The sequence below is a fragment of the Glaciimonas sp. PCH181 genome (assembly GCF_003056055.1).
Classification (GTDB): Bacteria; Pseudomonadota; Gammaproteobacteria; order Burkholderiales; family Burkholderiaceae_D; genus Glaciimonas.
In genome coordinates this window covers 922,745-980,415 of record NZ_PYFP01000001.1, presented here as the reverse complement: position 1 = coordinate 980,415, position 57,671 = coordinate 922,745, and the positions used below count along the sequence as shown (strand labels likewise).

General features: G+C 52.4%; 52 protein-coding genes (2 of these 52 running past the window's edge). 39 read left to right on the top strand and 13 right to left on the bottom strand.

From position 1 onward, the window contains the following. From C7W93_RS04370 to C7W93_RS04300, 15 genes are all read left to right on the top strand, one after another. A protein-coding gene (locus C7W93_RS04370; RefSeq protein ID WP_108438925.1) for a hydrogenase maturation protease crosses the window boundary here: on the top strand, positions 1–55 show its end. It extends 488 nt beyond the left edge of the window; the window shows 55 of its 543 coding nt (coding positions 489–543); the start codon falls outside the window, past its left edge; the stop codon is at positions 53–55. A 30-nt stretch (positions 56–85) separates the two neighbouring features. Continuing rightward, positions 86–586 carry a Crp/Fnr family transcriptional regulator gene (locus C7W93_RS04365; RefSeq protein WP_108438924.1) on the top strand — a complete coding sequence of 167 codons (501 nt, stop codon included), beginning with the start codon at positions 86–88 and terminating at the stop codon, positions 584–586. A gap of 151 nt (positions 587–737) precedes the next feature. Beyond that, a complete protein-coding gene (locus tag C7W93_RS04360; RefSeq protein WP_108438923.1) occupies positions 738–1,085 on the top strand; it encodes a hydrogenase maturation nickel metallochaperone HypA in 348 nt (115 codons plus the stop codon). Between the two features lie 44 nt (positions 1,086–1,129). Next, positions 1,130–2,197: a hydrogenase nickel incorporation protein HypB gene (gene hypB / locus C7W93_RS04355; protein ID WP_108438922.1), complete on the top strand. Its 1,068-nt coding sequence runs from the start codon at positions 1,130–1,132 to the stop codon at positions 2,195–2,197. 2 nt (positions 2,198–2,199) lie between these two features. Then, positions 2,200–3,348, top strand: coding sequence for a hydrogenase maturation protein HypF (locus C7W93_RS04350; RefSeq protein WP_108438921.1), 1,149 nt, complete (start codon positions 2,200–2,202; stop codon positions 3,346–3,348). A gap of 42 nt (positions 3,349–3,390) precedes the next feature. Continuing rightward, positions 3,391–3,639: a HypC/HybG/HupF family hydrogenase formation chaperone gene (locus C7W93_RS04345; RefSeq protein WP_108438920.1), complete on the top strand. Its 249-nt coding sequence runs from the start codon at positions 3,391–3,393 to the stop codon at positions 3,637–3,639. Then, the gene (hypD, locus tag C7W93_RS04340; protein ID WP_108438919.1) at positions 3,636–4,775 is read left to right on the top strand and encodes a hydrogenase formation protein HypD; all 1,140 of its coding nucleotides are present in this window, start codon (positions 3,636–3,638) and stop codon (positions 4,773–4,775) included. Before C7W93_RS04345 ends, hypD begins: the two co-directional genes overlap by 4 nt. Then, on the top strand, positions 4,772–5,824 hold the full coding sequence (gene hypE, locus C7W93_RS04335) for a hydrogenase expression/formation protein HypE (protein ID WP_108438918.1): 1,053 nt from the start codon (positions 4,772–4,774) through the stop codon (positions 5,822–5,824). The genes hypD and hypE overlap by 4 nt, the downstream gene beginning before the upstream one ends. A gap of 11 nt (positions 5,825–5,835) precedes the next feature. After that, complete coding sequence (locus tag C7W93_RS04330; protein ID WP_108440475.1) at positions 5,836–7,602, top strand: hydrogenase maturation protein; 1,767 nt, start codon at positions 5,836–5,838, stop codon at positions 7,600–7,602. Continuing rightward, complete coding sequence (locus C7W93_RS04325; RefSeq protein ID WP_108438917.1) at positions 7,599–9,092, top strand: sigma-54 dependent transcriptional regulator; 1,494 nt, start codon at positions 7,599–7,601, stop codon at positions 9,090–9,092. Before C7W93_RS04330 ends, C7W93_RS04325 begins: the two co-directional genes overlap by 4 nt. After that, on the top strand, positions 9,089–10,123 hold the full coding sequence (locus C7W93_RS04320) for a HupU protein (RefSeq protein WP_225869746.1): 1,035 nt from the start codon (positions 9,089–9,091) through the stop codon (positions 10,121–10,123). Before C7W93_RS04325 ends, C7W93_RS04320 begins: the two co-directional genes overlap by 4 nt. Before the next feature lie 7 nt (positions 10,124–10,130). Continuing rightward, positions 10,131–11,591, top strand: coding sequence for a nickel-dependent hydrogenase large subunit (locus tag C7W93_RS04315; protein WP_108438916.1), 1,461 nt, complete (start codon positions 10,131–10,133; stop codon positions 11,589–11,591). Between the two features lie 22 nt (positions 11,592–11,613). Continuing rightward, positions 11,614–12,105, top strand: coding sequence for a nickel-responsive transcriptional regulator NikR (gene nikR, locus C7W93_RS04310; RefSeq protein WP_225869745.1), 492 nt, complete (start codon positions 11,614–11,616; stop codon positions 12,103–12,105). 21 nt (positions 12,106–12,126) lie between these two features. Continuing rightward, positions 12,127–13,503 (top strand): sensor histidine kinase, encoded by a 1,377-nt coding sequence (locus C7W93_RS04305; protein WP_108438914.1) that lies wholly within the window; start codon positions 12,127–12,129, stop codon positions 13,501–13,503. A 747-nt stretch (positions 13,504–14,250) separates the two neighbouring features. Continuing rightward, positions 14,251–14,709 carry a POTRA domain-containing protein gene (locus tag C7W93_RS04300; protein ID WP_108438913.1) on the top strand — a complete coding sequence of 153 codons (459 nt, stop codon included), beginning with the start codon at positions 14,251–14,253 and terminating at the stop codon, positions 14,707–14,709. A gap of 146 nt (positions 14,710–14,855) precedes the next feature. On the opposite strand, the gene C7W93_RS04295 is transcribed toward C7W93_RS04300, so the two are convergent. Together C7W93_RS04295 and C7W93_RS04290 are read right to left on the bottom strand one after the other, a co-directional pair. Next, a complete protein-coding gene (locus C7W93_RS04295) occupies positions 14,856–16,667 on the bottom strand; it encodes an acyl-CoA dehydrogenase (protein ID WP_108438912.1) in 1,812 nt (603 codons plus the stop codon). A gap of 176 nt (positions 16,668–16,843) precedes the next feature. Then, the gene (locus tag C7W93_RS04290) at positions 16,844–17,533 is read right to left on the bottom strand and encodes an acetate uptake transporter family protein (protein WP_108438911.1); all 690 of its coding nucleotides are present in this window, start codon (positions 17,531–17,533) and stop codon (positions 16,844–16,846) included. A gap of 470 nt (positions 17,534–18,003) precedes the next feature. On the opposite strand from C7W93_RS04290, the gene C7W93_RS04285 reads away from it, so the two are divergent. Then, a complete protein-coding gene (locus C7W93_RS04285; RefSeq protein WP_108438910.1) occupies positions 18,004–18,222 on the top strand; it encodes a hypothetical protein in 219 nt (72 codons plus the stop codon). A gap of 320 nt (positions 18,223–18,542) precedes the next feature. On the opposite strand, the gene C7W93_RS04280 is transcribed toward C7W93_RS04285, so the two are convergent. Then, the gene (locus C7W93_RS04280) at positions 18,543–19,475 is read right to left on the bottom strand and encodes a LysR family transcriptional regulator (RefSeq protein ID WP_108438909.1); all 933 of its coding nucleotides are present in this window, start codon (positions 19,473–19,475) and stop codon (positions 18,543–18,545) included. Between the two features lie 218 nt (positions 19,476–19,693). Between C7W93_RS04280 and C7W93_RS04275 the strand changes: the two genes are divergently transcribed. From C7W93_RS04275 to C7W93_RS04260, 4 genes are all read left to right on the top strand, one after another. Next, positions 19,694–20,218 (top strand): gamma carbonic anhydrase family protein, encoded by a 525-nt coding sequence (locus tag C7W93_RS04275; protein WP_108438908.1) that lies wholly within the window; start codon positions 19,694–19,696, stop codon positions 20,216–20,218. 2 nt (positions 20,219–20,220) lie between these two features. Beyond that, positions 20,221–21,156, top strand: coding sequence for a hydroxymethylglutaryl-CoA lyase (locus C7W93_RS04270; RefSeq protein ID WP_108438907.1), 936 nt, complete (start codon positions 20,221–20,223; stop codon positions 21,154–21,156). A gap of 11 nt (positions 21,157–21,167) precedes the next feature. Further along, positions 21,168–22,325, top strand: a complete 1,158-nt coding sequence (locus C7W93_RS04265) for a CaiB/BaiF CoA-transferase family protein (protein WP_108438906.1) — start codon at positions 21,168–21,170, stop codon at positions 22,323–22,325. A 187-nt stretch (positions 22,326–22,512) separates the two neighbouring features. After that, positions 22,513–23,913, top strand: coding sequence for an MFS transporter (locus C7W93_RS04260; RefSeq protein WP_108438905.1), 1,401 nt, complete (start codon positions 22,513–22,515; stop codon positions 23,911–23,913). 126 nt (positions 23,914–24,039) lie between these two features. On the opposite strand, the gene C7W93_RS04255 is transcribed toward C7W93_RS04260, so the two are convergent. Further along, positions 24,040–24,759: a GntR family transcriptional regulator gene (locus C7W93_RS04255; protein WP_108438904.1), complete on the bottom strand. Its 720-nt coding sequence runs from the start codon at positions 24,757–24,759 to the stop codon at positions 24,040–24,042. A gap of 254 nt (positions 24,760–25,013) precedes the next feature. Between C7W93_RS04255 and C7W93_RS04250 the strand changes: the two genes are divergently transcribed. The 3 genes from C7W93_RS04250 (at position 25,014) to C7W93_RS04240 (ending at position 30,750) form a co-directional block, all read left to right on the top strand. After that, entirely contained in the window at positions 25,014–26,231 is a 1,218-nt protein-coding gene (locus C7W93_RS04250; RefSeq protein WP_108438903.1) for an alanine--glyoxylate aminotransferase family protein, read from the top strand. A gap of 183 nt (positions 26,232–26,414) precedes the next feature. After that, positions 26,415–27,701, top strand: coding sequence for an MFS transporter (locus C7W93_RS04245; RefSeq protein WP_108438902.1), 1,287 nt, complete (start codon positions 26,415–26,417; stop codon positions 27,699–27,701). A gap of 46 nt (positions 27,702–27,747) precedes the next feature. Further along, complete coding sequence (locus C7W93_RS04240) at positions 27,748–30,750, top strand: FAD-binding and (Fe-S)-binding domain-containing protein (RefSeq protein WP_108438901.1); 3,003 nt, start codon at positions 27,748–27,750, stop codon at positions 30,748–30,750. Positions 30,751–30,946: 196 nt separating this feature from the next. Here the strand turns inward: C7W93_RS04240 and C7W93_RS04235 are convergent, their stop codons facing one another. Together C7W93_RS04235 and C7W93_RS04230 are read right to left on the bottom strand one after the other, a co-directional pair. Continuing rightward, positions 30,947–32,389, bottom strand: a complete 1,443-nt coding sequence (locus tag C7W93_RS04235; RefSeq protein ID WP_108438900.1) for an aldehyde dehydrogenase family protein — start codon at positions 32,387–32,389, stop codon at positions 30,947–30,949. A gap of 162 nt (positions 32,390–32,551) precedes the next feature. Further along, positions 32,552–32,815 (bottom strand): SDR family NAD(P)-dependent oxidoreductase, encoded by a 264-nt coding sequence (locus tag C7W93_RS04230; protein WP_108438899.1) that lies wholly within the window; start codon positions 32,813–32,815, stop codon positions 32,552–32,554. Between the two features lie 503 nt (positions 32,816–33,318). Between C7W93_RS04230 and C7W93_RS04225 the strand changes: the two genes are divergently transcribed. The 16 genes from C7W93_RS04225 (at position 33,319) to C7W93_RS04150 (ending at position 49,810) form a co-directional block, all read left to right on the top strand. After that, positions 33,319–35,640 (top strand): phosphoesterase, encoded by a 2,322-nt coding sequence (locus tag C7W93_RS04225; RefSeq protein ID WP_108440473.1) that lies wholly within the window; start codon positions 33,319–33,321, stop codon positions 35,638–35,640. A 124-nt stretch (positions 35,641–35,764) separates the two neighbouring features. Further along, complete coding sequence (locus C7W93_RS04220; RefSeq protein WP_108438898.1) at positions 35,765–37,111, top strand: cytochrome-c peroxidase; 1,347 nt, start codon at positions 35,765–35,767, stop codon at positions 37,109–37,111. Between the two features lie 32 nt (positions 37,112–37,143). Further along, positions 37,144–37,788, top strand: coding sequence for a hypothetical protein (locus tag C7W93_RS04215; protein ID WP_108438897.1), 645 nt, complete (start codon positions 37,144–37,146; stop codon positions 37,786–37,788). A gap of 50 nt (positions 37,789–37,838) precedes the next feature. Then, a complete protein-coding gene (locus tag C7W93_RS04210) occupies positions 37,839–38,729 on the top strand; it encodes a 2OG-Fe(II) oxygenase (protein WP_108438896.1) in 891 nt (296 codons plus the stop codon). Between the two features lie 46 nt (positions 38,730–38,775). Continuing rightward, complete coding sequence (gene gspG / locus C7W93_RS04205) at positions 38,776–39,234, top strand: type II secretion system major pseudopilin GspG (RefSeq protein WP_108438895.1); 459 nt, start codon at positions 38,776–38,778, stop codon at positions 39,232–39,234. After that, the gene (locus C7W93_RS04200) at positions 39,234–39,743 is read left to right on the top strand and encodes a GspH/FimT family pseudopilin (RefSeq protein WP_108438894.1); all 510 of its coding nucleotides are present in this window, start codon (positions 39,234–39,236) and stop codon (positions 39,741–39,743) included. The genes gspG and C7W93_RS04200 overlap by 1 nt, the downstream gene beginning before the upstream one ends. Next, positions 39,744–40,148, top strand: coding sequence for a type II secretion system minor pseudopilin GspI (gene gspI, locus C7W93_RS04195; protein WP_108438893.1), 405 nt, complete (start codon positions 39,744–39,746; stop codon positions 40,146–40,148). Continuing rightward, the gene (locus C7W93_RS04190; RefSeq protein ID WP_108438892.1) at positions 40,138–40,800 is read left to right on the top strand and encodes a type II secretion system protein J; all 663 of its coding nucleotides are present in this window, start codon (positions 40,138–40,140) and stop codon (positions 40,798–40,800) included. The genes gspI and C7W93_RS04190 overlap by 11 nt, the downstream gene beginning before the upstream one ends. Then, positions 40,797–41,783, top strand: a complete 987-nt coding sequence (gene gspK, locus C7W93_RS04185; protein ID WP_225869744.1) for a type II secretion system minor pseudopilin GspK — start codon at positions 40,797–40,799, stop codon at positions 41,781–41,783. The genes C7W93_RS04190 and gspK overlap by 4 nt, the downstream gene beginning before the upstream one ends. A gap of 16 nt (positions 41,784–41,799) precedes the next feature. Further along, entirely contained in the window at positions 41,800–43,065 is a 1,266-nt protein-coding gene (gene gspL / locus C7W93_RS04180) for a type II secretion system protein GspL (protein WP_146177517.1), read from the top strand. Continuing rightward, complete coding sequence (gene gspM / locus C7W93_RS04175; RefSeq protein WP_108438890.1) at positions 43,062–43,571, top strand: type II secretion system protein GspM; 510 nt, start codon at positions 43,062–43,064, stop codon at positions 43,569–43,571. The genes gspL and gspM overlap by 4 nt, the downstream gene beginning before the upstream one ends. Further along, positions 43,564–44,388, top strand: coding sequence for a type II secretion system protein N (locus C7W93_RS04170; protein WP_108438889.1), 825 nt, complete (start codon positions 43,564–43,566; stop codon positions 44,386–44,388). Before gspM ends, C7W93_RS04170 begins: the two co-directional genes overlap by 8 nt. Further along, the gene (gene gspD, locus C7W93_RS04165) at positions 44,385–46,586 is read left to right on the top strand and encodes a type II secretion system secretin GspD (RefSeq protein WP_108438888.1); all 2,202 of its coding nucleotides are present in this window, start codon (positions 44,385–44,387) and stop codon (positions 46,584–46,586) included. Before C7W93_RS04170 ends, gspD begins: the two co-directional genes overlap by 4 nt. Further along, positions 46,583–48,028 carry a type II secretion system ATPase GspE gene (gene gspE / locus C7W93_RS04160; protein ID WP_201747157.1) on the top strand — a complete coding sequence of 482 codons (1,446 nt, stop codon included), beginning with the start codon at positions 46,583–46,585 and terminating at the stop codon, positions 48,026–48,028. The genes gspD and gspE overlap by 4 nt, the downstream gene beginning before the upstream one ends. Before the next feature lie 33 nt (positions 48,029–48,061). Beyond that, complete coding sequence (gene gspF, locus C7W93_RS04155) at positions 48,062–49,282, top strand: type II secretion system inner membrane protein GspF (RefSeq protein WP_108438886.1); 1,221 nt, start codon at positions 48,062–48,064, stop codon at positions 49,280–49,282. Positions 49,283–49,318: 36 nt separating this feature from the next. Beyond that, complete coding sequence (locus C7W93_RS04150) at positions 49,319–49,810, top strand: type II secretion system protein N (RefSeq protein WP_161539875.1); 492 nt, start codon at positions 49,319–49,321, stop codon at positions 49,808–49,810. Between the two features lie 142 nt (positions 49,811–49,952). On the opposite strand, the gene C7W93_RS04145 is transcribed toward C7W93_RS04150, so the two are convergent. The 7 genes in view from C7W93_RS04145 to C7W93_RS04115 are tightly spaced (at most 55 nt apart) and all read right to left on the bottom strand, a layout consistent with a single transcriptional unit that may run on beyond the window. After that, positions 49,953–50,321, bottom strand: a complete 369-nt coding sequence (locus C7W93_RS04145) for a RidA family protein (RefSeq protein WP_108438884.1) — start codon at positions 50,319–50,321, stop codon at positions 49,953–49,955. A gap of 55 nt (positions 50,322–50,376) precedes the next feature. Further along, on the bottom strand, positions 50,377–51,660 hold the full coding sequence (gene hisD / locus C7W93_RS04140) for a histidinol dehydrogenase (RefSeq protein WP_108438883.1): 1,284 nt from the start codon (positions 51,658–51,660) through the stop codon (positions 50,377–50,379). Between the two features lie 28 nt (positions 51,661–51,688). Continuing rightward, positions 51,689–52,393, bottom strand: a complete 705-nt coding sequence (locus tag C7W93_RS04135) for a GntR family transcriptional regulator (RefSeq protein ID WP_108438882.1) — start codon at positions 52,391–52,393, stop codon at positions 51,689–51,691. Positions 52,394–52,402: 9 nt separating this feature from the next. Beyond that, on the bottom strand, positions 52,403–53,647 hold the full coding sequence (locus tag C7W93_RS04130; RefSeq protein ID WP_161539874.1) for an FAD-binding oxidoreductase: 1,245 nt from the start codon (positions 53,645–53,647) through the stop codon (positions 52,403–52,405). A gap of 13 nt (positions 53,648–53,660) precedes the next feature. Beyond that, complete coding sequence (locus tag C7W93_RS04125) at positions 53,661–55,430, bottom strand: ABC transporter permease subunit (protein WP_108438880.1); 1,770 nt, start codon at positions 55,428–55,430, stop codon at positions 53,661–53,663. Continuing rightward, complete coding sequence (locus C7W93_RS04120; protein ID WP_108438879.1) at positions 55,427–56,602, bottom strand: ABC transporter ATP-binding protein; 1,176 nt, start codon at positions 56,600–56,602, stop codon at positions 55,427–55,429. Before C7W93_RS04120 ends, C7W93_RS04125 begins: the two co-directional genes overlap by 4 nt. A gap of 34 nt (positions 56,603–56,636) precedes the next feature. Continuing rightward, positions 56,637–57,671 carry the 3' portion of an ABC transporter substrate-binding protein gene (locus tag C7W93_RS04115; RefSeq protein ID WP_108438878.1) on the bottom strand. 42 nt of this gene lie beyond the right edge of the window, so only the last 1,035 of its 1,077 coding nucleotides appear in the window; the start codon falls outside the window, past its right edge; its stop codon occupies positions 56,637–56,639.

Here is a 57,671-nt window from a genome sequence, read left to right as displayed (position 1 = left end):
TGCAAAGCAGCTAAGGCAAGCTAACGATTACGCGCAATGCAATATCGGCGCATAGCTTTTCACATAGATGATCTGGAGAAAAATAATGAAAAAAAATACTGAAGAAATTGCAGCGTTAATCTACAACGCGCCAATTGGCAAATATATTGGAGAAATTGGCGCAACGATATTGGCGGAACGGGCGGCGCAGAAACTGGATCTGGCAGATGACGAAGTGTTGTGTGAAAAAGGTGTTTCTACGAATAGTTTTTATATTGTGACGAAAGGCCGTTTAGCCATTTCCAGCGATGTGAAGGATAAACAGACTCCCGCTATTTTGCATGTTCTGGAAAAAGGCGATTTGGTCGGGGAGTTAAGTTTTATCGATGGTTCCGGTCATGCCGATACGGTACGTTCCTTAGGCAACTCTTGTGTTATTAGCTTTAATAAGGCTGATATAGACCCTTTAATCAATGAAAACCCGGAATTAGTGTTCAATTTTATGCGCGCAGTCATCAAACGGGTTCACAGTACCTTGACCGCTATTAATCGTCAGCAAAACGAATTGTTGACGTATATCCAGACCGGAGGGCGGGGCCGATTGTAATAAAGGGCGCAATCGTTGGAGGCGCATGGTAAAAGCGTAATAGAAGTCCTGCTTTATCGGGCTTTGCCAGCGCCTCCTGATTATCTATCTCACAGTGGCAAGACGGCCATTACAGCCATGTTTTAGGTCATTTATAAGAGCGAGTTTGCAGATGCATGAAGTCAGTCTTGCCGGCGGTATTCTGAAAATTGTCGAAGATGCTGCAAAGCGTGAGCAATTTGCGCGGGTGACGTTGTTGCGTCTTGAGGCCGGTTCGTTGGCCGGTGTAGAGGTGCGTGCATTGCGTTTTGCATTAGAAGTGATGGCGCTCGGTACTTGCCTGGAAGGTGCGCAAATAGAAATCACGACCCCACCCGGCGAAGCTTGGTGTGGGCAATGCAACGTTACGGTGAATATGATGGAACGTGGTGATCCTTGTGGGCACTGCGGCAATTACCAGTTGGAACCGACTAACGGTATGGCGCTGCGGGTGATCGAGATAATGGTTGACGATAATTGAATGAGATATTGCTATCAGACGGCAAAGAAAACAGGAGATGCATCATGTGTGTTGTATGTGGATGTGCAAATAAAGAAAAAACTGATCAATCGGCAAGCCATGAAAAGGAGCTTCGTGGGCAGCATCATGACCATGACCATTTTCATAGCCACTCTCACGAACATCCGCATCCGCAATCAGAGAGCCACATTTCGGTTGCTGCCAGTACCGGAGATCTGCACTACGGTGCTGGTGCGGCCAATGTTTCCGTACCAGGGATGAGTCAGGCGCGTGCATTTCGGCTTGAGCAAAATGTGCTCGGTGAAAATAATCGTCATGCCAACCACAATCGCGACCACTTTGTTGAACACGGAATTCTGGCGCTAAACCTTGTATCTAGTCCGGGTTCAGGTAAGACGACGCTGCTGTGTGCCACCATCGAAGCATTACAGCAGCGCGCAAGCGGTTTGCCGGTAGCCGTGATTGAAGGCGACCAGCAGACTAGTAACGATGCCGACCGTATCCGTGCGACTGGCGCGCCTGCAATCCAGATCAATACAGGCAAAGGTTGTCATCTGGATGCGCAAATGGTCGGTGATGCATTCTCACGATTGCCTTTGCTGCATCACCACTCTCATCACGCTAACCACTCTAACCGCTCTCACGATCATCACGATGGGGCCGATACACATGCTGACCATGATCGACACGGCGGCATCCTGTTTATTGAAAACGTAGGCAATCTGGTATGTCCGGCGATGTGGGATTTGGGTGAGGCCGCTAAGGTTGTGATTCTGTCGGTGACTGAAGGTGAGGATAAACCGCTTAAGTACCCTGACATGTTTGCCGCAGCGCAGTTAATGGTGCTTAATAAGATCGATTTATTACCTTATGTGCAGTTTGACGTGGCACGTTGCATAGCCTATGCGCGGCGCGTCAATCCGCGTATTCAGATAGTGCAATTGTCCGCCTCTACCGGAGAGGGCATGGTGGCCTGGATCGACTGGATTATGACTGCTAATCAACGTTTTCCGGGGGCGCAAGAGAGCGCTAAGCCCCCCGCATTGACTGAGCGGATTGCGGCGCTTGAAGCTGAATTGTTGGTACTCAAAGCGCGAGTTGAGGAGGCGTGACTATGTTACTACAGCCCTTGCCAGCGCAAACGCGGACTGCGTCGCCCCCAGTATTAGCCTGTGGAGCATGGCTTAAAAATGCCGCCTGTCTGTTGCAGGGCGATACGGTGCGCTGGACGCCATTGCATGGCGATCTGGGCGATCCCGAAAACTGTATCGCGCTGGAGAACTCGGTAGAAAGCTTGTTGGCGCATGCCGATGGCGCGATTGCCGCCGTAGCGCATGATTTGCATCCGGATTTTTTTAGTACACGTCTGGCACTGCGCGTCGCCGATCAGCTTGGCGTTCCCGCTATTGGCGTGCAACATCATCATGCGCATATTGGCGTGCTGATGGCTGAGTATGACTTGAAGGAGCCTGTGATTGGGCTAGCGTTGGATGGCGTTGGATTAGGCACTGATGGTGCTGCCTGGGGTGGCGAATTGCTGTTGGTCGAAGGCGCTGCATGGCGTCGTCTCGGACATCTGCGGACGCTGGCGTTGCCGGGCGGTGATGTTGCCGCCCGCGAGCCGTGGCGTATGGCTGCTGCTGCGCTGCATGCATTGGGGCGCAGCGATGAGGTCACGCCGCGGTTTTCTGTCGGCGTAGGTCCGATGGCGGCCCAAACCGTGCAGGCAATGTTGCAACGCGGACTCAATTGTCCGCCCACCAGCGGTGCCGGGCGTTGGTTCGATGCGGCAGCGGGCACCTTAGGAATTAGCGTGAAACAAAATTTTGAAGCTGAAGCCGCCATCGCTTTAGAAAAGATGGCGGCTGACTATCTGGCAGCGTGCGGTGAGCCGGAACAATGGGGAGAGTACGTATTGCATCCCGACGGCACATTGGATTTGCTGCCTCTAATAGCAACACTATTTGCGTTAGCTGATAAGGGTGATCCGCTGGCAATCGGGCGCGGTGCGGCATTGTTCCATCTGACGTTGGTGAAGGCACTGGCGGATTGGGCGGGTCAGGCAGCGCGATTCCATCGGTCAAAAATTATTGCACTCGGCGGTGGTTGTTTTCTCAATGGGATTGTGACTGAACGTCTGATCATGGCATTGAAGCGCCGTGGGTTGCGGGTGTTGTTGCCGCAGGCGGTCTCATGCGGTGATAGCGGTTTGGCACTTGGTCAGGCGTGGGTGGCACGTCAGCAACTGGAAGCCAAGGGTTGAGCGTGCCTGTGCAGCCTAAACGATTTTTAAAGAGGTTATCCCATGTGTTTAGCAATCCCCGTTCGCATCGTAGAAGTACTTCCCAACCAGCAGGCGATCATTGATCTGGGGGGTGTGCGTAAGGAAATCTCAACCGCGCTGCTCGATACAGTGGAAGTTGGTGAATATGTCATTCTGCATGTTGGTTACGCGATTGGCAAACTTGATACTGAGGAGGCATTGCGTACGCTGGCATTGTTTGGTGAACTGGGAATGATTGATACGGCGCCGAAAGAGGGTTCATTATCATGAAATATATCAATGAATTCCGCGACGGCGATGTCGCGCAAAAAATTGCTCTTCGTATCGCCGCAGAAGTTGACCCTGCACGCAACTATAGTTTTATGGAGTTTTGCGGTGGTCATACGCATGCTATTTCGCGTTACGGTGTCAGCGAATTACTGCCGGATAACGTGCGCATGATTCATGGTCCCGGGTGCCCGGTCTGCGTCCTGCCGATTGGCCGTATTGATCATGCGCTGACGCTGGCGTTGGAACGTAACGTGATTGTCTGCACCTATGGCGATACCATGCGTGTGCCAGCTTCGGGCGGGGTTTCCCTGACTAAAGCGAAGGCACGTGGCGGCGATATCCGGATGGTGTATTCCGCCGCCGATGCGATGCGGATCGCTATTGAGAATCCAGATCGGGAAGTGGTCTTCTTTGCTATCGGTTTTGAAACCACCACGCCACCGACGGCTTTGGTGATTCGCGACGCCCATGCGCGCGGCTTGGATAATTTCAGCGTTCTGTGCTGCCACGTGCTGACGCCATCTGCCATTACACACATTCTTGAGTCGCCGGAGGTGCGCGATTACGGCACTGTGCCCATCGATGGTTTCATTGGCCCGGCGCATGTCAGCATAGTGATCGGCTCCGAGCCTTATGTCCATTTTGCCGAGGAATATCGCAAGCCGGTGGTGATCGCAGGATTTGAGCCGCTTGACGTGATGCAGGCGATTCTGATGTTGATCCGGCAGGTCAATGAAGGTCGCTGTGAAGTGGAAAATGAATTTGCCCGTGCAGTCAGTGCCCATGGAAACCTCACCGCGCAGGCATTGGTGTCAGAGATTTTTGAGTTGCGGCCGACCTTTGAGTGGCGCGGTTTGGGTGAGGTGCCGTATAGCGCGTTGCGCATCCGCTCAGCTTTTGCGCAGTTTGATGCGGAACGACGATATGACCTGGCTTACAAACCTGTGCCTGATAACAAGGCGTGTGAATGCGGGGCGATTTTGCGTGGTGTGAAAAAACCTGTCGATTGCAAGATATTTGGGACGGTTTGTACGCCTGAAAATCCTATGGGCTCGTGCATGGTGTCTAGCGAGGGCGCATGTGCAGCACATTATTCATATGGCCGTTTCAAGGATATTGCAGTGGTGGCAGCATGAACGGGATTGTTAAAAAAGGGTATGTCAAACCGCTCGATTTCAAGAAGGGCTGCATCGACATGGGCCACGGTGCCGGTGGACGTGCGTCGGCGCAGTTGATCGAAGAATTATTTCTTGTGGCTTTCGATAACGAATGGTTGCGTCAGGGCAATGATCAGGCCAGCTTTATCGCGCCTGTTGGTCGTATGGTGATGGCAACCGACGCGCATGTCGTATCGCCCTTGTTCTTTCCCGGTGGTGATATCGGTTGCCTATCGGTGCATGGCACGATCAATGATGTGGCAATGTCCGGTGCGCAACCGCTGTATTTGGCGGCCAGCTTTATTATCGAAGAAGGGTTTCCGCTGGCGGAATTGAAACGTATTGTCGAATCCATGGCGCAGGCAGCACGCGAAGCTGGCGTGTCGATCATTACTGGCGATACTAAAGTGGTGGAGCGAGGCAAAGGCGATGGCGTATTTATAACGACCACCGGCGTGGGCGTGGTACCGCCGGGCATCGTGATCGATGGCGCTGCGGCGTGTCCCGGCGATGTGATTTTGGTATCTGGCACGATGGGTGATCATGGCGTGGCGATCATGTCCAAACGCGAATCGCTGGACTTTGAGACTGAAATCAAGTCCGACACAGCCGCCTTGCATGGTTTGGTGGCACACATGCTGGCGGCAGTGCCGGGTGTGCACGTCTTGCGTGATCCTACGCGGGGTGGGTTGGCTACTACTCTCAATGAAATCGCTAAACAATCAGGCGTTGGCATGATGCTGGACGAGGCAGCTATTCCGATTTCTCCGCAAGTTGACGCCGCTTGCGAATTTCTTGGACTGGATCCGTTATATGTGGCCAACGAAGGCAAGCTCATTGCGATTTGTGCGGCGGAAGATGCGGAGGTGTTGCTGGCCGCTATGCATCGTCATCCGCTGGGTGAACATGCTGCCCGTATCGGTATGGTAAACGATGATCCGCATGGTTTCGTACAAATGCGTACCCGATTTGGTGGACGCCGCGTGGTTGATTGGCTGTCCGGCGAACAATTACCACGCATTTGCTGATGTTGATAACGATGCGCATTCTTTTTCTCACGCATAGTTTTAATAGCCTGACACAACAGCTGTTTTTGGCACTACGAGGATGTGGGCATCAGGTATCGATTGAGCTAGATATCGCCGACTCGGTCAGTGAAGAAGCGGTCGCATTGTTCAAGCCTGATCTGATCATTGCACCATTTTTAAAACGTGCGATTCCCATCTCAATTTGGCAGCATCACGTGTGTCTGGTGGTGCATCCGGGTATCGTCGGAGATCGGGGACCGTCGGCGCTGGATTGGGCCATTCTCAATGGTGAGTCGGTATGGGGCGTGACGGTATTGCAGGCCAATGCCGAAATGGATGCCGGGGATATTTGGGCGCATGCCTCTTTTTCCATGCGGGTGGCTAAAAAAAGCAGTTTGTATCGGGATGAGGTGACGGCTGCGGCCGTGCGCGCCGTACTGGAAGCAGTCCAAAAATTTGCCATTGGAGCGCAGCCCATGCCGTTGGCCGAGGCTGTCACAGCGCGTGGTATTTTGCGCCCATTGTTGCAGCAAAAGGAGCGTAGCATTGATTGGCAGCGGGATAGCAGTGCCGTTGTGCTATCAAAAATCAACAGCGCCGATAGCTTTCCCGGCGTTCTGGATACCTTATTTGATTCGCCGTGCTATCTATATGACGCACATCTCGCGACGGCGGCGATATTGGACGCTGCTGCTGCTGCTGCTGCTGGTGTGCCGGGTGACATCATTGCGCGCCGTGATCAGGCAGTTTTACGCAGGACTATCGATGGCGGTGTCTGGATCGGCCATGTGCGGCCAATGCGGTCAGCCGACGATGCTGAAAAACCGTTCAAGTTGCCCGTTGCGGACTGGTTTGCAGCGCAAGTTGCGCAGTTGCCGGAACTGCCAACAGCACTAGTCCGTCCAGCCGAGGAATGGGGCGAATTGCGTTATTGGGAAGAGGGGCCAGTCGGTTTTCTGTCGTTCGATTTTTATAATGGTGCGATGTCCACTGGACAATGCCAACGCTTGCAAGCCGCCATCCAGCATGTAAAACAACGCCCGACTCGCGTATTGGTCTTGTTGGGCGGTGAAGATTTTTTTAGCAATGGCATCCATTTGAATCGGATCGAAGCAAGCGCACATCGTCCGTCCGAAAGCCCGGCAGATGAATCCTGGAACAATATCAATGCGATGAATGACCTGGTACTGGAAATTCTCTCTATGACGAATCACTTTGCCGTTTCGGCTTTGCGGGGCAATGCAGGCGCAGGTGGGGCTTTTCTGGCACTCGCCGCGGATATTGTTTGGGCGCGGGAGGCCGTGTTACTCAACCCGCATTATAAAAATATGGGCAATTTGTATGGTTCGGAATATTGGACTTATCTGTTGCCGCAGCGTGTAGAAGCAAAGGTTGCACGCGGCTTGATGCAAAACCGGCATCCACTTGCGGCACCTGAAGCTGTCAAAATCGGCTTGATTGATGCCGCATTTGGATATGAAGCAGATGCGTTTTTCAGTGAAGTACGTAAGCGCGCAATGGCTTTGGCGCAATCGGATCTTTTCGAAGAACAACTCGCTGCTAAGCGATGCAAACGGGCAGAGGACGAGGCCACCAAGCCTTTGCATGCCTACCGCGAAGAGGAGTTGTCTAAAATGCATCGTAATTTTTATGGGTTCGACCCCAGTTATCACGTTGCACGTTATCATTTTGTGCATAAAATGCCTCATGCATGGACGCCGCGCCATCTGGCCGTTCATCGGAATAACTCTTTGAAAGAATCTGACACCCCAATATGAACATTTCTGAGGCAACCAGCTTGCCGACCGTGCTTGTCGTCGACGATGAAACGCGCTCGCAGGATGCCATTCGGCGTACTCTGGAAGAAGATTTCAAGGTGCTGACGGCGAGTTCAGCGGAGGAAGCGCGGATCTTGATGGAGCGGCGTGAACCGGCCGTGATTCTATGCGATCAGCGCATGCCGGGGATGACGGGGGTGCAGTTTCTCAAAGAAGTGCGGGAACGCTGGCCCGATGTCGTGCGGATCATCATTTCGGGCTATACCGATACCGAAGATATTATCGCGGGCATCAATGACGCCGGTATTTACCAATATGTCCTTAAGCCCTGGATGCCAGACCACCTGCTGGACTCGGTGCGCGGCGCGGTAGAAGCGCGTGTTTTGCAACTTGACATGCACCGACTCGATTTGGAGCTGCGCACCAGTACCTCAGTGTTACGGGCGCGGACGGCAGAAAAACAAACGCTACTAAAGGCAACGTTCGATTTTGAGCGGATCATTCGCGTGGCGGGTAGCCCGATGGATGGCATCTGCGAACTGGCTGCCCGCGTTGCGCGTTACGATTTGTCGGTATTGGTGCTGGGTGAATCGGGCAGCGGTAAAGAATTGCTGGCACGGGCAATGCACTACGCCAGCCCGCGAGCCGAGCGCGTGTTTGTGATGGAAAATTGTGGTGCGATATCGGACAGTTTGCTGGAATCCGAATTGTTCGGCCACAAACGAGGATCATTTACCGGCGCTTATGAAGACCATATCGGCATTTTCCAGCGGGCTGACGGTGGTACGGTATTTCTCGATGAGATCGGCGATACTTCATTTGCGTTTCAGGTCAAACTGCTGCGGGTATTGCAGGAAGGCGAAATCCGCCCGGTTGGTGGGACGCGCCCGATTCCTATCAACGTGCGCGTGATCGCTGCTACCCATCGCGATTTGGAACAGGAAGTCCAGGCGGGTCGTTTTCGGCAAGATTTATATTATCGTCTGGCTGGCATGACGCTGACGATGCCGCCGTTACGTGAGCGTCCGGGCGATATTGTTCCGATTGCGGAGGCGCTGCTGGCGCAAGCCTCACAAGAATTGAGAATGCCAGCGCGATCTTTTGCGTCAGATGCAATGGCCAGCCTGATAACATATCCGTGGCCGGGTAATATTCGCGAACTGCGCAATGAAATTTATCGGGCGGTCGCCTTGACGCTAAATGAAAATATGGAAATAAGTGCGCAGGCTTTCTCTAGCAAAGTGCTGCAAGGCCAGCCAGGTATGGCCGCCAATGGGGACGGCGTTGCTGGCATGCAGGGTATGGCAAACATGAACGGCATGCGGCAAACTGGCACCTTACAAGAACGGCTGGAAGTGATCGAAGCCGCCATTTTGAAAGAAACCTTGCTGCGCTTGCGCTGGAACAAGACGCACGCCGCCAAGGAGCTAGGACTATCACGGGTTGGATTGCGAAATAAAATGGTTCGTTTGGGACTGGAGAAAAAATGATGTCCTCTAATACGTTTTATAGTAAGCCTGCTGCTTTCAATGTGCTGTGGCTGCAATCCGGCGGCTGTGGCGGCTGCACTATGTCGTTGTTGTGTGCGGATACCCCAGATTTTTTCGGCGCACTGAGTGATGCAGGTATCAACATGCTGTGGCATCCGTCGCTGTCGATTGAGAGCGGTGCAGATGCGTTGCGCATTTTGCGCGCATGCATTGATGGGGAGATGCCCTTGCATGCGCTATGTGTGGAGGGATCGATGCTGCGTGGCCCGCACGGCACGGGCCGTTTTCACATGCTGGCGGGCACAGGCAAGCCGATGATCGAATGGGTAAGGGCGCTTGCGGAGGTGGCCGATTACACCGTGGCGGTCGGTACTTGTGCTGCGTATGGTGGGATTACGGCAGCGGGTAGCAATCCGACCGATGCCTGCGGTTTGCAATATGAAGGAGACCAGATCGGGGGTTTATTGGGAGCGGCGTACCGCTCACGCACAGGCTTGCCGGTCATTAACGTTGCGGGCTGTCCGACGCATCCGAACTGGGTGCTTGAAACATTGATGGCGCTGGCTGCCGATTTGTTTGACGCAAGCCAGATCGATGCGCTTGGACGCCCCCGATTTTATGCAGATCATTTGGTGCATCACGGCTGTACTCGGAATGAATATTATGAATTTAAAGCCAGCGCGGAGAAGCCATCCGACCTAGGCTGCATGATGGAAAACATGGGCTGCAAAGGCACGCAAGTGCATGCCGATTGCAATACGCGTCTATGGAATGGTGACGGGTCCTGTACGCGCGGCGGTTATGCCTGTATTAGTTGCACCGAGCCGGGGTTTGAAGAACCCGGTCATGCATTTCATGTTACGCCCAAGATTGCAGGTATCCCGATTGGTCTGCCAACAGATATGCCTAAAGCGTGGTTCGTCGCGCTGGCATCGTTGTCAAAATCTGCCACGCCCAAACGCGTAAGAGAAAACGCCACGGCCGACCACTTGAAGGTCGTCCCGGCTATTCGCAAAACTCGATTGAAATGAGGATGTCATGACACGTTTGATTGTCGGTCCGTTTAATCGGGTTGAAGGCGATCTGGAGGTGCGTCTGGAAATAGTCGATGGGCGCGTTCAAAGTGCGCATGTCAACTCGCCGATGTATCGCGGGTTTGAGCAGATATTGCTGAAAAAACCGGCGATGGATGCGCTGATTTACGTCCCGCGTATCTGCGGTATTTGTTCGGTGTCGCAATCGGTCGCCTCTGCACGTGCATTGGCCGATGCGATGGGCATGAATCCACCACCGAATGGCCTGCTCGTCACGAACGTGATGCTGGCAACTGAAAATATGGCAGATCATCTGACCCATTTTTATCTTTTCTTTATGCCTGATTTTGCACGCTCTGTTTACGCGCAGCAGCATTGGCATACAACCGTGCAGGATCGTTTTACCGCGTTGCAGGGGCGGCATGCGCGTTTAGCGCTGGCAGCCCGTCAACGCTGGTTTACGCTGCTTGGCACGCTAGGTGGAAAATGGCCGCATACCCAATCGATACAGCCGACCGGCTCGTCCCGAGCAATTGAAGCGGCGGAGCGGATACGATTGCTGGCGCGAATTCGTGAATTTCGCACCTTTCTTGAACAGACTTTGTTCGGTGCGCCGCTAGAAAGTATCGCCGCAATCGACAGCGAAGCAGCACTCCGTGAATGGCATGCGACTGCTGCGCCGGAGTGTGGTGATTTTCGGCTGTTTTTGACGTTGGCATGGCAGCTTGGACTGGATCGCATGGGGCCTGGGCCTGGACTATACATGTCGAATGGCTCGTATCCGCTACCGGATGGCAAACTCACTTTTGCGCGTGGGTTATGGGATGCAACGATGGCCGAAGTGCAGGCGCTTGACCCTGCGGTGATCGGTGAGGATGCTACCCATGCATGGCTATCTGATGCTGGTGGGCCACGTCATCCCTCCGACGGTCTGACCTTGCCGGATATTGATAAACCGGATGCCTACACCTGGAACAAGGCACCGCGATTTGGCGGGCGGGTGCTTGAGACCGGTGCGTTGGCGCGGCAGCTTGTAGATGGCCATCCACTGGTGCGAGACGCCGTTATGCGCTGCGGCGGGACTGTGTACACGCGGGTGCTGGCGCGTTTATTAGAGTTGACGCTGGTCGTGCCTGCAATGGAGCAATGGATCAAAGCTTTGCGCATTGATGAACCTTATTTTGTACCGCAATCGTTGCCCGACGATGCCGATGGCATGGGCCTGACCGAGGCGGCACGAGGCAGCCTCGGGCACTGGGTGAAGATTCGCAATGGGAAAATCGCCAATTATCAGATTATTGCCCCGACAACCTGGAATTTTTCGCCCCGTGACGCACAAGGCATTCCAGGTGCACTGGAAGCAGCATTGGTGGGGGCACCGATATTGCAAGGCGAAGATACGCCCGTAGCGGTGCAACATATCGTGCGTTCGTTTGATCCATGCATGGTCTGCACCGTGCATTGATGCTATCAATTTGACTGGATGAATGATGGAGCGTTTTACGATTTCACTTGATACGCCACTGGCCGAGGAATTTGATCGGTTAATCCATGCGCGTGGCTATCAAAATCGGTCTGAAGCAATGCGCGATATTTTACGGCAGCATATTGAGCAGGAGCGATTGAGGACGGAACAGGCACCGCGTTGCGTCGCTGCGGTTAGTTATGTTTATAGTCATCATGAACGCGCATTAGCCGAACGGGTGATCAATTTACAGCATCATTATCATGATTTGACCATTGCCAGCATGCATGCGCACCTGGACCATGATCAATGTGTTGAGTCTCTTCTGCTTAAAGGGCCAACACAACAGGTACGTGTATGCGCTGAACGTTTGATGGCGGAACGTGGTGTGCGACACGGCGCGCTGAATCTGATACCTGTAGATGAAATACTATATCCCCATGTCCATGATGCGCAATCCGGTCACCCTCACTTGCCCCCGTTGGCGCATCTGCACACGCGACCAAAATCTTGAATAACCTGTTGGAAAACAAGTATGTCGCCCCGCAAAATCATTCCTGCAGCATCACCACCTCGTCCTCACGTTGCGCTTCCGGCGCAGATAGAAGGCATTGACGAGGCGACGTGGATCGATGTAATTCAAAAAATGGACGAGGTTTATTCGCAACTGGTGAAGGACGAGATCGTATTGGAAGAAAAGAACGAGCAACTAGAAAGTTCGCAGCAGTTCATTTTCAGTGTCTTATCGGCCATGTCCGATGTTTTGGTCGCCTGCAATCGGGTGGGCGATATCGAAGAGACGAATACTGCTTTACGTGAACTGACTGGTCTGGATGAAGACGCGCTGCACGGCATGTCCATCTTTAAGCTGCTTGCGGATTCTGCCAGTATTGATTGCATTCGACGAATCATTGAGCGTCCTGCACCGCAGCGTATCAGCGAGGTGGTTGAACTCAATTTGATCCATCCGAGGCAAGGGCCGGTGCCGGTCGACGTGAACTGCACGCAACGACTAGATGGTACGGGAAAGCACGCTGGTTATGTGTTCGTCGGTCGTCCGATGGGCGAGATCAAGCGTGCTTACCGAGAACTGAGCGAGACGCATGAGGCGCTTAAGCGCACCCAACAGCAACTGCTGCATTCCGAAAAAATGGCCTCTCTCGGTCGCCTCGTTGCTGGCGTCGCACATGAATTGAACAACCCTATTAGTTTCGTACTGGGTAATGTTCATGCGTTAAAACGTTACAGCGAACGGTTGACGTTATACGTTGAGGCGTTACATGAGAGTGCCTCAAAGGAGATGCCAGCAGGCATGCGTGAGAAGTTACGCATCGATCATATTTTGAGTGATTTGCCGTCGCTTATCGAGGGCACTCTCGAAGGTGCTCAACGCACCACTGAGATCGTCAACGGTCTGAAACGCTTTTCTGCCGTGGATAGCGAGGAACAAACCAAGGTTGATCTAAACAGCGTCATTGCGCGTGCGATTCATTGGATTAGCAAGGGTGCGGCCCCCACATTTACAGTGCATTGGACGCCCGGCGATGCTTTGAATGTGACGGGTAATGCAGGCAAATTGTTGCAGGTATTGATGAACCTGATCCAAAACGCCTATGATGCGGCCTCGGCTAAGAATAGCTCCTCACCCCAGCTATGGATTACGGCGCAGGCAAATGGCGATGTCGTCTCGCTATTCTTGCGTGACAATGGCAGCGGCATTTCGCCGGACCACCTTTCACATATATTCGATCCGTTTTTTACTACCAAACCGGTGGGCAAAGGAACTGGCTTGGGACTGTCCATCAGCTACGGTATTATCGAACAGCACTCCGGCAATCTATACGCACGTAATCATCCGCAGGGCGGTGCGGAGTTTGTGATTGAACTCCCGCTGGCGACGCCAAGTACATGAGTACAACACAAGCAGCAAAAACGTACGGCGCAACTGTTGGTATGTCGGCGCCCAATCAACTTTGCATCGTTGTGTGAATACATAAGCTGATAATCCCTTCTGAGCGGCTTATTGTATTAATGGCTTCAGTATTCCTCTGCAACGATAAAAAACAGTCTGTGAATACTTTCCTGACTGTTTTTTTGCCGCAAGATTGTGTTTTGCGCGTTCCGTTGCTTGGAGAACCTGTCGATAATTCGACAATTTGCGCTCCACTGTTGTCAGCCTATTCGCGATTCGCTCAGGGTGTGGCTTGACCAGCGCTCCATGTCATTGAGACACGCAAGTCATCTGACGGCAGCCATCGAGCCAATAGTAAGACTCCCCATCTTGCACCGTCTTATAGGATGCCCCGATCTCACTCGACGCAAGTGCTTCGAGTGGGACAGCATCTATTTTCCCTTATTCACATGGAACTGCCCGGCATAGACGATATAGGAGTTCGCCTCCGCTTCGTATCCACGCCGCTTGCTCATGACCCAGAGCCAGTCGCGTGAGACCAAGATCTGACGTCGGCAGATCTTTGGCAACATAAAACCATCAGGGGAACCCTGATGAAGCCATCAGGGATTTCGGTAAATATGCACAAAAATGCAAATTTCGTATCCAATAAGCAGAGCATATAAAAATATAGTGTCCTGTAATAAACACTTTTTTGTAAACAGTATACAATTTGCAACATTCTAAAGTCAAAAATATCACGCGTATTTGTTCGATACCGCCGTCCTGCATGCACTGGTCGCGGACGCGGAAGGGCAAACCATGTCGCTGTCCCGGCTGGATGAGCTTGTCGCTCGCATCAGCAATTACTATCACAGCAAAGGCTACCCGTTGGCTCGGGCGATTGTCCCGGCGCAGAGTATTGTGTCGGGCGATACTGGCTATATGGGAACGGCAGAACTTCGGCACGATCTTGGCATGATCTGGAATGGCGGTTTGCAGGCGATTGCTTTCATCGACGGCGCGTATGTGACGATCAATAAATCGCCTTGGGCCGCGGGTGTGAACAGTGCCACTCTGCGTGGTGCGGGTGTGGGAATTAACTGGGTCGCCTCGCAGCAATGGAGTGCCAAGGTCTCGGTTGCTGCACCACTGGGCGCACGCCCGGCACTGGCGGCCTCCACCGCATCAGCCCGGGTATGGGGTCAGATTGGTTACGGGTTTTAAGCCTGGTACATGCTGATGTTTGGCTTTTAGTTGCTGACCCGGTAGCGTCAAAATAGATCCTTTGAATCAGGATTGGCAGCAGAAAGCGGCTATGTTCAGGACTGATAAATCATAGCCATTCCTGTCAATTTCTTAGAGGGTGTGTCTTAGAACTGGTCCTCGGTCAGGGCTAACACGCCTGCGCTGCCATTGATGATCACGGTGCTTAGCCATGATGCTTGCGACAGAATATGATCTGCAAAGAAACGCGTAGTGCCAATTTTCGCTTGATAGAACTGCGCATCGCCGGTCCCATCGTCCAGTTTTTGCTGTGCAATTATTGCCGCACGGGCCATCTGCCATCCACCCAAGACGATGCCAGCTAGTTTTAGATACAACACGCTGCCTGAAAATACCGCTTTGACATCAGTCTTCATATTATTGGCTACATATTCCACCACTGCTTCCAGCGCAACGCTACCTTCGGATAAATGCTGCAAGATCGCCTTGAAATCTGCATCGTTCTTACCCTGCGAGCCTTGCGTCAATTCCGCCAGTTGCGCTTCGGTTGCCCGCACTTGTGCAATGATCCTTTTGGCTGTTGCACCGGCGTCACGCGCCGTTCTGCGACCGACCAGATCATTTGCCTGAATCGCTGTTGTGCCTTCGTAAATTGTCAGGATCTTTGCATCGCGGTAATGCTGGGCCGCGCCGGTTTCTTCGATGAAACCCATGCCGCCGTGCACTTGCACGCCATCGCGGGTCACATCTTGTGACATCTCGGTTGACCAGCCTTTAATGATGGGGACGAGATACTCATACACTGCCAGATTCGCAGTGCGGGTAGCTGCATCCGGATGGTGGTGCGCGATGTCACAGATGCCCGCGCCAACGTAGGCCAGCGCGCGTGCCGCTTCAGTTTGGGCACGCATCGACATCAGCATGCGACGCACGTCGGGGTGATGAATAATTGCCACAGGACCAGCCGAACCGGCGACATCGCGCGATTGCACTCTATCCTTTGCGAATGCGACCGCCTGTTGGTACGAACGCTCAGCCAGACCGATGCCTTGCATGCCGACACCGAAACGGGCCGCGTTCATCATGATGAACATATATTCGAGGCCACGATTTTCCTCGCCGACTAAGGTGCCGATTGCACCGCCATGATCGCCAAATTGCAGGACCGCTGTCGGGCTGGCCTTGATGCCCAGTTTGTGCTCGATTGAGACGCAATGCGCATCGTTGCGTGCGCCCAGTGAACCGTCCGGATTGATCAGAAACTTCGGTACGATAAACAGCGAAATCCCTTTTACTCCCGCTGGTGCGTCAGGCGTGCGCGCCAATACCAGATGGATGATGTTCTCAGCCAGATCATGCTCACCGTAAGTAATGAAAATTTTTGTGCCGAACACTTTAAATGTGCCGTCATCTTGCGGCACCGCGCGTGTACGCACGGCAGCCAGATCGGAGCCTGCCTGAGGTTCGGTCAGGTTCATCGTGCCGGTCCACTTGCCCGAGATAAGCGGCGCAAGATAGGTGGTTTTTTGTACATCACTGCCAGCCGTTAGCAGGGCCTCAATCGCGCCATCGCTCAACAGGGCAACTAGCGCAAACGAGATGCTTGCCGCGTTGAGCATTTCAATACAAGGCGTGGCTACCAGCTTCGGCAAGCCTTGACCTCCGAAATCGACCGGATGCTGCACGCCTTGCCATCCCGCCTCAGCGAAAGATTTGAATGCCTCTTTGAAGCCGTTAGAGGTTGTGACGTTGCCGTCGTGCCAGTAGCTAGGCTCTTTATCGCTCGGGCCATTCAACGGTGCCACGACGCCGCTGCAAAATTTTGCATTCTCTTCCAACACTGCTTCAACGGTGTCCGGCGTCGCGTCTTCGCAGCCTGGTAAGGTATTCACCGCATGCAGGCCTGCTAGTTCGTTTATGACGAACAGCATATCTTTCAAGGGGGCTTTATAAGTCATTTTTTATTCTCCAAAAAAACAATGTTCGCTTCCGTGATGGTTTTGGAAATGTCGCGCACATGCCGAACAATAAATCTTTAATGTCGTACCCGTCTGGCATGTTCATCTGCCGTTCTTTATTAGTGTTGATCCGGCCGAAAAATGGTGGCAAGTCGGGTACGCGTATCAATTAGTACTTATTTTGTTGCTGCAGCGGCTAGCGGCTCAATCAGATGGATTTCTTTGATCTGGTGCACCAGCGCCCCTTTACGGATGAAACCAAATGGCTTTCCTAGTGGCAACAGCGTGCGGCCGAAATAACTGTTGAGAAATACCGCCCCTGCGCAATAAAAGCCCATCAGCGAAATCGCTAGTTCGGCATAAGCCGCAACCATGCTAAAGAAGGGCGCATTGATGCCGAAGATCGTCAGCGCCAGCGCCGGTAACAATACATTGATAGCCACTAGAATCGCGGCGAAGACCTTGTTTGCTTCGAATGCGGCGACCATGATGAATAGCGAAAAAATGAAATAACCGATGCACGCCACCCCGAGCTGTCGAGGGTCCGCCTTGTCGCTGACCGGGCCTAGCCAACCCAGACTTGTTGCCCAATGCATAGCGACGGCAATCCAAAACAGGCCATACGCGCCAAGCACAATCGCGCCGAAATAATTATTCTTTTTAAAATCGATGCTGGATGCCCACACCTGCGCAATCGATCCCAGAAACAACGCCCACGGAATAATATAGGTGGTGCCGCTGGTCCAGCCCATTTTTGCGGATGCCGCGACGAAGGTAACCATCGCCAGCCCAAACACGCCTAGCGCTGTCGGGTCTGACATGATGATTTTGGTTTCGGTAACTGGGGTTGAAGATGCTGTTTGCATGAAGGTTTCCTAAAGTTAACAATCTGTGGCATTGAACCTGTGCCGGGGGATATCGCAATAATTTATTTTTTCTTGAAATACTTTTATAAAAACTAATAACGCCCTATGAAAAACGATAAAAATCGGCTGTCTTCGGTCCGGCAATATGCTTACTTGAAAACCGTGAGAGTCCTTGCCGTGTGTGCATACTTTCAGAATGGCGGGCGTGTTTGAACGTGAGAGCATAAAAACAGGCCGAACGAATTCACACAAAGCCGCCGGAACGGTCTTGCTTAATTGGGGACAATGCAAATTGAAACCTGCTACCTATCACTTGTTTCTGTGAACAAAACAGGTGTTAGCCGCGATGTGTTACCGGCTAAAAGAACAGCGGTTTTCGCCGTCTGTCAGATGATTGAGAACAACATTGCTTGAGACGATAAGTTGCATATCGATTTGAGGAATTGACTTTCGTACACGCGGCGGACGGCATGGATACCAACGGTGATGGTGTTGCCGAAATGGTTGCGATCGGAATCAAATGCATCCTTGAAAAAAATGGATGCATTTCCGCGTGGGAATACCTGATTTCTTGCGGTTTGACCAAAGAAATCAATTCAGTTGATGGGGAAGGGCGCATGCCGCGTTGTTCCTGCAACGGCGAACCTGTTGTTGTCTGCACTAATGTCTCCTATTCGTTTCTTCTGTAAACGCGGTCAATGAACCGGATACAGAGATTTTTTTGTAGGTTGATATTAGCTTGCTTCTTATTTCTTAAGTGTCTTGTAGATGACAGTCAGCGCTCTTAATGCATTAGTACGTTTTAATTGTCGAATCTATCCGGTCTTGCTGTGGTTGAACTGCTACAGGGACATTGCTGGTAGTGCCATGTTTGGCGCCCCGGATAATGTGAGAGAAATCTGGTATGTCGTCAAAGATTAATTCTGACTTTAGCGCTGAATTTATCATCTGTTTTAGCGGTGTTGTGCTTCGCAGTGCGCAAGCAATTGCACTATTGCACCATGCACGATTAAGGTACTGTAATTTGTTCTTCTGGCGTAGTAGCTATAGCCCTTGCGGCTAGATAGTCGACGAGCAAACGGGCGGCGGGCGATAGCGCGGCTATATCCCGAAAGCATATAGCGAAACGGCGTTGAGCCCAGGGATCGTTTAGCGGAATCACGCGCAGATCAAAACTTGTTGCGAAGGTTTGTGCAATTTCGCGCGGCACGATACTGATTCCAAGTTGCGCGTGAACCACCTTTAAAGCAGCGTCGAAGGTCGATACGATGGCACGGTAATTTAGTACTTTTCCAGCGATTGCCGCCGCCTGCGTCAGCATTATTTGTACCGCGCTTGAGGAAGGTAGGCCGACATGATCGAATTCCAGCGTTTCTTCAAATGAAACGTGTTTGCGCCCGGCTAACGCATGGGACGGATAGACCACTATGGCGAGATGATCGCTGCGATAAGGGCGCGACTGTAGCGAGTCCATGTCTGCTGCATCCCAGCAAATGCCGACCGAGGCGCTACCTTCTTTCAGGCCTTTCACTACGTCCTTGCTGAAACGCTCTTCGACATCGACGCGAATGCCTTGACTAGATGGTTGTTGCAAGAACGCCGCCACGTCGTCCGGCAGTGATTCGGCCATTGACGATACGGTTGCAAGAATCCTGACCTGACCTTTCACACCCACGCTATAGCCTGCCATGTCGCGCATTACGCGATCGGCGCCAGCTAACATGCCGCGTGCGTGCTCAAGCAGGGTTTCACCTGCGGCAGTGGGTGCCATCCCGTGGCGACGACGTTCCAACAGTTTGACGCCGACGGTGTCTTCTAGCACTGCAAGCCGCTTGCTAATTGCCGAAGCCACAATGTTTTCTTGCTCGCCGGCGCGGGCCATATTTCCGGTCGCGCATACCGCGACAAACAATCGCAAGGTAGTGAGGTCGAGGTCTCTCATGGGTATTTTCGGTTGTGATTAAGAAGTTATGCGTCATGAAATTCCATTTGGGAATCTTTATCGTTCCAAAGCAGATATTTTCAATGAATTGGGTGGTTCTATACTAACTCACATTAATCAGAAAAAAATTAAGGAGACATTTGATGCATTTTCAATGCCCCGTTCACGCGATCAATCAGGCGTTCATTAACACTACTTTTTTCAGGCATATTTAATCTATGGCTATCTATCAACTAGGCGAAACGTCGCCCACTATTGATCCATCCGCATACATTGCTGATTCTGCTAATCTTATTGGCAATGTTCACATTGCGGCGAACGTCGGCATCTGGTTTGATGTGACAATTCGCGGGGACAATGAACGCATCAGTGTTGGCGCAAACAGTAACGTGCAGGAAGGCTGCATCCTGCACACTGACCCCGGTTATCCACTCACTATTGGCAGCGACGTGTCGATCGGTCATCAGGCGATGCTGCATGGCTGTAGCATCGCTGAGGGAGCATTAATTGGTATTCAGGCGGTGATTTTGAATGGTGCAAAAATCGGGAAAAACTGTCTGGTTGGCGCTGGAGCACTGGTCACCGAAGGCAAGGAATTTCCCGACAACTCCCTCATCATCGGATCGCCAGCAAAGGCTGTGCGTACACTGAGCGACGAGCAAATCGCAGACATGCATAAGAACGCCGCCGAGTACGTCGAACGCGGTCAGTTTTATCGCGCAAACTTGAAGCGGATCGGATAGCCATGAATGCGATTCCTGACAAAGTAATGATTCGTGAAGTAGGACTGCGCGATGGCCTACAAAGCATCGCGACCATTCTTCCGACCGAGCAAAAAATGGCGTGGATTCGGGATGCGCATGCGGCCGGACAGCGCGAGATTGAGGTCGGCTCCTTCGTACCCGCGCGTCTGCTGCCGCAACTGGCCGACACCGCAGAACTGTTGGCCTATGCCAAAACTTTACCTGGCTTGGTTGCCTCGGTGCTGGTGCCTAACTTGAAAGGTGCCGAGCGCGCTATCGAAGGTGGTGCCGCTCTGATGATTCTTCCCCTTTCTGCCAGTCACGCGCATAGTCTGGCAAACCTGCGTAAGACACCCGATGAAGTCGTCGCCGAGCTGGGCCGTATTCGCGCCGCACGCGACGCGGCTGGATCAAAAACGATTATTGAGGGCGGCGTCGGCACCGCGTTTGGCTGCACCTTGCAAGGTCAGGTTGAACCGGCCGAAGTCTTACGCCTGATGCAAGCACTGCTGGATGCCGGTGCCGATCGTGTGAGTTTGGCCGATACCGTCGGCTACGCCAATCCGCGCATGGTCCGAGATTTGTGCGAGCAGGCGCTACACATTGCCGGTGATCGCTTTTGCTGCGGCCACTTTCATGATACGCGCGGACTTGCGATGGCCAACGTGTATGCGGCACTGGAGGTCGGCGTGACGCGCTTTGACGCCTCGCTGGCTGGCATCGGAGGCTGTCCGCATGCGCCCGGTGCAAGTGGCAATGCTGCGACCGAGGATCTGGCGTTCATGCTGGAAAGCATGGGTTTGTCGACGGGTATAGATCTGTCACGCCTTCTTGCTTTACGTGCCAGGGTAGCAGCATGGCTGCCTGGCGAAACATTGCACGGCGCGTTATGGCTTGCTGGCGTCCCGCAGATTTTCAATACCTCTACCGTTTTCTGATGAACTCAACTATGAACATACCTATTAATAACCCATTGCCACTGCAAGGCGTGCGTGTCATCGAATTCAGTCACATGGTCATGGGGCCGACCTGCGGCATGATCCTGGCTGATCTAGGTGCCGAGGTGATTAAGATCGAACCACCTAATGGCGACAAGACGCGCAAAATGTCTGGCGTAGGCCTGGGGTTTTTTCGCACATTTAATCGTAATAAAAAGAGTGTCGTGCTCGATATAAATACCCCGGAGGGATTAGCGACGACCAAGGAATTGATCGGTCAATGTGACGTCATGCTGGAGAACTTCCGTCCCGGTTTTATGCAAAAACTCGGACTGGATTACCAATCTTTGTCGAGATCATTTCCGGGCTTGATTTACGTGTCGCATAAGGGCTTTTTGCCGGGCCCATACGAAAATCGATTAGCACTGGACGAAGTCGTGCAAATGATGGCCGGTCTGTCGTACATGACTGGCCCGCCGGGGCGACCTTTGCGGGCGGGAGCTTCGGTGAATGACATCATGGGCGGCATGTTTGGTGCGATTGGGGTGCTCGCCGCCCTGTGGGAACGGTGCACAACCGGCCGTGGTCAGGAAGTACAAAGTGCGCTGTTTGAGAATTGCGCCTTTCTTGTCTCTTCCCACATGCAGCAGGCCGCGATGTCCGGCGAGGCGCCGCCACCGATGCCGGCACGCGCATCGCCTTGGTCAGTGTATGACGTATTTACGTTGGCCGATGGTCAGCAACTGTTCATAGCCGCCGTCAGCGACAAGCAGTGGAATCTGCTGTGTAGCGTGCTAGAACGCCAGGATTTATTGGATGATCCGTCATTGCGAACTAACGATCAGCGGGTCGCAATACGGCCTGCCGTCCTGGAACGCCTTGGCCAGATTCTTCAACACCACAAGATTGATGAGTTATCCGCCAAACTGGAGGCGGCGGGCCTGCCTTACGCGCCAATCGGGCGTCCAGATCAGTTGCTACAAGATCCTCATCTGAAAGCCAGCGGCGGACTGGTGCCGATGCAAACGGAAGATGGCGGGACTACCGATGTGGTGTTGCTGCCGATGTTGATGGCAGGACGTCGTTTAGGCGTGCAGCGGCCGCTGCCCGCAATCGGTGAGCACACCGAGCAGATATTGGCGCAACTCGCGCTATCCCGAACGGCCTAGGAAATTGACAGTTGGGCTAATTTGGTGTGGGCAAAATATCCCCAAATCATCGTCATGATCTAAGACATAAAGTAGTCCGAACCTAATAACGGACATCACTCAAAGGAGACATTATGAAAAAAATATACAAGTCTGATATAGCAGACTTATCGTATGCATTGCGGTCCGCTCTTTCTACGGAGACCGTATGAAAAATGAATCCCTTGCGATCGGGTCCGCATCGTCCATCTCTGCAAGAATGGATCGTCTGCCGACAACACCTTATTTATGGATTTTGGTATTCCTCATCTCATTAGGTGGATTCTTCGAAATTTATGATTTGGTTTTTACTGGATATATCGCTCCTGGAATGGCCAAAAGCGGGTTGTTTGCCACCACGACGGAGACTTTTTTTGGTTTCAAGGGCATCGGTGCCTTTATTGCCGTCACCTTCGCTGGTTTATTCGTCGGCACCTTTGGACTAGGCTTTTTGTCGGACCGTTACGGCAGGCGCTCCGTGTTCACTGTTTCCTTAATCTGGTATTCGATCGGTTCAGCCATCATGGCACTCCAAACAACCAGCGAGGGCGTGTTGTTATGGCGCTTTATCACGGGGATAGGCGTAGGCATAGAAATCGTGACGATTGACGTATATATCACCGAATTGGTGCCGCATCACATGCGCGGGCGGGCTATGGCATTTAATCAGGCGGTAATGTTTTGTGCCGCCCCCGTCGCCGCCATTCTCTCGTTTTGGCTGGTGCCATTGTCGCCACTCGGCTTTGACGGCTGGCGCTGGGTAGTTATGCTAGGTTCGGCTGGTGCAGTTGTGGTGTGGTTCATTCGCCGTGCCGTTCCTGAGAGTCCGCGTTGGCTTGCCTACAAAGGCCGGATTGCCGATGCGGAGAGGGTGCTGGAAAAGATAGAAAGCAAAGTAGCCGCCCAATACGGTGGGACACTGCCGCCATCACTGCCGCCGATTGCGGAAAAGAAACGGGAAATGGTCGCTTTTTCCGCTATCTGGAAAGCACCTTATCGCTCGCGGATCATCATGTTGCTAGTGTTCAATTTCTTTCAGGCTTTCGCTTTTTACGGCTTTAACAACTGGGTGCCGACGCTCTTGATTGGGCAGGGCATCACCGTCACCAAGAGTCTGCTATACGCCTTTGTCATTGCCACGGCAAGCCCGATTGGCCCATTGCTGTCTATGATGATCGCGGACAAACTAGAACGTAAATGGTTGATCGTCTATGCCGCATTTGCCGTCATCGTTTTTGGCATGCTGTTTTCGCAGTCAAGAGATGTCGGCCCGCTGATTGTTCTGGGCATTCTGATCAGCTTGTCCGGTTCAGCCTTGTCGGTCGCTTATCACGCGTACCAAACCGAGCTGTTTCCGACGGGGGTGCGCGCGCGTGCGGCTGGCTTGGTGTATTCGTTTAGCCGGATTGGGGCCAGCATGTCCGGCTTCATCATTGCATTTTTCTTGCGTGACTTCGGGGTGGTTGGCGTGTTCGCGGCTATTTCCGCTGCAATGCTCATTTGCATGGCCGTGATCGGGATATTTGGTTCGAAGACCAATGGCCGACGACTCGAAGAGATTTCCGAATGACCGGTATTCCAGCCATTCAGATTTCATAAAATTTAAATGGGCCACTTCGCTTGCGAAGTGGCCCATTTGTTTGACTTGTCAGGATGATGAATCCATAGCTACATCAGCTAATACACAAACAACTATTTATTCGGTGGAGATCTTCGTCTGAACGACTGGATTGCTCAATACAGCGTCCCGTTTACGAAGAAGATGCAGGCGCAGGATGGCAGACAAACGGGCGCCATCTCTTGCTTCCAGCGCCTGGATCATATCGTCATGTTCGTGAACAGCCTCATCCCATTTTTTTGCTTGAAAATTCGATTTGAAGCGCAATGCTTTGAGTCTTCGATTCACCGATAAATACGTCTGCCTTAATACGGTATTGCGTGCGGCTTCATTGATCTTGTCATGGATTTCCTGATTGCGCGTGTAATAACCGGGCAAATCGTTTTGCGCCTTGCAGGCAAGCATTGCGTAATGCAGCGCCTTTATTTCTGCGATCTCGATTGGCGTTATCCGTTCGCAGGCTAATTCACCCGAGAACGCTTCCAGTCCGCTCATGAACTCGAACGTTTCCCATATTTCCGCTTCGGACAGCGTGGAGACAGAAGCCCCGCGGTTCGGTGAAATGTCGATCAATCCCTCAGCGGCAAGTACCTTCATCGCTTCGCGCAGCGGCGTACGGGATATGCCCAGCGTTTCGCATAACTCACGTTCGTTGAGCTTTACGCCGGGGACAAGCACCGCTTCCACAATCAGATTACGCAGATGCTCTACTACCGTATCGTGAAGCCGCAGCCTTTCCAACTTAGGGATGGCAGGAGATGCCGATGTGGCTACTTCACTCTGAATTGTATTTTTCATGCAAATTTCCGTTTTTCAATTCGAGTAATTCTAACACAAAGTGTTTTACACAAAAATGGCTGCTTTTGCGTGTGCTATAGGTTAATCGTGCCTATTTTATTATAATAAAATTAATTTAATAGGCTATTTGTGATTATTAACGTAACTTTTAATGAGAAAAAAATAATCTGACGGGATGAAAATTACGCTTTACGAATTGAATTTTGACTGATAAAGTATTTTGTATTCAAAATTCAATTGACAAAGGAGAGCAAATGTTAACACTAAACTTTCATCCGGCGGGTCGCCACTTTCTTCAAATTCCAGGACCCAGTCCAGTGCCGGACCGTATATTAAGAGCAATGAGCTATCCCACCATCGATCATCGTGGGCCTGAATTCGGCGCACTCGGTCTGCAAGTGCTGGCGGGAATCAAGAAAATTTTCAAGACCGAACAGCCGGTCGTGATTTACCCTGCTTCCGGTACAGGCGCTTGGGAAGCGGCGTTAACTAATACGCTTAGCGCTGGCGACACAGTGCTGATGTTTGAAACCGGGCATTTCGCAACGTTATGGAAAAAGATGGCAGAAGCGCTCGGACTGAAGCCTGAATTTCTTGGATTACCAGGTGTCGAGGGCTGGCGTAAAGGGGTACAAGCCCACATGATCGAGGAGCGTTTGCGCAAAGACTCTGCCCATCTTATCAAAGCGGTATGCGTAGTCCACAACGAAACATCCACCGGCGTTACCTCGAACATTGCAGCGGTGCGCAAAGCGATTGACGCCGCCGGACATCCGGCGTTGCTGCTTGTCGATACGATCTCTGGATTGGCTTCCGCGGATTACCGCCATGATGAATGGGGCGTTGACGTGACTGTTTCCGGCTCACAAAAAGGCTTGATGCTGCCGCCCGGAATTAGTTTCAACGCCGTTTCTAAAAAAGCTATCGAAGCTAGTAAGAGCGCCAAACTTCCACGTGCGTTCTGGGACTGGACTGAGATCATTGCGATGAACGAAACCGGCTATTGGCCTTATACGCCGAACACAAATTTGCTGTACGGCCTGTCTGAAGCGCTTGACATGATTTTGGGTGAAGGACTGGAAAACGTATTTTCTCGTCACGAACGTTTAGCTGCGGCCTGCCGCAAAGCGGTTCACGCTTGGGGGCTTGAGGTGCAATGTAATGATCCCGAGGTGTACTCGCCAGTGCTGACCGGCGTCATGACGCCAGCCGGATTCGATGCTGATGTGATTCGTAAAATCATTTACGAGAACTTTGACATGTCGCTGGGAACAGGACTTGGGAAAATGAAGGGCGGCATGTTCCGCATCGGCCATCTTGGTGAGGCCAACGATTTGACGCTGATGGCGACGTTGTCCGGTTGTGAAATGGGGCTGAAGTTGGCTGGTGTGTCGTTGGCGGGCAGTGGTGTTCTGGCGGCAATGGAATCTCTTTCTGCGCAAAGAAAAGCACCTTTGTTGTCAGTGGCCTGATAACCGTTGGAAGAGGGTGGCAACCGCCATACCTCTTATGTTTTGAAAATGGCCTTTTTATCTGATTGATTGTGCTAGCAGCCAAATGATCAGATACGAAAGTCATTCCCCTACATCGCCGCGCAGACGACGAGTGTAGATGTCTGGCTCAGGCCCGACGATATAATAATAATGGAGACAACCATGAAACACCTTCGCCTGCGTGCGACTACGGTCGTGCTGCTAATGCTGTGTCTGATGTATTTCATCACCTATCTGGATCGCGTTAATGTGAGTAGTGCAGCCTCGGGTTTTGGTAAGGAATTTAATCTTTCCAAGACAGAAATTGGGTTGGTTTTTTCGGCCTTCGCCTATCCCTATCTGGTATTTCAAATCATCGGTGGCTGGGTCAGCGACAAATTTGGTGCAAAACGTACGCTTATTTATTGCGGCGTGTTGTGGGCGGTGGCGACTATCTTGACGGGATTTTCAGGTGGATTGATCTCAATGCTATTGGCCCGTTTGCTGTTGGGGCTTGGCGAAGGTGCGACATTTCCTGCTGCCACAACGGCGATGTCGCGCTGGGTAAAGAAAGAAAATCGTGGCTTTGCCCAAGGCATTACGCACGCGTTTGCACGTATCGGCAATGCTGTCGCGCCCGCCGCAGTGGTATTTGTCATGGCGACGCATGGCTGGCGGACGTCTTTTTACATCTGCGGTGTACTTAGTCTTGTATGGGTAGTTGTATGGGCGTTTGTCTTTACTGAAGATCCGGAAAAACATCCGCGCATGACGACAGAAGAACTCGCCGGTTTGCCTGCGCAGCGTAAATTAAAACCTAAAACACCCTGGGGTTCTCTGTTCAAGCGGATGCTTCCCGTCACCGTAGTTTATTTCTGCTATGGCTGGACGCTTTGGCTGTTTCTTAGCTGGATTCCGCAATATTTTCTGCATAGCTACGATCTCGATATCAAGAAATCTGCGCTATTTGCATCAAGCGTATTTTTCGCTGGTGTGTTGGGCGACACCCTCGGCGGTATCGTCAGCGACAACATTCTTAAACGCACCGGCAACCTCAAACGCGCACGCAGCTACATGGTATCGGTATGCATGTTGCTGACGTTGCTTTCACTGTTGCCGCTGATGTTTAACCATAACGTCTACATATCGATTCTGTGCTTGAGCGCAGGTTTTTTCTTCGCAGAAATGACCATCGGCCCGATGTGGGCGATCCCTATGGATATTGCCCCGGAATTTTCGGGAACGGCCAGCGGCATGATGAACAGCGGTTCGGCATTGGCCGCGATCATTAGCCCAGTGTTATCGGGTTATCTGATCGATCGTTTCGGTAACTGGGAATTGCCATTTGTCGGCAGCATGATCTTGATGGCTTTCGGCGTATTTTTGGCGTTCCGTATGCGGCCAGACAGCAAATTTCAACACCACGATTCGAATGATTTGGTGAATGCGTCTAAGGTCGGGTCGTCATAATTTAAAGGTATCACCACAACTTTTACGTTAATTCAGGATTCTTATTATGTTGCTCAAACCCATCTCCCTAGTCCCGCAAAGCGGTGGCCCGCAATCGGCTGTCGCCAGCCAGCTAAAACGCGAATTGCGCGGTGATGTTCTTTTTGGAAAGGCGGACCGTGGCAGATACTCCACCGATGCCTCGATCTATCAGATCATGCCGATTGGTGTTGTCGTACCACGCGATCAGAGTGATCTGGCGATAGCGCTTGATATAGCGCGCAGCCATAACTTGCCGGTTCTTGCGCGTGGCGCTGGCACCAGTCAGTGCGGGCAGACGGTGGGCGAAGCGGTGGTGATCGACAACAGTAAGTGGCTTAATAACGTTATCGATTTCGATCCTGTAGCGCGGACGGTAACGGTCGAGCCCGGGATTGTTCTAGATCATCTGAATGCGTGGTTAAAGCCGCATGGTTTATGGTTCCCGGTTGACGTATCGACCGCCGCGCAGTGCACGTTGGGCGGCATGGCCGGGAATAATTCTTGCGGCTCACGCTCTATCGAATACGGCAATATGGTGCATAACGTGCTGGCTATCGACGCCATACTCGCCGATGGCACGCAAGGGCGATTCGGTCGACTCAATGAGATGCCAGCCAGAGGCAGGCTGCACGATATCGTGCAAGGCGTGCAACGCATCGCGCTGCGCGAAAGAGATGAAATCATTGAGAGAGTGCCGAAAGTATTGCGGCGGGTTGCGGGCTATAACATCGATATCTTTGATTGCCAGAATCCGCGTGCTTATACCGATGACGGCATGGCTAATCTGGCGCAACTATTGGTTGGCTCCGAAGGAACGTTGGCTTTTAGCCGACAAATGACGTTGTACGTGCAGCCTATTCCAAAGCACAAAGTGTTGGGAGTGGTTAATTTTCCGACTTTCTACCAGGCAATGGATTTGACCCAGCACATCGTCAAACTTGGTCCTACGGCAGTGGAATTGGTCGATCGCACCATGATCGATCTGGCTATGAGTAATCCGGCGTTCAGGCCAGTCATTGAAAAGGCACTGACCGGTCAACCGGCGGCAATTTTGTTGGTCGAGTTTGTAGGGGAAGATCTGGCGTCGGCCTTGCAAAAACTATCACGCTTGAACGACTTGATGGGCGATCTGAAATTGCCCGGATCGGTGGTGCAGATGCCGAATGACATCGAGCAGAAAGCGTTGTGGGAGGTACGCAAGGCTGGTCTGAATATTATGATGAGCATGAAGGGCGATGGTAAGCCAGTGTCTTTCATTGAAGATTGTGCCGTACCGCTAGAGCATCTGGCTGAATATACCAGTCAGTTGACTGAGGTATTCCATAAATACGGCACCGAGGGAACCTGGTATGCGCACGCCAGCGTGGGAACGTTGCACGTACGACCGATTCTGGATATGCGCAGAAACGGTGCCAAAGACATGCGCGAAATCGCCGAGGCTGCCTCCGTTTTAGTGCGCAAATATAAGGGTGCTTATTCGGGCGAGCATGGCGATGGCCTGTGTCGGGGCGAATGGGTGGCCTGGCAATATGGTCCGAAACTGAATACGGCGTTTTCAGAAATCAAGGCATTGTTCGATCCAGACAATCGCTTCAATCCAGATAAGATCGTGCGTCCTCCTAAAATGGATGATGCTAGCAATTTCCGCTTCGCCCCTGGATACCGCGAGTTGCCATTGACGCCAAAGCTTGACTGGTCAGCCTGGAACGTCAAGCGCGATCCGTTGACCGGTACGGAAACAACACCCGGCAGCGGAGATGATCGCACTGGCGGCCTCGCAAAGCTGGTCGAGATGTGCAATAACAATGGCCATTGCCGAAAATTTGATGCGGGCACCATGTGCCCCAGTTATCGCATCACCAAAGATGAACAACATGTAACCCGCGGTCGTGCTAATACACTACGTCTGGCGATTTCAGGGCAACTCGGACAGGATGGACTGGCAAGTCAGGAGGTCAAGGATGTTCTGGATCTGTGCGTCTCATGCAAAGGATGTAAACGTGATTGCCCGACTGGCGTTGATATGGCAAAGATTAAGATCGAAGCGCGTGCTGCGTGGAGCCAGAAAAATGGTATTACGCTGCGTGATCGTTTGGTCGCTTATATGCCTAAATACGCGCCGTACGCGAGCCGGATTGGCGGCGTTCTTGCGCTGGCGGACAGCACTCCGTTAGTGTCGGGTTGGATAAAGCGCGCTTTAGGGCTAGCATCGCAACGATCATTTCCGCGTTTCAAAAAAGCCTTCCTTCAAGACGCAAAGCCGACTCGGAAAATGGCGGAAGGTAAGGAAGTTTTGCTCTTCGTCGATACCTTCAATAATTATATGGAGGCAGAAAATGCGCGGGCGGCGCAGACGGTTCTTGAGGCAGCTGGCTATCAGGTGATTTTCAACATAGTGCCGGGGCAACGAGCGCTGTGCTGTGGCCGTACTTATTTGTCTGCCGGACTGGTCAATGAGGCTAAAGCCGAGGCGCGCAGAAGTCTGGACGCATTGATGCCGTTTGTGAATCGTGGCGTTCCGGTAGTTGGGCTGGAGCCATCATGCCTGCTCACAATGCGCGACGAATTTCTCAACTATGGTTATGGTGAAGAGGCGCAGAAACTTTCTCGCTCCGCTTATCTGTTTGAAGAATTCTTGGTGAAGGAAAAGACCGCCGGACGTTTCACGCTTGATCTCAAACCGCTGGCAACTAACAAGGTGTTGGTACACGGGCATTGTCATCAAAAAGCCTTCGATGCATTCCGCCCGGTACAGACGGTATTGCAATGGATTCCGCAAATAGAATTGTCGATTGTCGAGTCTTCGTGCTGTGGAATGGCAGGCAGTTTTGGTTACGAAGCAGAGCATTATGCTGCCTCGCTTGCAATGGCCGAGCTCTCGTTGCTGCCCGCTGTGCGCAAGGCGGGTAAGGACGCAATTGTCGTTGCTGACGGTACCAGCTGTCGCCATCAAATTCACGACGGCACGGAAGGAGACGCGGTGCATGTGGCGCGTGTGCTTGCATTGGCGCTGCAACCTCGGGCCTAACGTGTTTCTGCGCTGGGGCGAGATTGCGATCGCCAATGAGTAAATGGATACCCTTGTCGGTGGCAAGTGCTTTTCTGCCGCGAGGATTATAGTTTGCATGCATGGCGCACTACGCCCCTCATTAAAAGCAGTTTCAACGCGGCGCTCAGTGCCCCTGTCGAATAAGCCGACTAAAAAGAATATTCAGCCAGTCTCATCAAACTGTCTTAATAAATAAGGCGATCAGTCTGCGCGTGAATGCCGTGTAAGGCGGATAGAACATTTTGGCGAACATGATGCGGTTACGCACTACGGCTCTTTCATGCGAGAACGCCAGAAAGCCGTGGTGCCCATGACCACTGCCGATGCCAGAATTATTCACCCCGCCAAACGGCAGATTGCCGTGTAAAAATTGTACAACGCAATGATTGATGCAAGCGCCGCCCGAGGTGGTCTGTTGCATGACTTTATCAATCGTCGCCTGTTTGCTACTCCAGATATATAAGGCCAATGGTTTCGGGGCGGCGTTGATGCTGGCGATCACTGTATCCAGTTGTGCATAACTAATGACAGGTAGCAAAGGGCCGAAAATTTCTTCGCGCATGATCATGGCGTCATCGGGGATGTCAGTCAGCAGCGTTGGCTCGATGTAGCGGAGCATTAAATCAGCCTGACCGCCAGCCACCACCTTAGCACCCATGGCGATGGCATCGTCTAGCAGAGCTTTGACGCGTGCCGCATGACGCTCGTTGACAATGCGCGCCAAATCCGGGCTGTTGACTTGTTCCGCTGCGCTGCCATAGGCGGCTTGCAGCGTTTTGATACATTCGGCCAGAAATGCCTCTTTGACGTTGGCGTGAACATAAATATGATCGGGCGCGATGCAGGTTTGGCCATTATTAGTGAACTTGGCCCACAAAATGTTTTTTGCAGCGGCTGCCAGATCAGCGGTTTCGTCGACTATCGTTGGCGATTTTCCACCCAGTTCCAGCGTGACGCTGGTCAGGTGTTTTGCCGCTGCAGCCATGACGATTTTGCCGACAGCGGGAGAGCCGGTAAAGAAAATATGATCGAACGGCAGATTAAGCAAGATCTGCGTCATTTGGACTTCGCCCTCGAATAGCGCGACTTCGTTCTCATCGAAAGTTTCACGGATAATCTTTGCGATCACCGCTGACGTATGTGGCGTCATTTCGGAAGGCTTGATGATCACCGTATTTCCTGCTGCAAGCGCTGAAACCAGCGGCCCCAAGCTGAGATTTACTGCGTAGTTCCACGGCGCGATGATCAAGACACGGCCTTTCGGCTCGTATTGCAAATAACTCGATGTACCTACCGTCATGCGCGAAGGCCAGACTTTTTTAGGCTTCATCCAACGCCGCAATTTGCGTATCGCATCGTTGGCCTCTGCGATAACGGGCAAAATTTCTGTCAGTGACACTTCAGGGGCAGGCTTGCCAAAATCGGCAAAGCCAGCGGCGATTACGGCTTCACTATTTGCCAGCAACGCCATCTTCAATTTTTTGATTTTTGCCGCACGCTCGGCGTGGCTAATTTGCCGCAGCTGCAGCGCCGTAATGCCTTGTGCAGCAAACACGCGGTGGACTTTTTGTCGGATGAGGTCGAACTCGGTCTCAATGTGGGCAACACTAGGATTCATGGCTTGCCTTTGATCGTGTTTACGATGGTAACGAGACGTTGACTTGCGCCGCTGTGAATATAAATTATGTGCCAACTTGGGGCAGGGCTGTCAGAATATTTTGAATGCTGCGGTGCGCATAGCGGAAAGTTCAACTAGTGACAACGCCGATCGCACTTTTTCTCAAAAGCACAATAGCGTTCCCTTCAGATTGACGCCGACGATATGATCGAACTGGGTTTCCGTGATGGTGCGGATAGGACCAAAATCACCGACGCCAGCATTCGCAAACAGCACATCGATACGCAGCTTGTCAGCCCGCAGCGTTTCATAGAGGCGGGCGCGATCTGCCGGATTGGCGATGTCGCCTTCCACACCTTGTACGGAATAGGGGTGGGTCGATTTTGATGATGCCAGCGTTGGCGCGATTGATCGTTGTACCAGCAAGTTTGTCTCAGAAAAAGGCGCTTGATAGCTTTGATTTGGCGGAGGACGGAGAAAAAATCATCTACGCGGCGATAGAAATGCTGAGGGCGACGGAAAATTTACACAAAGCGGTTGAAAGGGTTGCCCTCTACAGATAAAAAAGTAGCGTAAACGCCACACCGAGAGATTGCTTTATGAAGACGGATCACTGATTTTGCCTGATCCGTCTTTCTATTCCGGCAGTCGATTTCGCTATCGAACCGCTACCGAACCGCTATCGTGGCCGGTATTTTCTCGGGCTAGAAAAATGATGCGGCTCCGCTATGAAATGTCATCATTTCAGACTGCGAATCGCACATTTTTTCTGCATCCCGACCGCTTTAAAAGCGTCAATCTGAACTTCTGTCTTTGTGAAGTCCAGTAACGCAAATGTCATCAAATCTTCATAAATGTCCATTTTGGAAATGTCAGAATGCGCTTCGTTCAGTTATGGCAAGCACAACTGTATTTTTAAGGGGGTATTCATGATAATTGCGAAACAAAAGGCGTTTAATCTATCTTTAACCATGCTTGCGGCTGCAGCGGTACTGGCAGGCTGTGGCGGTGGTGGCGGAAGCGATGGCAACATCGGCACTGGCGCGGTGCAGATGAGCGGTGTTGTTACTGCCACTGCGTTTAAGTCTGGTAGTAAGACAGATCCAACATTTGCGGCCGGGTATTATCAAGGCGCGATGGTGTGTGTGGATGCCAATAACAACGGTAAGTGCGATCCTGCCGAACATCCTGTATTGACCGACGCTAAAGGAAATTTCACTTTCAATAGTGCATCCTTGCAACCGCTACTCGTTGATACCGGTACCACTGCGATCAATACTGCAACCGGCGTGAAGGTCAGCAGCCGTACTGTATTTCGTGCCCCGCTAGCGCAGGTAACTGAACAAGGTAGCGCGATTGTAATCAGCCCGCTGTCTTCAGAAGTCGCGCGTCAGATCGAAGCCAATAACAGCACTTATGCGACCGAAAAGCAAAATCTGGCGACGCGTATTGGCGTGCCGGTGACTAGCATTCTGAGCGATATCAACAGCGTTACCGGTGCACCCCAGCAAGCGATGATCAGCGAATCGAACGCATTGGCTAATCGCTTTGCTTTTGCGATTACCAAGCTTGATCGCGGTGATTTGTTCCCTGATGCACTGGCTGTTCCGGGTGGCGATCCACGCCTGAAAGGGATGACTAACGTTACCGCTGCAACAGCGACGACGACAGATACCCGTACCCCGATTACTTTCTTGCAATCGCAACAGGCGGCATTCAATGTGGAAGGTATTCCACGTTACGACCATATCTTTATCGTGATGCTGGAAAACAAAGCATCGTCATCGATCCTGAATTCAGCCTACGCGCCAAAAATCAATGCTTACCTGAAAGCCGGTAACCAGTTGACTAGCTATTACGCTACTGGTAACCCAAGTGAGCCGAACTACACTGCACTGGGCGGCGCGGACGATTTTGGTATCACCGACGACAATCAATGGAACTGTGCCGCTACAGGCGCCAATGCACCACAAGATTTGCCGTTGCCGGATAACACACAACCGGGCCTGGCTAAGTCCCCGTTTGTCGCTAATCCAGTTGCACCAACCAATTGCGCCACAGGCGGCGCTTCGCACAACATCGTTGGTCGTCCTAATCTGTTTAATGCGTTGACGTCTGTCGGTCTGACATGGCGCACATATAGCGAATCGATGAATCCGGGTCAAGATTTCCGTATCGACAGCGTGGCTGATGCTGCCGTTGTCGCGCAGGATCATGTCTATGCACCGGGCACGCTGGGCGGTAACGCAGCAGCGGTCGGCACAACGGGTCTGAATCTGCCATTGCCTGCACAGTTGTATCGCACCAAGCATCATCCTGGTATGGCGTATCAGAACGTTCGTAGCGCGCCTGAATTTAATTACAGCAATCGTACGCTGGGCGGCGGTCAATGGGATGCAAACCTGAAAAATAGTCTGGATTACACGATTCCAGCGGGTTACGACTATGACCAACTGAGCACGGATTTGGTCAGCGGCAATATCGGTACGCTGAACTTTGTGGTTCCGGATCAATGTGATGACATGCACGGTATCACCGTCAAAGGCACTGTCGGCAGCAATCCAGCGTTGGTGACAGCCAGCGATTGCAGCAGCGTTGCGAATAACGTGGCGGTTGCCACTGGCGGCGCGATCATTACCCGTGGCGACAACTACGTTGATAGCGTGGTTAAAAAGATCGAAGGATCGCCAATCTGGAAAAATCCGCAAAAACGTGTCGCTATCGTCTTGATGTTTGACGAAGGTAACGCGACTGCCGGTTTCAATTCTTGCTGCGGCTGGAATCCAGCGAATAGTACGGTCGCAAATCCGTTGAAGCAAAATCCTGATGGCACCTGGTCTGTAGATAGCACCGTTGTTTCCTACACCAAGGGTAATCGCGGTCACGGCGAAAGCGTTTTCGGTATTCTGACCAATCAGACTAACGCACCGACAGGTATTTCGGATAGCGATGCGTACAGTCACTTCTCGTTCGTCCGTACTTTGCAGGATATGTTCCAACTGGCAGACCCGGCAGTGGACGGCTCCTACATGAATCGTTCGAAATATTCGGAGAATTTTGTTGCTGCCAACATTCTGAACTTGCCGGAATATGCGGGCAGCGCCGATACCCATTTCGATTCTGTGCGTCCGATCAACCACGCGTTTGTAGCGCCTGCGACCTATACAGGCAAACAATCGGCTGACGTGAGCGTACCAGCGCAAGTCGGTCCGGATGCAACCCAAGCGAACGTTTGGGCAATAAAGAAATAATCAGATTGCCTCGGAACGCAGCTTATTCCGAGGCAGTTTCTATTTCTCGGAATGCTGTGAAAGCAAACGCTTTTGCAGCATTCGTTTTCAGTATTTTGGGAGCAGTCCTTTGATTCAACGAAGCATGTTTACCCGGGTATGTCTTGGGAGTGTGGTCGCCTCAATAGTGTTGAGCCTGTCAGCTTGCAGTGGTGGCGGCGACAGTAGTGCCGCTGTGACCCCGCCAGTGCCCCCCCAAGTCGCGCTAAGCCTTGCAGCACAGGTCGGCAAACAAATGTTTTTTGACGCTACCCTGTCCGGATCTGGAAAAATGTCGTGCGCCACCTGCCATGACCCAAAATCCGCCTATGGACCACCGAATAATCTGGCCGTGCAATTAGGTGGCCCAACGTTGACCGCTCTGGGCAACCGCGCCGTACCGTCCTTGCGTTACAAAGAAAATACTCCCGCCTATGCCGATTTGCTGGATAACCCTGATGGCATCAGTGTGCCCGGTCCCGGCGGCGGCTTTACTTGGGATGGCCGCGCCAACAGCTTGGCGGATCAGGCAAAAATTCCCTTATTAGACCCGCGCGAAATGGCTAATACCAGCCCCGCGAACGTCGTCACCAAGGTACAGGCGTCTGCGTATGCAGCGCTGTTCAAGCAAGCGTTCGGCAGCAACGCGTTTGCCGATACCAACGCAGCATTTAATAATGCAGTCGCCGCGCTACAGGCCTTTCAGCTGGAAGACGTGAGTTTCCACCCGTATAACAGTAAGTTCGATCTCTATGCAGGAAATAAAATCGGTGGCACGCTGACCGCTGCCGAAACCCGTGGGCTGAAACTGTTTTCTGATCCGGCCACCGCTAATTGCGCATCTTGCCATTATCAGGGCGCAGGATTAAACGGCAGTTCAGCGTTGTTCACCGATTTTTCTTATGAGGCGATCAGTGTGCCGCGCAATCCGGGCATTCCGGATAACAATAATCCGGCCTATTTTGATATGGGTATCTGCGGTCCGATCAGAACCGACCATTTGCCGACCAGTGCAGGCGCGCCAAATACGTTTTGCGGCATGTTCAAGGCACCGACGCTTCGGAATGTGGCAACGCGCACTGCTTTTTTCCACAACGGCGTCATGCATTCGTTAGAGCAGGTCATCCAGTTTTATAACACCCGCGATACGATGCCGGAAATCTGGTATCCGACCGTCGGCGGTGTGGCAAAAACGGTGAATGATCCGACATTTCCGACTTTCGGTCTGATCAAAACCCAATATGTCGGCGGCACCGTACAAAAATATAACGATTTGCCGTCAGCTTATCTCACCAATATCGATACGCAAATGCCGCTAGACGGGCGTGCTGCGGGCAGTGCGCCGCCGATGTCGGATCAAAATGTGGCGGATTTGATTTGCTTCCTGAAGACGCTTAACGATGACTTTGTTCCGTCTAAAACGCCGCCGACTTCCGGTGCTTGTGTGAACTAAATTTGCTTAACTTTTAATTGCTATTATCCCCTATGAAGAAAATTATTATCGGCACACTGTGCGTTTTAGCTATCGCTGGATGCTCGACCAAGTCAGACGCGAATCTGGCGAATTTTACGGTAGGCATGAATGACTATCTGGCCAAAAAGGGTGATCTTTGTCTGGCTAAATACAACTGGCCGATTGATGTCACCCAGAAGGAAATGGATGCCAGTGGCAGAAATGCATTGCAGATGCCGGTGTTAGAAAAAGTTGGGCTGGTGCAGTCTTCGGTGGCGCAGGTCGCGGTAAAAGATGCGGAGAGCGGCGTCAGTACCGGCGAGATGATTAACGTCAAACGCTACGATCTGACGGCCACCGGGAAGAAATATTATCTGACGAAAGAGATGCATACCGCCACCTCTGACGGCAGTATCGTCGTCCACCAGGGCGATTTTTGTGCTGCCAGGCTGACGCTGGACAAGGTGCTGGGATGGGAGTTGCAAAAATCCGATAAAAATGGCGATCAGGCTGTCGTCACTTACACCTACAAAGTTGATGCCGCACCATGGACCGGCGATGCCGAGGTGCGCAAAGTATTTCCGATGGTAAGTCGCATCGTTCTGGGCGCGGGCGCGATGCAGTTAAAAGAAAGTTTCCGCAAGACTGAACAGGGCTGGGTTGCGGTTAATTTATAGCATCCGTTGTGTCTTAAATAAATGAAAAATCAGTAATCGATGAATATTAAATGAGCTCTGTCATTCGTTTTTCTCCAGATTTAAGTAGCTGGATTTTACATAACCTGAATCAGGGTTGCGATCCCGCTGCGCTGATTCAGGAGATGCAGGCGCAACAGATGACCGCGCCAGTGGCGCAAACAATTGTCGCCGCTTTTATTGCCGCACGTCAATCCGGTCGTCCCACGCCTGTCGATTCGGTAGAAATGGATGAGCAGGCACAGCCGTATATCTATGAGACACCGATTTTGCGTCCTGGCGCGACGATTCAGACCGCTGACCGGTTTGTGCGCGTCGCCGCCAGAGCGGAACGCCCGATGCTGGCGGTGCTGGAAAATGTCTTTAGCGCCGAAGAATGCGAAACATTAATCGCGATGGCAAAACCTCGCCTTACCCCCTCAACTTTAGTCGATCCGCAGACCGGAATGAACGTCATCAGCGGCCAGCGCAGCAGTTTCGGCATGTTTTTTAGACTAGCCGAAAATCCCTTCATTGCACGCCTTGACCGGCGTATTTCTGATGTGATAAATTTGCCGATGGAGAACGGCGAAGGGCTACAGATTTTGTATTACCCGACCGGCGCGCAGAGTGCGCCACATTTTGATTTTTTGGTGCCGTCCAATGCAGCAAATCACGCTTCGCTACAGCGCAGCGGACAACGCGTCAGCACGATGGTCACCTATCTGAACAATGTGGCATCCGGTGGCGAGACGGTATTTCCCGAAGCAGGATGGCGTGTTTCTCCACAGCAAGGTAACGCGGTTTATTTTGAGTATTGCAACAGCATGAATCAACTGGATCACGCTTCGCTACACGCTAGCAGTTTGATTGTTGAGGGAGAGAAATGGGTTGCCACCAAATGGATGCGGCAACGCCGGTTTATCTCTGCAGATGTTTCCTAATAATTACTATTCAGTCAGACAATCCGGCATACCAACAAGGAATTCAATGTGTAACCCAGTCTTCCGTAGCGCGCGACATCGCTATGCGGCCAGCGTGCAACGCGGCTTTACGCTGATCGAAATTATGGTCGTTGTCGTCATTATGGGGATTCTGGCAGCACTGATTGTGCCCAAATTAATGGGCCGTACCGACGATGCGCGGGTCATGGCGGCGCGGCAGGATATTTCGACCTTGATGCAGGCGCTGAAGATCTACAAGCTCGATACCCGCCGCTATCCGACTACTGAACAAGGGTTGCAGGCGCTGGTGGTGAAGCCAGCCACCGGAGCGGATGGCTGGAAAACCGGCGGTTACATCGACAAGGTGCCAAAAGATCCTTGGGGAAACCCGTATCAATATCTGTCGCCGGGCATAAAAGGCGAGATTGATGTGTTTAGCTATGGCGCGGATGGTCAGCCGGGTGGCGAAGGTAACGATGCGGATATCGGTTCGTGGGATCTTTAATGCCCGTTGCGCTATCTCGCTCACAGCGCGATTTACGGCAGCCGATGCGCTCGCAGGGCTTTACCTTGCTAGAGCTGTTGGTAGTGGTCGTGATTGCGGGTATTACGCTGGGGGTTGTATCGTTTCGTGCATTAAATAATGATCGACAGGCATTACAGAGCGACGCGCAACGGATTGCGCTTTTGCTACAGTTGACCCGCGACGAAGCGATTTTGCGAAATCGACCGACCGCGTTTGAAGCCGACGGTGACGGCTATCGTTTTCTGGTCAGTGGGGCTGCCGGCTGGCAGGCGTTGGATCAAAATGACTTGCTGCGACCGCGTACATTTACGCGCGCGCCGCTGCGCTTGTCGATAGCGCCGGCGCAGGTGAATACCGGATCGGCGGCGACACTGCGGATTACTTTCGGCCGTGAACCTATCGATAAGCCATTTTTGCTAACACTGAATGCCGGGGACGATAGCGTGGTTGTACGCGCTGATGGCATTGGTCATTTTTCCATTGAATAGATGACCATTTCAGTCTTTCGAGCCGGCTCTCGGAAACCACACCTGGCAGCAGGCTTCACGCTGCTGGAAGTGCTGGTCGCATTGGTCATTGTCGGCACGGCGCTGGGTGCCAGCTTACGTGCCATTGGCAGTCTGGCAAAAAATGGTAGCGGTTTACGGGTCACGATGATGGCGACCTGGTCTGCTGAAAATCAACTAACGCAAATTCGTCTGGCACATATCTGGCCACCGCTTGGCGACGCTTCTTTTAGCTGCCCGCAAGACGGCTGGCAACTGCGTTGTGAACAACATGTGTTAGCGACGCCGAATCCTTATTTCAGACGCGTTGAGGTGCAGGTTTTCGACGACGCCGATCCACTGCGACAGATCGTTAAATTGACACAAGTGGTATCAAATGGCGCGTAAGTTGGCGGATTCTCCGCTCTTATATACGGTGGTTAAACGTTGCTCCGGCGGCTTTACGTTGGTCGAAATGATCGTCGCCATCGGCATACTGGCGCTGGTCGCCGTGCTTGGATGGCGCGGTTTGGACGGTATCGTGCGCGCCCGCGTTGCGCTGACCGCCGAACTGGAACAAACGCGTGGTATGCAACTGACGTTTGCACAATTACAGAGCGACACTGCGCAGCTTGCGCCAGCCGCATTGATAGGCGCACGTCCGGCATTGGCGGCAACGGCAAATGGCCTCACCATGATTCGATTGGTGCTGGCCGATCAACAGCCCACTCGATTAGAGGTGGTGAGTTACCGTTTGCGCAATGGCGTACTGAGCCGTCAGGAATCGCCATCAACCCGCGCTTTGCCAGACCTTGACGCTGCATGGCAAGCGGCAGTCAGCGATACCAACAACGCCGCGGCTGGCTTGCAACCAATAGTGTTGCAATCCGACATTGCGAGCATGCAAATACGCGTATGGGACCAGATCGGCCAAATCTGGCATGGGGCTGATGGCGCTGCGGCGGCTGGCTCGGCCAATTGGGCCGGGTTAGAAATGGGCTTGCAATTGCGCGGACACGATGGGCGCGCTGTGAAAACCTTTTTTCTGGGTGCGACGTGACCAAGTTGCTGCCCAGTCAATTTTCCGCACGGCAATTATCCCGCCAGCACGGCGTGGCGATTGTGACTGCGTTGCTATTAACCGCGCTGGCGGTCACGCTGGTATCTAGCTTGTTCTGGCAGCAGCAGGTGCAAGTACGGTCGATTGAAAATCAACGACTGCAATTACAGAAAGACTGGATTTTGCGCGGCGCACTTGATTGGGCAGCGACGATATTGCGGGTCTCCGCTAGTGGGTCAAATGTCGATTATCTGGGTCAATCCTGGTCTTTACCATTGGCGGAGACGCGTCTCGATAGCTACGTGGATGGGGCTCAGGCCAGCGGCGGCAGTGCAAACGACAACGAAGTTATTCTGTCGGGCCGTATCGTCGATGCGCAGTCGCGCTACAACTTGACCAATCTGAGTAGCAATGGCGCAGTCAACCCGATTGAACTGGCGACCTTTAAGCGGCTGCTAATCAACTTGCATTTGTCGCCAGACTTGGGCGATACCGTGGCCGCAGCCGTGGCGGCCACACAAGTTTCAAAAGCGCCCCAAAATCAAGCTGCTTCAACGGATACCAATGTTGCATTGCCCCTGCTGCATACCGAGGATTTGCTGGCGTTGCCTGGCATCAGTCCGGCGATTCTCCGCAGCTTGCAAGACTTTGTTGTGGTGCTACCAATAATGACGCCTATCAATCTGAATACCACGTCGGCAGCGGTATTGAACGCTAGTTTTGAAGGCTTGTCGCCATCAGATGCAGCATCGCTGATTGCCAGTCGTACGGCAGCTTACTTTCGCGATGGTGCGGATTTTTCGACCCGTTTGCCCGGCAACACCGCGATTTCTGCGACCAGCAATCCTGAGCCGGTCGGATTTTCCAGTAGTTTTTTTTTGGTCTATGGCAACGTCCGCATGGGCCGTGCGACCAGCGATACCGTGTCATTAATTAAACGTGAATTCAATCACACCAGCGTGCTCTGGACTAAAGAACACTAGAAATGAGTGAGATTTTTTGAGTACTTTATTTATCCGACTTCCTTCGCGTGCGATGTGCGACAGCGCCGCCGAGGTCGCCATGCCACCATGCCTGTTTGCGTTGGTTTCTGACGCTGGCCAGATTGTGCAGCAAGGTTGCGAACCGATCGCTGCGCTGAGTTCTCTGATCGCGGAAGCCGAGCGGGCAGTGCTGCTGCTGGCCGCCGCTGATGTGACGCTGCTGCGCATGCCCGCGCCGCCGTTATCTGCCAGCCGCTTAAAGGCCGCGTTACCGCATCTGGTGGAAGATCATCTGCTCGTCGCGCCAGCCGATTGCGTGATGGTCATCGACAATGGGAAGCATCTGACAGGCGATAAGTTGCGACAGATTGCTGTGGTCCAGCGCGACTGGCTGACGTTGTTGGAGCAGACATTTACGGCGCTGGGTGCACGTCATTTGCAAGCCTTGCCTGCGCAACTTTGCGTGCCTTGGCGTGAGGATGGTGCTGTCGCCGTGATGACTGAATATGGTCTGGAAACTGACATCGCCTTACGTCTATCTACGCATGCAGGTATCGGCTGGTTGGCTGCGTCGGAGCAGTCCTTGCCACAAGACATCATTACTGGATTGCGGGGTGTCGTCCCGCAGCAGCCGATGACGCTGTATGTGCCTGCTGCCAGTTATACCGCCTATAGCGCTTGCGCCAGCGACGATATAACGGTGTTGGTTGATGATTGGGCGCACTGGATTGGCGCAATCCAGGGTGAACGCAATAACGGCGTAATGGATTTAATGGCCGGGCTGAATTTGCGCACTAACAATGTCCAGTGGCGCAATTGGCGTTGGCCATTGGGTCTGGTAATCGCCTTGCTGCTGGTGAATATCGTAAGCCTTAATCTCGATTGGTGGAATTTACGGCGCGAGGCGAATGCGCTGAGGACCGGCATGACCAATAGCTACCGCGCTGCCTATCCGAATGAGACCGTGATTATCGATCCGATTGCGCAGGCCCGGCAAAAGATTACGCTGGCCGAGCGGCAGGGCGGGCAGCTGGATGCCGATGATTTTATTCCGCTGGTGGCGCGCTTTGGTGATGCATGGGCTAGCTTGCCTGCGTCTAAAACAAGCGCAAAAGAGGCTATCGCGGGCGTGGAATATCACGATCATCAGCTTTTTGTACGGTTCAAAAATGCTGCGGATGCTGACGCTTATCGTTCTCAAATCAAAGCAGCGCTGGAAGCTGCACAGTTATCGCTGGTGTCGACGGAAGCAGCAGTATGGAAAATCGGACAAATTAAATGACAACCATACATGCGTTACCGATGCGACTCGCCCAGTTATTCCAAGATTTCTGGCAGCAGCGCCAGCCACGCGAACGCACTGTGCTGGGATGCGGCTTTGCAGTGGTTTTGTTGGCATTGCTGTATCTGGTATTGATTGATCCTGCACTTAGCGGACGACTGCGTTTGCAGAAGAGTCTTCCTGTTTTGCACCAGCAATCGGCACAACTGCAATCGTTGCTGACTAAGGCGGGGACCTTAGCAGGCCATGCAGCCCAGCCATCAGCCCCGATCAGCAAAGAGGCTATCGAAGCCGCGTTGCAGCGCAAGGGATTGCTGGCAAAAAGTATTGTTATGAGCGGTGATATTGCTAAGGTGCAACTGTCCGATGTGGCTTTTTCAGGTTTGCTGGATTGGCTTGACGATGCGCAGAAAACCTCGCAATGGCAGGTGATCGATGCCACCGTGAATGCGCAAGCGGGCACGGTGAATGCCAGCGTAACGCTGCGGCAGCAACAGCATGACTAGTATCAATCGCGTAGATAAAGATAAAGGAAAAAACCATCCATTTTTGTGGAGTGGCGCTGTGTTGTTGAGTGTGCTGATCACGCTGACGGTATTTCTGCCTGCTGCGTGGCTGGCGTCGGTGCTGGAAACGCAGACCGCTGGGCGCATTGTGTTGGGCGATGCGCAAGGCACGCTGTGGCATGGGTCTGCTTTTATTGGCGCGGCAGGTCCAAAAACCGATGGAAAAGACACTTTTACGCCGTTGTTACCGGGGCGCATTGTGTGGACATTGTCACCGTTGATGTTAGTCGGACGAACGGATCTGCGCCTGGAAAATGCGCTGGCGCTATCGCAACCGGTCAGCATCAGCGGCGATTGGCGGATATGGACCATTTCTGCCAGTAGCATTGCGTTACCGGCAGAACAGCTGACGGCATTGGGCGCGCCCTGGAATACCTTGCAACCATCCGGCCAGATGGTGCTGGCATGGCAGCCATTGCGGTTGTCGCTGGCGGCAAAACAGGGTGCCGATTTGCATGGATTGATGACATTGGCGTTGACGGCAATGGCTTCGCGGTTATCACCCGTCAAGCCTCTGGGTAGCTATCGCATTGGTCTGGATTGGCAGGGACAGCACGCAGCCATAGGCGTGGAAACGCTTAGCGGTCCGCTGCTGCTGGTTGGAAAAGGGATGTTGAATAACGGTCATGTAGATTTTTCAGGGACCGCGCAAGCGGCACAGGGTCAGGAAGAGAAGTTGGCGGGATTGCTACGCTTTCTTGGTCAGCCTAGTCGGATTAACGGCAAAGATGTCATCGAATTAGCATTTAAATCATGAAAACAAAATTATCGAAGTTGACCGCAAGTTTGCACGTCACTGGTGCCATTGTCATCTGTGTGGCTGCCATTGCTGTAACACCAGCTGCATTTGCAGCGAATACTGGTGCCATCGAAAGTACCAATGGACAAGCCGTGATGAATTTTGTGGGGGGCGATGTCGATTCTGTGATTAAGGCCATTGGTCAGTACGCCAATATCACTTTCATCATCGATCCGCGGGTCAAGGGAACGATCAATCTGGCATCAGAAAAACCCCTGACTAAGTCGCAAGCGGTGGCGTTGCTGGCGTCGACGCTGCGCTTGCAAGGCTATGCGCTGGTAAGCGGCGACGGCTTTGTGAAGGTGGTGCCGGAAGCCGATGCCAAGTTGCAGCTATCGTCGACTCAGGCGCGCTCTGCCCGTGGCGATCAGATCGCGACGCAAATTTTTTCGCTGAATTATGAATCCGCAGCAAATATTTTGCCGGTGCTGCGACCGCTGATTTCGCCCAATAACACGATTAACGCTAATCCCGGTAACAACACGCTGGTCGTTACCGACTATGCCGAGAACTTGCAACGTCTGGGAAAAATGATCGCTGCGCTGGACGTGCCTGCGGTCAGCGATCTGGATGTGATTCCGATCCGCTACGCCGTCGCCAGCGATATCGCCGTTATGACTGAAAAATTAATGGATAGCGGCCCGGCGGCGCAAGGGGCGAGCGATAGCGGTCGGATTATAGTTTTAGCCGATTCCCGCACCAATTCCGTGATTGTCCGTGCGCCGTCCAGCGGTCGCGCTAATCTCGCCAAGGCGCTGATCGCTAAACTTGATCAGCCGACGACGCAAGTCGGTAACGTGCACGTGGTGTACCTGAAAAATGCCGATGCGGTGAAACTGGCGCACACGTTACGCTCGATAGTCTCGTCCGATACATCATCGACCTCAACGCCAGCATCTGCATCCTCTTCAGCCTCATCATCATCCAGCCCAGCTGCGGCTAGCGGCAGTATGTTGCAAAGTTCGGCCAGCGGTGCTGCGCCGACAGCATCGCCAGGCGGATCTGCGCAATCCTCCAATAGCAACGGCGGTGGCTTTATTCAGGCTGACGAAACCACGAATACGCTGATCATTACCGCTAGCGAGCCGGTATATCGCAGCCTTCGGGGCGTGATCGATCAGCTCGATACGCGTCGTGCCCAAGTCTATGTTGAGGCGTTGATCGTAGAAGTGACGGATACGGTAACGGCGCGGCTTGGTGTGCAATGGCTGGCGCTCAGCGGTAATTCCACTAGCAACTATCGGGTGGGCGGCGGCACCAGTTTCGGCACCGGCGGCGACAATATCGTGAATCAGGCGATCTCGCTTAGTTCTAGTTCTGGCAGTCCATTGCCGCCCAGCAATGGTTTGACGATAGGTATATTCCGCCAAATCGCGGGCAAAATTGGACTGGGTGCACTGGCAACGGCACTCGATGGAAAAGACGGCAGCAGCGTGTTGTCGATGCCTAATTTGCTGACGCTGGACAATGAAGAAGCCAAAATCATCGTCGGCCAGAACGTGCCGTTTATTACCGGTTCGTATGTGCCGAATTCCGGCGGTGCGGCGCAGAATCCATTTCAGACGATTGAGCGTAAAGATGTCGGCGTCGGCTTGCGCGTAAAACCGCATATTTCCGAAGGCGGCACGGTGCGTATGGAAATCTCGCAGGAAGTTTCTAGCGTGGACCCCACCAGTCTGACCAATCCGGCCGGATTGACGACCAATAAACGTTCGTTGGATACCAATGTGGTGATGAACGATGGCGAGATTATCGTGCTGGGCGGGTTGATTGGCGACAATAAAGCCAACTCAGTCCAAAAGGTGCCTTTATTGGGCGATCTGCCGTTTATCGGCAATTTCTTTAAATATCAAAGTGGCTCACGGGCAAAAACCAATCTGATGATCTTTTTGCGACCGACGGTGATTCGCAATCAAGATCAAAGCGGTACTGTCGTGGCCGACCGCTACGATTACATGCGTCAGGGTCAGATGAGCGTCGAGCCGGGAAAGTCTCTGTTAAAGGATTTTGGCTCCGCGGTTGTCCCGGCACTACAAGATGGGGGCCCGTTCATGCAATTGCCTGCTAAAGCATCAGGCTTGCCAAAAGTGCCGTTATCGGAAGCAGTAACGCCGCCGACGTTGGCACCGGCGGCATTGCCGGACCGCACACCATGAGCACGTTACCCATGGCGGACACCCGTTTGTTGCCCTATGCATTCGCCCGAAAATTTGGGTTGTTGGCGCAACGCGACGAGGGTGTAAATACGGCCGCAATTACGCTGTGGATATCCGAGGCAACGCAACCGAGCGCGATTGCTGAGGTCAGTCGGCGTTTCGGCCGTATCCGCTTGCAAACAATGCCGCACAGCGCACTGGAAACGGCGATTGCCAAAGCGTATGAAGGGGCGGGCGGCGATGCGGCGCAGGTGGTGGATGAATTTGAATCCGATCTGGATTTTGCGCGCCTGATGCAGGATTTGCCCGCAATCGAAGACTTGCTGGAGTCATCCGATGATGCGCCAGTGATACGGATGATTAACGTATTGTTGACACAGGCTTTGCGTGATGGTGCCTCCGATATTCATATCGAGCCGTTTGAACAAATTTCTGTAGTACGCTTCCGCATCGATGGCGGTCTGCGCGATATCGTGCGGCCAAAGAAGGCGGTGCATGCGTCGCTGATTTCACGCGTCAAAATCATGGCGCAACTGGATATCGCCGAAAAGCGCTTGCCGCAGGATGGCCGTATCACGCTGCGTATCGGCGGCAAACCGGTCGATGTACGGGTCTCGACGCTGCCGACTGGCCACGGCGAACGCGTGGTACTGCGTCTGCTGGATAAGGACGCCGGACGTCTGAATTTGCAGCATCTTGGCATGAGTCCTGAGATGCTGCCGCAGTTTGAAAAGCTGATTGCACAGCCGCATGGGATTGTGCTGGTGACTGGGCCGACTGGCTCGGGTAAGACGACGACGCTGTACGCCGCGTTATCGCAGCTAAACACGGGCGACACGAATATTCTGACGGTTGAAGATCCGATTGAATACGAACTGGCTGGCGTCGGTCAGACGCAGGTTAATGCGCGCATCGATATGAGCTTTGCCAAGGCGCTGCGGGCGATGCTGCGGCAAGATCCTGACGTGATTATGATCGGAGAAATCCGTGATCTGGAAACCGCACAAATCGCGGTGCAAGCGTCGCTTACCGGGCATTTAGTATTAGCGACGTTGCATACCAATGATGCCGCAGCAGCCGTGACGCGATTGCTGGATATGGGGATCGAACCATTCTTGTTGTCGTCATCGCTGCTGGGTGTGGTTGCGCAACGGCTGGTGCGTAAATTGTGCACGCATTGTCGTCGTCATGACGGTGAAGTATGGCATGCGGTGGGCTGCGAACGTTGCGGTCATACCGGTTACCACGGGCGTATCGGGGTCTATGAATTGTTGCTGGCAACAGATGAGATTCAGTCGCTGATTCACCACCGCGCTTCGGAAGCGGAGATCCAACAAATCGCGCAACGCGATGGCATGCAAACCATGCGGTCCGATGGCGAACGTTGGTTGCGGGACGGCGTCACGACGCAGGCGGAATTGTTGCGGGTGACTAAAGAATAATGCAGACGATGTCTAACCTAAGCGAGAACTAGCGTGCCAGCATTTCGTTATGAAGCGGTGGATGCCGTCGGCGGCACAGTCAAAGGTGTGCTGAATGCCGACAGCGCTAAAGTGGCTCGCACCGATTTGCGTGCGCAAGGCTTATTGCCGATTTCGGTCGAGGCAGTAGGGGCGCAAATGGACGCCGCCGGAAATCTGCAACGGCGACGCTTTGGCGAACATTTATCGACGATAGAAATCGCCTTGTTTACCCGGCAATTAGCCAGTTTGTTAGAAGCCAGTCTGCCACTGGAGCAGGCTCTGACCGCCTTGCTGGAGCAGGCCGAGCGGACGTATCAACGCGATTTGATTGCCTCGATTCGGTCCGATGTCATGGGGGGAGCATCGCTATCCAGCGCACTCGCCAGTCATCCGCGTGATTTTGTGGATATTTATCGTTCGCTAGTCGCTTCGGGTGAACAAATCGGTCAACTAGCGCGCGTGTTGTCGCGCCTGGCCGATTACATCGAACGACGCAATGCTTTGGTACAAAAGATCAAACTGGCATTCACTTATCCCGCTATCGTGACGGTGGTGGCAATGGTGATTGTCATTTTTTTGCTGACGTATGTCGTCCCGCAGATCGTGGCGGTATTTGCCAATACCAAGCAGAAACTGCCCTTATTAACGGTATTGATGTTGGGCGCGTCCGACTTTGTGCGGCATTATGGCTGGCTGGTCCTGATCGGGTTGATTACGTTATTTTATAGCTGGCGTACCGCATTGAAAAACCCAGCAACAAAAATGCGCTGGCATACCTGGTTGTTGAGCGCCCCGATATACGGAAAATTCGAGCGCAGCCTGAATACCGCACGCTTTGCCAGTACGCTGGCGATTACTACCGGATCAGGCGTGCCGATCTTGAAAGCACTGGAAACCAGCCGCGATACGCTTTCTAATCTAGCCTTGCGAGAGCAAGTTGATACGGCGGCGGCGAACGTGCGCGAAGGCGTCGGGCTGGCACGGGCATTGGCGCTGCACAAACATTTTCCGCCGATGCTGATTCATATGATTCGCGCTGGCGAAGTGACCGGAGAATTGCCCGCCATGCTTGAGCGTGCCGCCAATGCGCAGGAGCAAGATCTGGAACGACGCGCAATGACCATCGCTGGGTTGCTGGAGCCAGCATTAATTCTGGCAATGGGCGTGGTGGTATTGCTGATTGTATTGGCGGTGCTGATGCCGATTATTGAAATCAATCAGTTGGTGCGCTAGTTGCGTAGCGCAATGACAATCGCAGGGGAACACCGCATGAATAGCTATTCGGCAACAAATGTAAGTCACACACTGCAGCGACATAGCAAGCGTTTGCCGGGGCTGCTTAGTCTGATCTTGTGCATCGCACTGTGCGTTTGCAGTACTTACTGGATCATGCAGCTAGTCAAGCCAGCATCGCGTGTCTTGCTTCCGATGCCACAGACGGAGGTGCCGCAGATCGATATTGCCTCGGCGTCAGGATTGTTCGGTGACCCCGCAGGACTAGCGGTTGCTGCAAGTAATTACCGTTTGGTGGGTGTGGTCGTGGCAAAAAATCCCGCCGAAAGCGTTGCAGTGATCAGTGCTAATGGTAAGCCGCCAGAATCACTCAGAATCGGCAAAGAAATCATGCCGGGAGCCAGCATCAAGGAAGTCCATGCGACTTATGTGCTGGTGTCTGAAGGAGGTATTCTCAAGCGTTTGATTTTGCCAGAACATGCACAGATGAATGCTGGGCTAGCCGAGGTGTCGCCGGTGCGTAAATAGTACGAGCATGAATGTGCGCGATGTAATCACATTAGAAAATTTGCGTACATAGAATACAAAAATGACCGCGATGTATTTAACGGTCATCTCAAACATAATTCAAAAAAATGCAAATTGACGTTCGCCAATTTGCATTTCAATGTTATTGCGTTAGTACGGCGCCAGTTACTACGATCTCGACACCCCATTGTGGATTTGCCAGTTGTGCCTGCACTGTTGCGCGTGATGGGCAGTGACCTTTTGGAATCCATTCATCCCATGCCGCGTTCATCTCCGCAATTTGTGCGATGTCTTTGAGGAAAATCTGACAGGACAGAATTTGGCTCTTGTCTGATCCGGCTTCTTTCAGCAATCTTTCGATATCAGCAAGTACTTCAGCAGTTTGTTCCTTAAGGCCAAGGGCGATGCTGTTACGTGGCACGCGTCCGGCCAGATAGGCAACATTGTTGAATATGGAGACGTCTGAGAGGCGCACGCCGATGTTAATACGCGAAATTTCTTTAGTGGTCATGTGTCATATTTCCAGGGTTGAGGTAAATGAATTACGTGGTTTGTATAGCCTGCGATCAGGCTGCTTTGATCTTTGGTTTGTAACGTTCGACGCGGATATCGGCTTGTCGCTGATGTCCTGCAAAACCTTCCAGTGCGCAAAGGCGTGCGCAGTATTCACCGATCTGCCAGCTAGCATCTTCTGTCAAGCGTTGAAAGGTGACGGTTTTAATGAATTTTCCGACCCAAAGACCGCCAGTAAAGCGTGCAGCGCGGGAGGTTGGCAACGTATGATTTGTACCGATGACTTTGTCGCCGTAACAGACGTTGGTCTCTTTGCCTTCAAATAGCGCGCCATAATTTTTTAACCGGTGTCGGAAAAACGCCGGATTGCGGGTCATCACCTGGACATGCTCGGACGCATATGCATCGCTTACCTGCGCCATTTCTTCCGGGCTGTCACATACGATTACTTCCCCGTGGTTTTCCCAGGCAGGTCGTGCAATCGCTGCTGTGCTGAGGGTCTGAAGCTGGCGCTCAATTTCCGCAATAACCTGCTCGCCCAAGAGGGTAGAGTCAGTTATAAAAATGGCTGGAGAATCAACGCCATGTTCCGCCTGACCGAGTAAATCAATGGCGATTAATTCTGCATCGCAGCTGTCGTCGGCGATAACTAACGTCTCGGTAGGACCGGCGACAAGATCAATCCCCACTGTACCGAAGAGTTGACGTTTGGCTTCCGCGACGTAGGCATTGCCGGGGCCAACAATCATATCGACCGGTTCGATGCCTTCAACCCCAAAGGCCATCGCTGCGAGCGCGTGTGCACCGCCCATGCAGTAAATTTCATCGGCCCCCGCCAATTTCATCGCTGCGACTACCGCGTCATTTGGCTTCCCTTGAAAGGGCGGGGTGATGGCGACAATCCGCGCTACGCCTGCAACCCGCGCCGTGACTACACCCATATGGGCCGATGCAACCAGCGGATATTTGCCGCCCGGCACATAGCATGCTGCGCTACTGACGGGGATATTCTGATGACCGAGGATTACCCCAGGACGGGTTTCTATCTCTAAATCCTGCAATGAAGCTTTTTGCGCCTGTGCGAAGTTCGTGATCTGTTCTTGTGCAAATCGAATATCCGCTAACGCTTGTTCTGGCACGCGTGCAATGCAGGCGTTAATTTCCTCCGTTGTCATCCGAAATGACAGGGGCTGCCATTTATCAAAGCGATTTGAGTAGTCCTGCAATGCTGAAAGGCCTTCTGTCCGTATGCGCTGCAGAATTTCGGTAACCGTCGCACGCACCTTTTCGCGATCCGCAACGACCATTTCAGGGCTGACTGATTTGAGCTTTTTCATAATATTTTTTAGTTAAAAAATGTACAAGTTAAATGGAGAGAATCAGATTTTTTTGGTTTCCAAGGACTTCTTTTATGGATTTTCGACTACGTTTAATGCCTTCCAGAGTTTCTTCTGCGACGCCTTTTTGATCTCCTGAAATAAGCATATCGATCATCGATTCGTGTCCGGTCTTCCAGGCCTTGGCGCGATTGCTTGTTGTGACGCTTATGTAGAGAATGCGAAGCGATTCTTCGTGTAATTGCGCCAGTGTGTTAGCCAGCCGACTATTGCCACAGGCGCGAGCAATGCCAATGTGAAATGCGGCGTTCGCTAAAAGAAAATCACGCTTTGCTTCTACATCGTGCAAGTCATAATCTCTGGTACAGGCCTCGTTTAGCGTGCTCAAGTATGTCCTTGTCACATTACCGGCAGCCAAACGCGCGGTTTCAGGCTCAATTAACTCTCGGGCATCAAATATTTCGTCGATGTCTTTAAGCGTTAAGGGCAAGACCACGTGGCCTTTGCGGGGCTTGCTTTGCAACCATCCGGCCTCTTTCAAGCGCGCTAGTGCACTGCGTACCGGCGCTTTCGTCACTGCGTATTCGGCCGCAAGCGAACTTTCAGAAATATCCGATCCTGGAAACAGGTCGCAAGTAATCACGCGTCGCTTGATATCGTCAAATATTTGCTGTTGCAGAGACTGGTCTGAAATACTGAAGTCTGGAAATGTTTGCAGAGTTGGTTTCATCATTGTTCCTACTTAAAATCGTTCAATTGAGAATGGCGTCCATTCATTATGGGTGTGCTTATCCAATCCACCCATCGCGATGTCGCGCACAACACGTCCGGTAAAAGAAGCACCAGTCAGGCCAACATGGCCATGGCCGAATGCACAAATAACGCGGGGATTATTCGGAAGGGGGCCGATTACCGGTAAAGAATCCGGCGTGCACGGTCTGTGTCCCATCCACTCACTGGTTTGTTCAACGTTTACCGTTGGATACATCTGCTGGGCCAGATCACGCAATAATGCAAAGCGTCGCCTTGTTGGCGGTGCGTTCAGACCTGCAATTTCAGCAGTTCCGGCAACTCGGAGGCCATCGTCCATAGGTGTGACCAAGGTTTTTTTCTCGCTCCATAATACGTTGCGTGTCGCCTTGACGCCAGAGTGTGCAATTTGGATGTGATATCCGCGCTGACTTTCCAAAGGTGCCTTCCAGCCCAATGGTTGGATCAATTCGTTTGACCATACCCCGGTTGCCAAAACAACTTGCCCGGTTTGTATGGAATTGCCATCCGTATGAATAAGCACACTGTCCTCAAGAGGCGCGATACGTTGGACGCTTCCAGAAATAAATTTCGCCCCGTTCTGAATACACGCCTGAATAAGCATCTGTACAAGCTGTTGCGGATTTGAACAGTGTCCGTGGGTTGGAAAGAATATGCCCGATCCAAACATTGGCGAGAGCGCCGGCTCGAATTCTCTGAGCTGTTTGCTATCCAGAATCAGTTGTTCTATCCCCAGTGACTTTCTTGCTTCTATCGCTGATTTTTCCTGTTCGAATCCTTCCTTTGTGCTGTACAGATAAAGCTGTCCGACTTTATGGATTAATTGTTCGGCACCAGCAAATGTGAATAGAGGCAAGTAATCGTCAAATGAAGCGCGCAGCATCTTGCGCATTCCTGTTGCTGCAAGCGCCGACTTGGCGGGCGTGCCTTGTCTGAGAAATTTTATGAGCCACGGTGTCGCTGCCGGGATGCGCTTCCATGCGACGACTAACGGTCCGTCGGGATCGAATAGCCAGCCGGGGATATGTTTAAACATGTCTGGCGTAGCTAATGGGAAGCTAATACTTGGGCTTAGTCCACCGGCGTTTCCAAAAGAGCAGCCCTCGCCGGGAAGCAAGCGATCAATAATAGTGACCTTTTTCCCAGCCAGAACCAGATTGGCGGCGCATGCAGCGCCGACGATACCTGCCCCAATGACGACAACATCATCTTTCAATTTGTTCTTCCTTTTATGCAAAACGGCGCTTAGCCAAGCGATTCCGAACCAGATAAGTGGCCGCCATTAAGAACAGCACGCCAGCAAACAGAAGAACGGAGACAGCGGCTAACGAAGGGCTGACTTTGAGCAAGGCGTCATCCCACATTTGCTTAGGTAACGTGGTGAAAAGTCCTCCGCTGACGAATAGCGATAGCGTCAGGTCATCGAAAGAAGTTACAAAGGCGAAGATAAATGCTGAAACGACACCGGGCATGATGATAGGCAGCGTCACCATCCGTAACCGTGTGGATGTTCTTGCGCCGAGGATACTGGCGGCTGCATCTAAACGGCGGTCATATGACTTTAATGTCGCGGTTACCGTAATCACGACATAGGGCAGCGCGAGTGCGGCATGTCCGATTGCCAGCGCAATCGATGAGCCTACTAAACCAAGTCGCGATAAGACGTAAAAGAGGCCGAGGGCGACGATGATTCTTGGCAGGATAAGCGGCGCTAATAGCAGGCCTAACATGAGCGACCGGAACGGGACTCGATGCTGGGCGAATGCAAAGGCTGCCGGAATGCCAATGACCGATGCAAGAACCGCCGCTAGCGTACCGACCCAGAGCGATCTCACAAACGCGCCAGTCCATACTGGTGAGTTGTACAAATCCTGATACCAATGGAGGGTAAAACCCCTCGGTGGCCAGTCAATAAACGCACTCGTCGTGAACGATTCAGGGATGAGCAACACCACTGGCAAAATCATCACTGCAAGGACGATTATTGAAAGAATTCGTACCCCGGAACGCACATCCTGACCTGTATTGCGGCGGATGGGTATTAACGCAAAGAGGCGATTTGTCCATTGTCCCAGCTTCCAATAAGTGCCGTGCTTTAGCGCACGTATCCATGCACCCAGCTCGGATGGATTGGTATTATTGCTTCGCATTTGTTCCCCAGCCAGACTAGACAAGCCGACCAGCCGGTCGTATATCCAATAAATGACTAACGTAACGATCAATGTGACAACGGATAGTGCTGCGGCAAGTCCCCAGTCCATCATCTCTTGAACTTGTTGGATGATGAGCTGCGCAATCATGGTCTGGCGCGGTGAACCGAGCAAAGCTGGCGTAATAAAGAAGCCGAGCGCAGAGACAAAAGTCGAAAGCCAGGCGGCAGTTACGCCCGGTGCGCAGAGCGGTAAATAGACTACAAAAAAGGACACTGCTGGTCGTGCGCCTAGTGTTGCTGAAGCTGGAACCAGACGCTTATCCATGGATTGCAATACCGGCAGCATGGTCAGAACCGCCAACGGTAAAAGAACATGCACCAGCCCGACGATGACACTAAAGCTTGTATAAAGTAATTCAAATGGTTCGTTCGTTATGCCGAGGCTTATCAATGTACTGTTCAACAGGCCCGATCGGCCGAGGATGACGATCCATGCAATCGTTTTGACAAGGAAGCTTGTCCAAAAAGTCAGCAGCACGCCCATCCACAGTAATTGCTGCCAGCCACTTGAGGCGCGGGTAATCGCAACGGCGACCGGAAACGCCGCAATGACGCTGACCGATGCGGCGATCGCCGCCAGAAACACACTGTGCCCAAGGACTTGTGCATAAATCGGCGTGTGAACCAGACGTGAAAATGCGTTATATGAAAATCCGGCCGGACTATTCAGTGAGGCTAATAACAGCAACGTTACCGGAATGAAAACGGTCGCCGCCAGGAATAACATTCCCGGCGATAAAAGCGCCAGACCTGCCCAACTGCGGCGTGAATTGTGCTTGCCGCTCATGGCGCAACTCCAAATATCAGCCCATCGCTTTTATTGAAGCTCAGCTTTGCAAGGCCAGATGGTTTTGGGGCGTTGCGTGCAGTCAAACCTACCACGACCATTTCAGTGTCATGCGTTATTTGGAGTCGGGTGCGCGCAATAGCGCCGCCAATGACATGGCTGATGACGTGACCGGTTATCTGATTATCTGACGCATGGTCGGCTGATGTAAGGACTTTGATTGCTTCCGGACGCACTAGCAATTGACATTTGTCGCCGGGGATAAGGGCATCGACAACCTTGCCTTGCAATACGAGATTCTCGCCTGCGCGTATAGTTCCGTTTTCTCCCTCTCGCGATGCAAGAACGCCATGAATCCGGTTGGATTCACCGAGAAAGCTAGCGGCGAATACCGACTTGGGCGAGAAATAAAGTTCATGCGGTGGGGATACCTGTTCAATCCGCGCGTCGTTCATCAGACAGATGCGATCAGACATGGTCATCGCTTCTTCCTGATCATGCGTGACATACAAGACTGTGATGCCCAGTTCCTGTTGTAGTTGACGAATTTCGGCTTGCATGTGAGTACGCAACGATTTGTCGAGCGCGGCTAACGGTTCGTCCATCAACACCACCGAAGGGCGATGGACAATTGACCGCGCTAATGCGATGCGCTGTTGTTGTCCACCTGACAGTTCCGAAGGAAATCTGTTTTTAACGCTAGGCAATTTGACCTGATCCAGAACTTCTACTACGGCTGCATGAATCTTGTCCTTGCTATACCCCTTCATTTTGAGCGGGAAAGCAATGTTCTCGAACACTGTCATGTGCGGAAAAAGCGCGTAGCTTTGGAACATCATGCCGACGTCGCGCTCGTAGGGTTGTTGTTGTGTCGCCTTCCGTCCATCGATCCAGATATCACCCGATGTAGGCGCGACTAATCCCGCGATCATCATTAGTAGCGTGGTTTTTCCGGATCCCGAGGGGCCCAGCAAAGTCACGAACTCACCTTGCCTGATACTTAATGTACTTTCTTGAAGGGCGAAGGTATTGCCGTATCTTTTGGATATCCCTGAGACGACCAGTTTCGATGACGTGACCGCTTCCAAAGTATCATGCGGGCTACGGACCAAATGTGGTTTGGGCGCGTGAGTTTGTACCGCGGAGGCAATATCGGATTTTAAATTTGACATGGGATATGAGGTACTCATGATGAACGTGTCTCGGTCACGATAGCAGCCAGGTATTGAAGCGCTCGGTCAGATTGTCTTTATTTTCTGACCAATAACGTCCATCAATCTGGATCGATGAGGCCATATTTTCTGGGAATGTGGGCAGCTTCTTTGCTTTGACAGGGTCGATATATTTGTATGCATCCGGGTTAGACGGGCCATACGAAAGATGCTTGGTGTAAAGGGCCTGACGCTGGGCGTCGCAGGTGAATTTGATGAACTCTCTGCACATATCCGCTTTTGGCGTTCCTTTGAGGATCGCGAATCCTTCAACGCTCCAAAGCCCTTGATTCCAGATGATTTTCACCGGTGCGCCCTCATCGATGACCGTTTGGGCACGGGCGTTCCAGGTTGTACACATATCGACTTCGCCAGCCTTCAATAGCTGTGATGTTTGCGCACCGCCGGTCCACCAGACTTGCACATCTTTTTTGATTCTTGATAGATTTTCAAATGCTTTTTGCGTATTGATGGGATAGACGGCTTCACCACGTTTCAGTGTCGCCAGATAAGCCTCTTCCAACGTATCTGCAGGGTTGCGGCGTATAGCGCGTCTGCCGGGAAAGTCTTTTACATTAAAAAAATCTGCCCATGAATTTGGCATTGGCCGATCTTTAAACTTATCTGTGCGGATGGCTAATACGGACTGCAATACCAGCGTTGCAATCAAATACTGGGATCGAAATTTTTCTGGAATTTCCGGCGCATTGACCTTGACTTCTTCAAGGTAGAAACCGGTTTTTTTGTCGGTCAACACATCAGCGGATTGCCGGTTTAGCAATGCCATATCCCAAGCATAATTCTTTGATTCAACCATCCCTTTAATGAGCGAAGTCGGATCGCTTTGGGCGACTACAGGGATTATTTCAATTCCCGTTGCGGCTTTAAAAGGTTTATAAAAAGCCTCTCCAAAGCCATCCGAATAGGGGCCGCCTGGGTCTCTTATAACTAGCTGCTTTGATTGGGCTCTGGCTGAAGTCCAGATTGTGGGAAATGCCATGACAGATACGGCAGCCCCTACTTTTTTTAG

Excerpts from the sequence above, each read along its gene's own strand:
- C7W93_RS04270 (WP_108438907.1), top strand. The coding sequence starts at position 20,221 with ATGAATGCGATTCCTGACAAAGTAATGATTCGTGAAGTAGGACTGCGC.
- C7W93_RS04330 (WP_108440475.1), top strand. The coding sequence starts at position 5,836 with ATGCGCATTCTTTTTCTCACGCATAGTTTTAATAGCCTGACACAACAG.
- C7W93_RS04345 (WP_108438920.1), top strand. The coding sequence starts at position 3,391 with ATGTGTTTAGCAATCCCCGTTCGCATCGTAGAAGTACTTCCCAACCAG.
- C7W93_RS04265 (WP_108438906.1), top strand. The coding sequence starts at position 21,168 with ATGAACATACCTATTAATAACCCATTGCCACTGCAAGGCGTGCGTGTC.
- gspG (WP_108438895.1), top strand. The coding sequence starts at position 38,776 with ATGTGTAACCCAGTCTTCCGTAGCGCGCGACATCGCTATGCGGCCAGC.
- C7W93_RS04125 (WP_108438880.1), bottom strand. The coding sequence starts at position 55,430 with ATGAGCGGCAAGCACAATTCACGCCGCAGTTGGGCAGGTCTGGCGCTT.
- C7W93_RS04360 (WP_108438923.1), top strand. The coding sequence starts at position 738 with ATGCATGAAGTCAGTCTTGCCGGCGGTATTCTGAAAATTGTCGAAGAT.
- C7W93_RS04280 (WP_108438909.1), bottom strand. The coding sequence starts at position 19,475 with ATGAGAGACCTCGACCTCACTACCTTGCGATTGTTTGTCGCGGTATGC.
- C7W93_RS04255 (WP_108438904.1), bottom strand. The coding sequence starts at position 24,759 with ATGAAAAATACAATTCAGAGTGAAGTAGCCACATCGGCATCTCCTGCC.
- C7W93_RS04290 (WP_108438911.1), bottom strand. The coding sequence starts at position 17,533 with ATGCAAACAGCATCTTCAACCCCAGTTACCGAAACCAAAATCATCATG.
- hypB (WP_108438922.1), top strand. The coding sequence starts at position 1,130 with ATGTGTGTTGTATGTGGATGTGCAAATAAAGAAAAAACTGATCAATCG.
- gspI (WP_108438893.1), top strand. The coding sequence starts at position 39,744 with ATGACCATTTCAGTCTTTCGAGCCGGCTCTCGGAAACCACACCTGGCA.
- C7W93_RS04200 (WP_108438894.1), top strand. The coding sequence starts at position 39,234 with ATGCCCGTTGCGCTATCTCGCTCACAGCGCGATTTACGGCAGCCGATG.
- hypE (WP_108438918.1), top strand. The coding sequence starts at position 4,772 with ATGAACGGGATTGTTAAAAAAGGGTATGTCAAACCGCTCGATTTCAAG.
- hisD (WP_108438883.1), bottom strand. The coding sequence starts at position 51,660 with ATGAAAAAGCTCAAATCAGTCAGCCCTGAAATGGTCGTTGCGGATCGC.
- C7W93_RS04350 (WP_108438921.1), top strand. The coding sequence starts at position 2,200 with ATGTTACTACAGCCCTTGCCAGCGCAAACGCGGACTGCGTCGCCCCCA.
- gspM (WP_108438890.1), top strand. The coding sequence starts at position 43,062 with ATGACAACCATACATGCGTTACCGATGCGACTCGCCCAGTTATTCCAA.
- C7W93_RS04145 (WP_108438884.1), bottom strand. The coding sequence starts at position 50,321 with ATGACCACTAAAGAAATTTCGCGTATTAACATCGGCGTGCGCCTCTCA.
- C7W93_RS04250 (WP_108438903.1), top strand. The coding sequence starts at position 25,014 with ATGTTAACACTAAACTTTCATCCGGCGGGTCGCCACTTTCTTCAAATT.
- C7W93_RS04150 (WP_161539875.1), top strand. The coding sequence starts at position 49,319 with ATGAATAGCTATTCGGCAACAAATGTAAGTCACACACTGCAGCGACAT.
- C7W93_RS04325 (WP_108438917.1), top strand. The coding sequence starts at position 7,599 with ATGAACATTTCTGAGGCAACCAGCTTGCCGACCGTGCTTGTCGTCGAC.
- hypD (WP_108438919.1), top strand. The coding sequence starts at position 3,636 with ATGAAATATATCAATGAATTCCGCGACGGCGATGTCGCGCAAAAAATT.
- C7W93_RS04215 (WP_108438897.1), top strand. The coding sequence starts at position 37,144 with ATGAAGAAAATTATTATCGGCACACTGTGCGTTTTAGCTATCGCTGGA.
- C7W93_RS04295 (WP_108438912.1), bottom strand. The coding sequence starts at position 16,667 with ATGACTTATAAAGCCCCCTTGAAAGATATGCTGTTCGTCATAAACGAA.
- C7W93_RS04260 (WP_108438905.1), top strand. The coding sequence starts at position 22,513 with ATGAAAAATGAATCCCTTGCGATCGGGTCCGCATCGTCCATCTCTGCA.
- C7W93_RS04235 (WP_108438900.1), bottom strand. The coding sequence starts at position 32,389 with ATGAATCCTAGTGTTGCCCACATTGAGACCGAGTTCGACCTCATCCGA.
- gspD (WP_108438888.1), top strand. The coding sequence starts at position 44,385 with ATGAAAACAAAATTATCGAAGTTGACCGCAAGTTTGCACGTCACTGGT.
- C7W93_RS04320 (WP_225869746.1), top strand. The coding sequence starts at position 9,089 with ATGATGTCCTCTAATACGTTTTATAGTAAGCCTGCTGCTTTCAATGTG.
- C7W93_RS04210 (WP_108438896.1), top strand. The coding sequence starts at position 37,839 with ATGAGCTCTGTCATTCGTTTTTCTCCAGATTTAAGTAGCTGGATTTTA.
- C7W93_RS04285 (WP_108438910.1), top strand. The coding sequence starts at position 18,004 with ATGGATACCAACGGTGATGGTGTTGCCGAAATGGTTGCGATCGGAATC.
- gspE (WP_201747157.1), top strand. The coding sequence starts at position 46,583 with ATGAGCACGTTACCCATGGCGGACACCCGTTTGTTGCCCTATGCATTC.
- C7W93_RS04315 (WP_108438916.1), top strand. The coding sequence starts at position 10,131 with ATGACACGTTTGATTGTCGGTCCGTTTAATCGGGTTGAAGGCGATCTG.
- C7W93_RS04225 (WP_108440473.1), top strand. The coding sequence starts at position 33,319 with ATGATAATTGCGAAACAAAAGGCGTTTAATCTATCTTTAACCATGCTT.
- C7W93_RS04220 (WP_108438898.1), top strand. The coding sequence starts at position 35,765 with ATGTTTACCCGGGTATGTCTTGGGAGTGTGGTCGCCTCAATAGTGTTG.
- C7W93_RS04190 (WP_108438892.1), top strand. The coding sequence starts at position 40,138 with ATGGCGCGTAAGTTGGCGGATTCTCCGCTCTTATATACGGTGGTTAAA.
- C7W93_RS04135 (WP_108438882.1), bottom strand. The coding sequence starts at position 52,393 with ATGATGAAACCAACTCTGCAAACATTTCCAGACTTCAGTATTTCAGAC.
- C7W93_RS04305 (WP_108438914.1), top strand. The coding sequence starts at position 12,127 with ATGTCGCCCCGCAAAATCATTCCTGCAGCATCACCACCTCGTCCTCAC.
- C7W93_RS04120 (WP_108438879.1), bottom strand. The coding sequence starts at position 56,602 with ATGTCAAATTTAAAATCCGATATTGCCTCCGCGGTACAAACTCACGCG.
- C7W93_RS04275 (WP_108438908.1), top strand. The coding sequence starts at position 19,694 with ATGGCTATCTATCAACTAGGCGAAACGTCGCCCACTATTGATCCATCC.
- C7W93_RS04365 (WP_108438924.1), top strand. The coding sequence starts at position 86 with ATGAAAAAAAATACTGAAGAAATTGCAGCGTTAATCTACAACGCGCCA.
- C7W93_RS04170 (WP_108438889.1), top strand. The coding sequence starts at position 43,564 with ATGACTAGTATCAATCGCGTAGATAAAGATAAAGGAAAAAACCATCCA.
- C7W93_RS04240 (WP_108438901.1), top strand. The coding sequence starts at position 27,748 with ATGTTGCTCAAACCCATCTCCCTAGTCCCGCAAAGCGGTGGCCCGCAA.
- C7W93_RS04245 (WP_108438902.1), top strand. The coding sequence starts at position 26,415 with ATGAAACACCTTCGCCTGCGTGCGACTACGGTCGTGCTGCTAATGCTG.
- nikR (WP_225869745.1), top strand. The coding sequence starts at position 11,614 with ATGATGGAGCGTTTTACGATTTCACTTGATACGCCACTGGCCGAGGAA.